At 40.0% G+C, this 57,671-nt stretch carries 51 protein-coding genes, 3 tRNA genes and 1 pseudogene (1 of these 55 running past the window's edge); 23 read left to right on the top strand and 32 right to left on the bottom strand.

Translation table 11 applies throughout. The features are described 5' to 3' along the window. Together PHT93_RS01420 and pdxB are read right to left on the bottom strand one after the other, a co-directional pair. On the bottom strand, positions 1–400 hold the 5' portion of the coding sequence (locus tag PHT93_RS01420; protein ID WP_300238576.1) for an RNA polymerase sigma-70 factor. It extends 173 nt beyond the left edge of the window; only the first 400 of its 573 coding nucleotides appear in the window; it begins with the start codon at positions 398–400; its stop codon lies beyond the left edge, outside the window. Between the two features lie 14 nt (positions 401–414). Next, a complete protein-coding gene (gene pdxB / locus PHT93_RS01415; protein ID WP_300238574.1) occupies positions 415–1,524 on the bottom strand; it encodes a 4-phosphoerythronate dehydrogenase PdxB in 1,110 nt (369 codons plus the stop codon). A 133-nt stretch (positions 1,525–1,657) separates the two neighbouring features. Between pdxB and PHT93_RS01410 the strand changes: the two genes are divergently transcribed. From PHT93_RS01410 to PHT93_RS01400, 3 genes are all read left to right on the top strand, one after another. Next, positions 1,658–4,588 (top strand): DEAD/DEAH box helicase, encoded by a 2,931-nt coding sequence (locus PHT93_RS01410; protein WP_300238571.1) that lies wholly within the window; start codon positions 1,658–1,660, stop codon positions 4,586–4,588. Between the two features lie 69 nt (positions 4,589–4,657). Continuing rightward, complete coding sequence (locus tag PHT93_RS01405; RefSeq protein ID WP_300238569.1) at positions 4,658–6,202, top strand: glycine--tRNA ligase; 1,545 nt, start codon at positions 4,658–4,660, stop codon at positions 6,200–6,202. A gap of 2 nt (positions 6,203–6,204) precedes the next feature. Further along, the gene (locus PHT93_RS01400) at positions 6,205–6,774 is read left to right on the top strand and encodes an FKBP-type peptidyl-prolyl cis-trans isomerase (RefSeq protein ID WP_300238568.1); all 570 of its coding nucleotides are present in this window, start codon (positions 6,205–6,207) and stop codon (positions 6,772–6,774) included. Between the two features lie 57 nt (positions 6,775–6,831). On the opposite strand, the gene PHT93_RS01395 is transcribed toward PHT93_RS01400, so the two are convergent. The 4 genes from PHT93_RS01395 to PHT93_RS01380 are packed head-to-tail and all read right to left on the bottom strand — an operon-like array spanning position 6,832 to position 11,669. Further along, a complete protein-coding gene (locus tag PHT93_RS01395; RefSeq protein ID WP_300238566.1) occupies positions 6,832–8,178 on the bottom strand; it encodes an MATE family efflux transporter in 1,347 nt (448 codons plus the stop codon). Beyond that, positions 8,171–9,193 (bottom strand): ABC transporter ATP-binding protein, encoded by a 1,023-nt coding sequence (locus PHT93_RS01390; protein WP_300238564.1) that lies wholly within the window; start codon positions 9,191–9,193, stop codon positions 8,171–8,173. Before PHT93_RS01390 ends, PHT93_RS01395 begins: the two co-directional genes overlap by 8 nt. Next, the gene (locus PHT93_RS01385) at positions 9,193–10,233 is read right to left on the bottom strand and encodes an iron ABC transporter permease (RefSeq protein WP_300238676.1); all 1,041 of its coding nucleotides are present in this window, start codon (positions 10,231–10,233) and stop codon (positions 9,193–9,195) included. The genes PHT93_RS01390 and PHT93_RS01385 overlap by 1 nt, the downstream gene beginning before the upstream one ends. A 23-nt stretch (positions 10,234–10,256) precedes the next feature. Beyond that, positions 10,257–11,669, bottom strand: a complete 1,413-nt coding sequence (locus PHT93_RS01380; RefSeq protein ID WP_300238562.1) for an amino acid permease — start codon at positions 11,667–11,669, stop codon at positions 10,257–10,259. 294 nt (positions 11,670–11,963) lie between these two features. On the opposite strand from PHT93_RS01380, the gene PHT93_RS01375 reads away from it, so the two are divergent. Further along, complete coding sequence (locus tag PHT93_RS01375; protein WP_300238560.1) at positions 11,964–12,866, top strand: PfkB family carbohydrate kinase; 903 nt, start codon at positions 11,964–11,966, stop codon at positions 12,864–12,866. Here PHT93_RS01375 and PHT93_RS01370 read toward each other — a convergent pair. Beyond that, positions 12,863–14,077, bottom strand: a complete 1,215-nt coding sequence (locus PHT93_RS01370; protein ID WP_300238558.1) for an MFS transporter — start codon at positions 14,075–14,077, stop codon at positions 12,863–12,865. The two genes, PHT93_RS01375 and PHT93_RS01370, sit on opposite strands and share 4 nt — an antisense overlap. Before the next feature lie 228 nt (positions 14,078–14,305). Between PHT93_RS01370 and PHT93_RS01365 the strand changes: the two genes are divergently transcribed. The 6 genes from PHT93_RS01365 to PHT93_RS01340 all read left to right on the top strand — a co-directional run bounded on the left by PHT93_RS01365 (position 14,306) and on the right by PHT93_RS01340 (position 21,279). Beyond that, positions 14,306–14,956, top strand: a complete 651-nt coding sequence (locus tag PHT93_RS01365; protein WP_300238556.1) for a DUF47 family protein — start codon at positions 14,306–14,308, stop codon at positions 14,954–14,956. Between the two features lie 13 nt (positions 14,957–14,969). Further along, on the top strand, positions 14,970–16,043 hold the full coding sequence (locus PHT93_RS01360) for an inorganic phosphate transporter (protein WP_300238554.1): 1,074 nt from the start codon (positions 14,970–14,972) through the stop codon (positions 16,041–16,043). 74 nt (positions 16,044–16,117) lie between these two features. Further along, a complete protein-coding gene (gene dusB, locus PHT93_RS01355) occupies positions 16,118–17,101 on the top strand; it encodes a tRNA dihydrouridine synthase DusB (RefSeq protein ID WP_300238552.1) in 984 nt (327 codons plus the stop codon). Positions 17,102–17,520: 419 nt separating this feature from the next. Beyond that, positions 17,521–18,957, top strand: a complete 1,437-nt coding sequence (locus tag PHT93_RS01350; protein WP_300238550.1) for a Gfo/Idh/MocA family oxidoreductase — start codon at positions 17,521–17,523, stop codon at positions 18,955–18,957. A gap of 102 nt (positions 18,958–19,059) precedes the next feature. After that, a complete protein-coding gene (locus tag PHT93_RS01345; RefSeq protein ID WP_300238547.1) occupies positions 19,060–20,145 on the top strand; it encodes a metallophosphoesterase in 1,086 nt (361 codons plus the stop codon). Positions 20,146–20,148: 3 nt separating this feature from the next. Beyond that, a complete protein-coding gene (locus PHT93_RS01340) occupies positions 20,149–21,279 on the top strand; it encodes a metallophosphoesterase (protein ID WP_300238545.1) in 1,131 nt (376 codons plus the stop codon). Here the strand turns inward: PHT93_RS01340 and PHT93_RS01335 are convergent. Together PHT93_RS01335 and PHT93_RS01330 are read right to left on the bottom strand one after the other, a co-directional pair. Then, positions 21,276–23,018 (bottom strand): S41 family peptidase, encoded by a 1,743-nt coding sequence (locus PHT93_RS01335; protein ID WP_300238542.1) that lies wholly within the window; start codon positions 23,016–23,018, stop codon positions 21,276–21,278. The genes PHT93_RS01340 and PHT93_RS01335 overlap by 4 nt on opposite strands. Positions 23,019–23,073: 55 nt before the next feature. Continuing rightward, positions 23,074–24,051, bottom strand: a complete 978-nt coding sequence (locus PHT93_RS01330; protein ID WP_300238540.1) for an adenosine kinase — start codon at positions 24,049–24,051, stop codon at positions 23,074–23,076. 120 nt (positions 24,052–24,171) lie between these two features. Between PHT93_RS01330 and PHT93_RS01325 the strand changes: the two genes are divergently transcribed. From PHT93_RS01325 to PHT93_RS01315, 3 genes are all read left to right on the top strand, one after another. Then, positions 24,172–24,245, top strand: a tRNA-Asn gene (locus PHT93_RS01325). Positions 24,246–24,285: 40 nt separating this feature from the next. Continuing rightward, positions 24,286–24,359 (top strand) — tRNA-Asn (locus tag PHT93_RS01320). 39 nt (positions 24,360–24,398) lie between these two features. Further along, a tRNA-Asn gene (locus PHT93_RS01315) sits at positions 24,399–24,472 on the top strand. A gap of 774 nt (positions 24,473–25,246) precedes the next feature. Here PHT93_RS01315 and PHT93_RS01310 read toward each other — a convergent pair. The 6 genes from PHT93_RS01310 to PHT93_RS01285 form a co-directional block, all read right to left on the bottom strand. Next, a complete protein-coding gene (locus tag PHT93_RS01310; RefSeq protein ID WP_300238537.1) occupies positions 25,247–25,801 on the bottom strand; it encodes a TlpA disulfide reductase family protein in 555 nt (184 codons plus the stop codon). 153 nt (positions 25,802–25,954) lie between these two features. Next, positions 25,955–26,857: a LysR substrate-binding domain-containing protein gene (locus PHT93_RS01305; protein WP_300238535.1), complete on the bottom strand. Its 903-nt coding sequence runs from the start codon at positions 26,855–26,857 to the stop codon at positions 25,955–25,957. Positions 26,858–27,089: 232 nt separating this feature from the next. After that, a complete protein-coding gene (locus PHT93_RS01300) occupies positions 27,090–27,572 on the bottom strand; it encodes a threonine/serine exporter family protein (protein WP_300238532.1) in 483 nt (160 codons plus the stop codon). Positions 27,573–27,586: 14 nt separating this feature from the next. After that, positions 27,587–28,390 (bottom strand): threonine/serine exporter family protein, encoded by an 804-nt coding sequence (locus tag PHT93_RS01295; protein WP_300238529.1) that lies wholly within the window; start codon positions 28,388–28,390, stop codon positions 27,587–27,589. Beyond that, the gene (locus PHT93_RS01290) at positions 28,371–28,553 is read right to left on the bottom strand and encodes a hypothetical protein (protein ID WP_300238527.1); all 183 of its coding nucleotides are present in this window, start codon (positions 28,551–28,553) and stop codon (positions 28,371–28,373) included. The genes PHT93_RS01295 and PHT93_RS01290 overlap by 20 nt, the downstream gene beginning before the upstream one ends. 140 nt (positions 28,554–28,693) lie before the next feature. Continuing rightward, positions 28,694–29,467: a class I SAM-dependent methyltransferase gene (locus PHT93_RS01285; RefSeq protein ID WP_300238524.1), complete on the bottom strand. Its 774-nt coding sequence runs from the start codon at positions 29,465–29,467 to the stop codon at positions 28,694–28,696. Between the two features lie 145 nt (positions 29,468–29,612). Between PHT93_RS01285 and PHT93_RS01280 the strand changes: the two genes are divergently transcribed. Genes PHT93_RS01280 through PHT93_RS01270 form a run of 3 tightly spaced genes read left to right on the top strand, consistent with a single transcriptional unit; the run spans position 29,613 to position 31,759 of the window. Then, entirely contained in the window at positions 29,613–30,146 is a 534-nt protein-coding gene (locus tag PHT93_RS01280; RefSeq protein ID WP_300238521.1) for a sigma-70 family RNA polymerase sigma factor, read from the top strand. Positions 30,147–30,149: 3 nt separating this feature from the next. Next, entirely contained in the window at positions 30,150–30,671 is a 522-nt protein-coding gene (locus PHT93_RS01275; protein WP_300238519.1) for a hypothetical protein, read from the top strand. Positions 30,672–30,682: 11 nt separating this feature from the next. Beyond that, on the top strand, positions 30,683–31,759 hold the full coding sequence (locus tag PHT93_RS01270; RefSeq protein ID WP_300238517.1) for a hypothetical protein: 1,077 nt from the start codon (positions 30,683–30,685) through the stop codon (positions 31,757–31,759). 80 nt (positions 31,760–31,839) lie between these two features. Here PHT93_RS01270 and PHT93_RS01265 read toward each other — a convergent pair whose 3' ends face one another. From PHT93_RS01265 to PHT93_RS01235, 7 genes are all read right to left on the bottom strand, one after another. Continuing rightward, entirely contained in the window at positions 31,840–32,217 is a 378-nt protein-coding gene (locus PHT93_RS01265) for a hypothetical protein (protein ID WP_300238515.1), read from the bottom strand. Continuing rightward, entirely contained in the window at positions 32,214–32,777 is a 564-nt protein-coding gene (locus PHT93_RS01260; RefSeq protein WP_300238513.1) for a sigma-70 family RNA polymerase sigma factor, read from the bottom strand. The genes PHT93_RS01265 and PHT93_RS01260 overlap by 4 nt, the downstream gene beginning before the upstream one ends. 14 nt (positions 32,778–32,791) lie before the next feature. After that, a complete protein-coding gene (locus tag PHT93_RS01255; protein ID WP_300238511.1) occupies positions 32,792–33,166 on the bottom strand; it encodes a DUF6249 domain-containing protein in 375 nt (124 codons plus the stop codon). 122 nt (positions 33,167–33,288) lie between these two features. Continuing rightward, positions 33,289–34,947 (bottom strand): Gfo/Idh/MocA family oxidoreductase, encoded by a 1,659-nt coding sequence (locus PHT93_RS01250; RefSeq protein WP_300238509.1) that lies wholly within the window; start codon positions 34,945–34,947, stop codon positions 33,289–33,291. 4 nt (positions 34,948–34,951) lie between these two features. Beyond that, positions 34,952–35,461, bottom strand: a complete 510-nt coding sequence (locus PHT93_RS01245) for a DoxX family membrane protein (RefSeq protein ID WP_300238507.1) — start codon at positions 35,459–35,461, stop codon at positions 34,952–34,954. A gap of 93 nt (positions 35,462–35,554) precedes the next feature. Further along, positions 35,555–36,433 (bottom strand): DUF1080 domain-containing protein, encoded by an 879-nt coding sequence (locus PHT93_RS01240; protein ID WP_300238505.1) that lies wholly within the window; start codon positions 36,431–36,433, stop codon positions 35,555–35,557. A gap of 28 nt (positions 36,434–36,461) precedes the next feature. Next, a complete protein-coding gene (locus PHT93_RS01235; RefSeq protein WP_300238503.1) occupies positions 36,462–37,931 on the bottom strand; it encodes a Gfo/Idh/MocA family oxidoreductase in 1,470 nt (489 codons plus the stop codon). 415 nt (positions 37,932–38,346) lie between these two features. Here PHT93_RS01235 and PHT93_RS01230 point away from each other — a divergent pair, with 415 nt between their 5' ends. The 7 genes and pseudogenes from PHT93_RS01230 to PHT93_RS01200 all read left to right on the top strand — a co-directional run bounded on the left by PHT93_RS01230 (position 38,347) and on the right by PHT93_RS01200 (position 43,206). After that, positions 38,347–39,909, top strand: coding sequence for a cytochrome ubiquinol oxidase subunit I (locus PHT93_RS01230; RefSeq protein WP_300238501.1), 1,563 nt, complete (start codon positions 38,347–38,349; stop codon positions 39,907–39,909). A gap of 15 nt (positions 39,910–39,924) precedes the next feature. Beyond that, positions 39,925–41,076 carry a cytochrome d ubiquinol oxidase subunit II gene (locus tag PHT93_RS01225; RefSeq protein ID WP_300238499.1) on the top strand — a complete coding sequence of 384 codons (1,152 nt, stop codon included), beginning with the start codon at positions 39,925–39,927 and terminating at the stop codon, positions 41,074–41,076. Between the two features lie 326 nt (positions 41,077–41,402). Further along, a complete protein-coding gene (locus PHT93_RS01220; protein WP_300238496.1) occupies positions 41,403–41,696 on the top strand; it encodes a DUF2089 family protein in 294 nt (97 codons plus the stop codon). Then, positions 41,693–42,301 (top strand): hypothetical protein, encoded by a 609-nt coding sequence (locus PHT93_RS01215; protein WP_300238493.1) that lies wholly within the window; start codon positions 41,693–41,695, stop codon positions 42,299–42,301. Before PHT93_RS01220 ends, PHT93_RS01215 begins: the two co-directional genes overlap by 4 nt. Before the next feature lie 7 nt (positions 42,302–42,308). Continuing rightward, entirely contained in the window at positions 42,309–42,563 is a 255-nt protein-coding gene (locus tag PHT93_RS01210; protein WP_300238490.1) for a DUF3784 domain-containing protein, read from the top strand. Between the two features lie 219 nt (positions 42,564–42,782). Continuing rightward, positions 42,783–42,981 (top strand): annotated as a pseudogene (locus tag PHT93_RS01205) (SPFH domain-containing protein); the annotation flags it as partial. A gap of 21 nt (positions 42,982–43,002) precedes the next feature. Then, positions 43,003–43,206 (top strand): Arc family DNA-binding protein, encoded by a 204-nt coding sequence (locus PHT93_RS01200; protein WP_300238486.1) that lies wholly within the window; start codon positions 43,003–43,005, stop codon positions 43,204–43,206. A gap of 63 nt (positions 43,207–43,269) precedes the next feature. On the opposite strand, the gene PHT93_RS01195 is transcribed toward PHT93_RS01200, so the two are convergent. The 10 genes from PHT93_RS01195 to PHT93_RS01150 form a co-directional block, all read right to left on the bottom strand. Then, the gene (locus PHT93_RS01195; RefSeq protein WP_300238484.1) at positions 43,270–45,153 is read right to left on the bottom strand and encodes a RagB/SusD family nutrient uptake outer membrane protein; all 1,884 of its coding nucleotides are present in this window, start codon (positions 45,151–45,153) and stop codon (positions 43,270–43,272) included. A gap of 64 nt (positions 45,154–45,217) precedes the next feature. Further along, on the bottom strand, positions 45,218–46,039 hold the full coding sequence (murQ, locus tag PHT93_RS01190; RefSeq protein ID WP_300238482.1) for an N-acetylmuramic acid 6-phosphate etherase: 822 nt from the start codon (positions 46,037–46,039) through the stop codon (positions 45,218–45,220). A gap of 10 nt (positions 46,040–46,049) precedes the next feature. Then, a complete protein-coding gene (locus PHT93_RS01185; protein ID WP_300238478.1) occupies positions 46,050–46,886 on the bottom strand; it encodes an ATPase in 837 nt (278 codons plus the stop codon). Position 46,887: 1 nt separating this feature from the next. Further along, complete coding sequence (locus PHT93_RS01180; protein ID WP_300238476.1) at positions 46,888–49,734, bottom strand: FAD-binding and (Fe-S)-binding domain-containing protein; 2,847 nt, start codon at positions 49,732–49,734, stop codon at positions 46,888–46,890. After that, positions 49,735–50,940 (bottom strand): DUF1343 domain-containing protein, encoded by a 1,206-nt coding sequence (locus tag PHT93_RS01175; protein ID WP_300238673.1) that lies wholly within the window; start codon positions 50,938–50,940, stop codon positions 49,735–49,737. A gap of 29 nt (positions 50,941–50,969) precedes the next feature. After that, positions 50,970–52,253, bottom strand: coding sequence for an MFS transporter (locus tag PHT93_RS01170; RefSeq protein WP_300238473.1), 1,284 nt, complete (start codon positions 52,251–52,253; stop codon positions 50,970–50,972). Next, positions 52,250–53,179 carry a DUF4922 domain-containing protein gene (locus tag PHT93_RS01165; RefSeq protein ID WP_300238470.1) on the bottom strand — a complete coding sequence of 310 codons (930 nt, stop codon included), beginning with the start codon at positions 53,177–53,179 and terminating at the stop codon, positions 52,250–52,252. Before PHT93_RS01165 ends, PHT93_RS01170 begins: the two co-directional genes overlap by 4 nt. Then, positions 53,176–54,645, bottom strand: a complete 1,470-nt coding sequence (locus PHT93_RS01160; protein WP_300238468.1) for a glycosyltransferase family 2 protein — start codon at positions 54,643–54,645, stop codon at positions 53,176–53,178. The genes PHT93_RS01165 and PHT93_RS01160 overlap by 4 nt, the downstream gene beginning before the upstream one ends. 2 nt (positions 54,646–54,647) lie before the next feature. Beyond that, positions 54,648–56,507: a PQQ-binding-like beta-propeller repeat protein gene (locus PHT93_RS01155; protein WP_300238466.1), complete on the bottom strand. Its 1,860-nt coding sequence runs from the start codon at positions 56,505–56,507 to the stop codon at positions 54,648–54,650. A 12-nt stretch (positions 56,508–56,519) separates the two neighbouring features. After that, the coding region (locus tag PHT93_RS01150) for a fibronectin type III domain-containing protein (RefSeq protein ID WP_300238464.1) at positions 56,520–57,671 on the bottom strand (1,152 nt) is incomplete at its 5' end.

Below are 57,671 nucleotides of genomic sequence, written 5' to 3'. Positions count from 1 at the left end.
TTGCTCTTGTTTTCTCAGGAAGTTCACCTATGGCTTTTCTTAGTAAGACCTGTACTTCATCACAAAATAACATTGCCGGATCGCAAGACGAGAGAGAAGAAATGCGCATTTTCAAATCCCATTCCTGATCTGTCAGGATTTTGTCTGATAGATCATTCCAGCTTCTTAGCCTTTGAAGATAATTTAAGCATTTGTTTTTTATAACTGTGAGGATGTAGAGAGGGATATTTTTAACGTCTGTCAAAGAAGCTCTATTTTCCCAATAATACAGAATAGCTTCCATTACCATATCTTCTGCCGTATCTTTATCTCTTACATAGGATAAGGCAAAACGAATATAACGTTCTTTGTATTCAGAATAAATCTGATCAATTTTAGATATGTTCTTTTGCTCTTTCATGTCTAATAATTATCCTATTCGCAAAGATATCCTAATCTTTCTAACAACAAACGTTCTTCGGGGGTAGCTTTTATAATCGTATAAGCAGAGAATTCTCTCGGGTGAGAATAATTCGCACGAAACCATTCGAATTTGGGGGGGGCATTCCGAAGGGATTTGTCGATCTTATCCGGATTGAAACTGTGAAAAACAGCTTGTTCTATTCGATTCTTTTGAAATCTTTCGAGATTAATGGTGGGTTCTGCCGGTGGTGGCGGAAGCACGTCTGCTATTCGTACATTCGGAATGTTAAAGAAGGAAGAAATATGTTCGAGACAGGCTCGCGTTGCATTTGCTTTTCCATCTGCCGAGAATCCGGCTATATGAGGAGTTGCAATGGCTGCAATCTGAAGTAACTCCGGGTTAATCGAAGGCTCGTTTTCCCAACAATCTAAAATGAGTTCGCTGATTAATCCTTTCTCTTTTGCTTGTAATAGGGCTGAGGTATCATGGATACTTCCTCGCGCTGCATTCACAAACCAGGGCTTTCTTTTTAATTTGGAAAAGAACTCTTCATTGGCTAAATGAAAGGTGGCATATTTCCCTTTTCTCTCTAAAGGGGTATGTACGGTTATTATATCGGCTTTATGAGCTATTTCGTCTAACGATACAAATCCTTGTTCTCCTTCTTGAGCAGCACGAGGAGGGTCGTTCCGAAGGACGTGCATTCCTAAGGCCAAACAACGTTTTTCTATTTCCTTTCCGACATGGCCAACGCCGATAATACCGATTGTTTTATCTTTTAAAGATTCATTTTTACGTAGAGAAACTGCAAATAGAGACGCAATTACATATTGTGATACCGAAACGGCATTGCATCCCGGCGCATTACGCCATGTAATCCCGGCTTCATTGCAATAGGCGGTGTCAATATGATCAAATCCAATTGTAGCGGTAGTAATTAGTTTTACGCAACTACCTTCTAATAATTCACGGGTACATTTATCAATACTGCGTACGATTAGTGCATCTGCATTCTTGATTGTCTCCGGAGAAAACTCTTCTGAAGTAAGATACGTTACTTCTGCAAATTCTTCCGGAATTCCTTTTAGGAAAGGGATTGTATTGTCAGCTATTATTTTCATTCTCTTTGTTATAGTCTCTACTTGCTGTCAAAGTTACGGTTTTTAGTTTTTCGTTCGAGTAGTTTTTTTTTGAAACCTTCTTTACTTCTTGTCAGGATAGGCTATCTTTGTTGGTTATATTAAAAATGACTTTATGGATACGGACAACTTGTTTGTTGTAACAATTAGTAATCATCCGGTTTTGGGACCCTTATTGATTCCTTATTTTGCGCATAGGGTTTCAGATAAGGTTATTATGACGGATGAGAATGCAACAGTCAAGTCAAAACAGGAAAGAGCGATAAGTAAGGGGGAGAGGAAGATTATCTCCTTAGCTCAAGGCTATACGGAGAGAACGCTGATGAAGGCATTTTCAAAGGAGCGTACTCTGGCTGATTTTTTTCATAAAATGTCTGAAAAGGTATTGAATGAAAATATTCGTCCTTATATAGAGAAAAGGCATCAGGATATTATTGCTTTGATCAGAGCGGAAGGTATTCCTCTTTATATGAAAGATATGGGGGCTGATCTGTTATATGATCATCATTTGGTGTCATTAGCAACAAGTAATGTCGAAGTTTCTTTTGCCTGCGAAGCAACAGATCATTATTTTCGTTATGGTTTGCATTGTTCTTTGGACGGAAGGACTATACAGCTTCAAAACGAACGCCCGCTAATGGTTCTTGCTGTCGAACCTGCTTTGTTATTAATAGGTAGGGAACTACTCGTTTTTGATCGTATTCGTGCAGGTCGAATTTCGCCATTTCTAACAAAAAAATATGTGGAAGCTCCTGCTTCTGAAACGATGCGGTATCTGGAAAAGATAGTGCTCCCGTTGATGGAACAGTTTCCTGTTGAGGTTTCCGGTTTTAGATTAGTAGAGCAGTATCCGGCAAAGAGAGCGCATTTGGGTTTATTTTCGAATTTTGCGCAAACATTGAGATTGGAATTAATGTTTTTTTATGGTAAGAACTCGTTTTCTCCGTATGAGAAGAAGAAACGTACGTATCCTTATTTAGAAAAGAAAGCGGAAGAACCGACTATCTTTTATTTCCAAAGAGATAAAGACTGGGAGCAACAATGTATTAATTTTTTAATTGAAAATGGCTTCCGGCATGAAAGTGGTAATTTGTTCCGTAATTATCAGTTTGAGTCTGATTTTGCTTATGTTGACTGGATTAGCCAACATAAAGAAATGTTAGAAACGTTGTTTTCTTTTGAGTCCGTATCAGATATATCCTATTATATTGGTCCAATTGAAGTCAGGCAGGAAGTAACAGACACTATGGATTGGTTCGAAGTCCGTATAATGGTGCAGATCGGAGAGTATTCGTTTCCCTTCATTCGTTTTAAAAAGAATATCCTCAACGGTGATCGTCGCTACCTTCTTCCTGATGGCAAAGTGGCTTTACTTCCCGATGAATGGTTTGAGAAATACAATGATTTGTTTGTGTGGGGAGAAGCGGAAGACGACAAGGTGATTGTTAAGAAAATACATGCCGGGATGATTGACGAGAAGGTTTTCCAGCATGCAAGCCCTTTCAAAAAAGATTATGTTGAAAAGGAGAATGTTCTTGTCCCTCCAAAGATAAAAGCCGTATTACGTTCCTATCAGCAAGATGGTTTTTCTTGGTTAGCACATCTGACTAAGAATAAGCTAGGGGGCTGTTTAGCGGATGATATGGGATTGGGTAAGACCTTACAGACAATTACGCTTCTGCAATATCTTTACGATCCGGGTCCTCATGAAGAGAAGATGGATACCTTTCCGATAAAGATCGATCAGGTAGGGCAGTTGTCTTTGTTTGGAGATGAAATAAGTCTGACAGATGATGGAACAGACTATTTGAAACCAATAGAAGTGCAACAAGCATCGCTTATTGTTATGCCTACCTCGTTACGGCCAAATTGGAGACGGGAAATTCGTAAATTCAGCACTTTGTGTTTATACGAATATACGGCCGAAAGGCGGGCTAAGAATATTTCTCAGGTATTTAATCGGTATCATTGTGTATTGATTACATATGGTATATTACGAAGGGATATTGAACTGTTGGAGAAATATCCATTTAAATGTGTTGTTTTAGATGAAAGTCAATACATTAAAAATCCTGAATCTCAAACATATCATTCCGTTATGCGTCTCCGGAGCGAGCATCGATTTGTGCTTACCGGAACTCCGATTGAAAATTCATTGAAAGATCTTTGGGCGCAGCTTAATTTTATCAATCCCGGACTTTTAGGCTCGCAGTCTTTCTTCAGAAATCAATTTATTACTCCAATCACAAAGATGGGTGATACACGTATGCGTGATAAGTTGCTCCGACTGATTTCGCCTTTTATCCTGAGGCGCACCAAACAACAAGTTGCACCAGAATTGCCTCCTCTCACGGAGGAAATAATCTTTTGCGAGATGGGAACCGATCAGAAAGAGGTCTATCAGAAAGAGAAGAACAGTCTTCGGAGTTCTTTACTTGATGAATGGAAGCGAAATAAGATTGTAGCGCTGAACGGAATTTTACGGTTACGTCAGTTGGCGAATCATCCGAAATTGCTTTATTCTGATTATGACGGAAGCTCCGGGAAGATGGAGCAAATAATAGATACGTACGAAACGTTGTTGAGCGAAGGGCATAAAGTGCTGATATTTTCTTCATTTGTTACCCATCTCGACTTATTGGGCGGCGAATTTAAACAACGGGGTTGGGAATATGCTATGCTGACCGGAGGAACATCGGACAGAGAAAAAGAAATAGCCCGTTTTTCTAACGATCCAGCTGTTTCTGCTTTCTTTATTTCTCTTAAAGCCGGTGGAGTCGGTTTAAATCTGACGGAAGCCGACTATGTTTTTATCATTGATCCCTGGTGGAATCCGGCAGCAGAGATGCAGGCGGAAAGTCGTGCGCACCGCATTGGACAAGGAAAGCAGGTGTTTGTTTATCGTTTCATTTCGAATGATACAATTGAAGAAAAGATACGGGCTTTACAAGAGCGGAAGTGTGTCTTGGCGGAAACCTTTATTTCAGAAAACGATCCTTTGCAAAGTCTTACAGATCAGGAATGGCAGGACTTGTTGAAGGAATAAGTCTGTTTTCCAAAAAAATCATTTACTTTGTATCCTTATTGAAAGAATATTTTAAACTACTGCGCGAATATGGCACAAGAAGATGTTTTTAAGAAGTTAGTCTCACACTGCAAAGAGTATGGTTTCGTGTTTCCCTCATCAGAGATTTATGATGGTCTTGGGGCTGTCTATGACTATGGGCAAAACGGAGTGGAGTTGAAGAACAATATTAAGAAATACTGGTGGGACAGTATGACGTTGCTTCATGAAAACGTAGTAGGGATAGACTCTGCTATCTTTATGCATCCGACGATATGGAAGGCTTCAGGGCATGTGGATGCATTCAATGATCCATTGATTGATAATAAAGATTCTAAGAAACGCTATCGTGCTGATGTGTTGATTGAAGACCATCTGGCAAAGATAGACGAAAAGATAAATAAAGAAGTGGCAAAGGCCGCAAAGAAATTTGGCGATGCTTTTGATGAAGCGCAATTTCGTGCAACAAATACCCGGGTATTGGAGAATCAGGCAAAAAGAGACGAAATACATGCTCGTTTTGCAAAAGATCTGAACGACTCTAATTTTGAAGATTTACGCCAGTTGATCTTAGACTGCGAAATTGCATGTCCGATATCCGGAACCCGCAACTGGACAGAGGTGCGTCAGTTCAACCTGATGTTCTCTACTGAGATGGGCTCTACGGCAGAAGGTGCATCCAAAATCTATCTTCGTCCGGAAACGGCTCAAGGTATCTTTGTAAACTACTTGAACGTACAGAAAACAGGTCGTATGAAGATCCCGTTTGGTATTGCACAAATCGGGAAGGCTTTCCGTAATGAGATCGTAGCCCGTCAGTTCGTTTTTCGTATGCGTGAATTTGAACAAATGGAGATGCAGTTTTTCGTTCGTCCGGGTGAAGAATTGGAATGGTTTGAAAGTTGGAAGGCTACACGCCTGAAGTGGCATAAAGCACTTGGCTTAGGTGATGAGAAATATCGTTATCACGATCACGATAAATTAGCCCATTATGCGAATGCAGCAACGGATATCGAATTTGAAATGCCTTTTGGATTCAAAGAAGTGGAAGGTATTCATAGCCGTACGGATTTCGACTTGAGTCAGCATGAGAAGTATTCCGGCAAGAAATTGCAATATTTTGATCCCGAACTAAATAAGAGTTATACCCCATATGTGATTGAAACATCTATCGGCGTGGATCGTATGTTTCTTAGCGTAATGGCCGGTTCTTATTGTGAAGAAACTCTTGAAAACGGAGAAACTCGTGTTGTATTGAAATTGCCGGCAGCTTTGGCTCCGATAAAATTGGCGGTATTACCTTTGGTGAAGAAGGACGGACTGCCTGAAAAAGCCGAAGAAATTATCAATATGTTGCGCTTCGACTTCCGTTGTCAGTACGATGAAAAAGACTCGATCGGTAAGCGTTACCGTCGTCAGGATGCTATTGGCACTCCTTATTGTATAACGGTTGATCATGATACCCTAAAAGACAATTGCGTGACGATCCGTTTCCGTGATACGATGGAACAAGAACGTGTCAGCATTGACCAACTTCATGCAATTATTACTGAGAAAGTAAGCATGAAGTCATTATTAAAGAAAATAATCGAATAAACATGATGAAGAAATTATTCTATCTGCTTGCAGTAATAGCATGCACGGGAGCTATGTTCTCTTCTTGCAGTAGCGACGATGATGACGATATTTATATTGTTGACGATGCCTGGCAAGCAGATAATGAGCGTGTTTTTAATGAAATAGCTCAAAATCCGGAGTATAAAGAGTTGAAATCCAAATCGAATGCCGGTTCAATCTATTACAAAGAGTTGGAACCCAAATCACCTGCAACTCTGACAGAAGAACAGATATTCTATACGAGTACGGTGAAAGTGTATTACTATGGTATGTCTATGGATATAACCAGCCGGAAAATGGAATATCTATTCGATACATCAGACTATCCCTTACGTGATCCAGCTACTTTTGCAGTAAGTGGAGTTGTTGACGGCTTTGCTACTGCATTACAATTTATGCATCCGGGAGAACGTTGGGAAATCTGGATCCCCTGGAAATTAGGGTACGGCTCAACAGGCAACAGAGATTCCTATTCCGGAAGTTCAAAAGTTCCATGGGCCTATTCAACTTTGAAATTTGAAGTAGAAGTTGTAGAGATTGTAGAAGAATAAAAACTTAGATATAATTTCTGAAGGGGGTGCTTTAAGCATCCCTTTGTTTTTTATCAATCAAATAACCTTATTCTTCTCCGTCTTAAGGTGATGCCACAAGAATATCCATGAGGTGATGGCTGCTAAGACATCGGAAAAAGGGGCAGCTAACCAAACGCCATTCAGGTTGTATAAAGAGGGAAGAAATAGGATTGCCGGGATTAAATAGAGACATTGACGACTCAGACTGAGGAACATTGCTTTCCAGGCAACACCAATACTTTGAAAAAATTGACTGATCACGATTTGGGTACCTACGATAAAGAAGGCCGACAGGGTGATGCGTAATCCGTTGGACGCGATATTGATCAGCTCTTCATCTATTGTAAAGGCTCGTACTATCAATTCGGGAAACAGGATACTGCATGTGCATCCTATTGTTGTAATAATGGTTGCCGCAATCATTACAAAGCGGAATGTTTCTTTTACTCTTTCACGATTTCCTGCTCCATAATTAAAGCCTACAATTGGTTGCATTCCTTGCGTTATTCCCATAATTAATAAGACGAGTAATAGGCCTATACTGCTGATAATACCATTTGCTCCGATGGCGAGGTCTCCTCCGTGCTCTTTCAGAGATTGGTTCATGATTACATTGACTAAGCTGCCTGCAAGTTGCATCGCAAACGGAGACATACCTATTGTGAAAATGCTCAACATGATCCGTTTGTTGGGGGCGTAATATTTCTTTTTAAAGCGTATGATGCTGTCTTTTCCATAAAAATGACTTAACACTAAAGTGGACGAAATAGCCGTGGCAATAATGGTTGCCCATGCCGCTCCTCGTATCCCCCAGTCCATAACGATAATAAACAACCAATCGAATAATACGTTAAGTGCACCGCCTAATACCATTAATATCATAGCTTTACGGGGATATCCCGAAGCGCGCATTATCGCATTAAATCCAAAGCTAAGTGCCGCTAATACATTCCCGGGAATGGATATATATAGGTAGTCTTTCGCATAAGGCATGGTCTGTTCGCTTCCTCCAAAGAGAACAAGCATATCTTCCATGAAGATTAAGCTGGGCGTAATAGTGAGGGCAGATAAGATGAACGTAAGTGTGAATGCATTTCCTAATACATTTTCGGCCATCTCGTTTTCTTTTCTTCCCATAAAGATAGAAACGCGTGTCGCTGCTCCTGCACCAATGAGCATTCCGAAAGCTTGAAGAAACATTAAGATAGGAAATGTAAGTGTTAATCCCGAAATAGCCAAGGCGCCGACAGACTGTCCGATAAAAATACGATTTACGATGTGATACATCGCATTTACCATTGTTCCGATTACAGCAGGAACAGCGTAGCTTAATAGTAAAGGTGCAATTTTTTGGTTTTCTAATTTATAAGTAATCTCATTCATTTTTCATTTTTGTTTTAATGTTGCGTATTACTTCAAACACACAATTCACAAGTTGCTTGTTTCCGTTGGGATGCTGAATGCTTAGTTCTGTCGGAGAATGACAAATTACGTTGATATGTTCCGGACTCACTTCGGAAGGGCGGAATCCGTTTCTGACTAAGGCGTTGCCTACCCAATAAGAAGTGGTGAAGTCACCTTCTACACCAATCTGTTTTTGAGGGATTTCGGTATTTAATTTCCCCGTAGTAACATCAAAAAGTATGCCTTCTTTTTCAAAAAAAGAACCGAATGTTCCTTCTAATATCAAATCTTCCGGTATCCCACAAGCTATAGGACGGTTTTTGTCTAACAACCAGAAACAATCTCCCATCTGGATTGCCATATCCATGTCGTGTGTAGATAAAAGGATCGCTTTGTTCTGTTCAACCGCCAATTTACGGAGCAAGACCATTGTTTCAATCCGGCTCGTTACATCAAGAAAAGCTGTCGGTTCGTCTAACAGTATGATGGGGCATTGTTGTGCCAGCGTTTTTGCAATCATGACTTTTTGCTTCTCTCCATCACTAAGTTCTGCTATTCGCTGATGGGCTTTATGGGCGACACCCACCGCTTCGAGGGATTCTTTAATCACCCGGTGATCTTCTTCTTTGAGTTTGCCGAAAAAACCGGTATAGGGATGTCTCCCTAAAGATACTAACTCATACGCTGTTATTCCTCCGGCATTCGTCTTTTCAGTCAGAACAACACCAACCGCCAAAGCAAAGTCGGATTGCGAGAACTCTTTCAAAGGCTTCCCTTGCAGAAATACGGCTCCTGATAAGGATTTCTGGAAACCGCATAGCGTACGTAATAACGTCGATTTTCCAGCGCCATTCAACCCAAGCAAACAGGTGACTTCCCCTGCGTAAAGAGACAGGTTTAATCCCTTATGAATAACCTTTTGTCTGCCTCCTTTCAGACTATAGCCAATACTTAGTTCCTCTGTCTTAATTACCGTCTGTCTTTCTTTATTCATCAGTTAAAATATTGAATGGACTTCCGGTTTAACAATACATAGATTATTACAGGAGCTCCTAATAAGGGGGTAACTGCATTGAGAGGAAGGATCGTATTGCTGCCGGGTACAACCATTAGTATTGTACATAGTAAAGCCACGCATGATCCCGTAATCAGGGTGACCGGCAAAAGCGACTTGTGGTTAGAAGAGCCCAACATCAAACGTGCTATATTCGGAACGGCTAATCCGATAAAAGATATAGGGCCGCAAAAGGCTGTCACCGAAGCGGCCAGTAGCCCTGTGCAAAACAAAATCAGAAAACGAGTCTGCTTTATCTTTACACCCAGATTTGCGGCATACATTTCGCCTAACAGAAGAGCATTCAGCGGCTTTATCAATAACAGAGCAAGGACTAAACCGCTTAATGTAAAGGATGCGAAGTAGGGAAGTTGTTCTCTTGAAACCCCTGAAAAATTTCCTAATCCCCACATAACAAATGCATGTACTTTATCCGCTGAAGCGTAGTAATTCAAAATAGAAATGACGGATGAAACTAAATAACCTACCATAATGCCGATAATCAGTAAGATAACATTGCTTTTTACTTTCGTGGAAAAGTAAATAATGATGGCAAGTACTATACTGGCTCCTACAAAGGCAGCCAGAACGACTGTCAGGTAAGCGTTTGTTGTCAATCCTGTCATCTGATTCAATGAGGCTCCGAAATAGAGCATAACGGCTGCTACTCCTAAGTTAGCCCCATCTGTAATACCCAATATAGATGGCCCAGCTAAAGGATTCTTAAATAATGTCTGGAGTAATAATCCGCTCACGGCTAAAGAGGCTCCGGCTAAGATGGCTGTACAGGATTGTGGAAGCCGGGATTGAAGCAGGATATGTTGCCAGGCAATTTTTTCTGTTTCCGCTCCGGTCAAAATCTCCCATATCGCTTTTATAGGAATACGGACAGAGCCATACACCAGACTGATTACAAACAGCACAATTAATAGCGCGGAAAGTGATATAAAAATATGCCTTTTACTTTTGGGAGATAACATCATCTGCAAAGGTAATGATAAAATTAAACCTTTCTTTTACGCTGAATAACCTTATAACTGATATAAAGCAAAAGAAGCCAGATCGGGATCAGTTTAACAGAAACAGACATGCCGTTTATCCACATGATGACTAAAATTCCGGAGAGGAACAGGAGGCAGATATAATTGCCGACCGGATGCCAGAGCGACGGAAATTTCGTTTTTTCTGTCCCCTCTTGTTTTTTTGCTTTCCGGAAAAATAAATGAGTCAGACTGATCATGATCCAGTTGATGATCAAGGCAGAGACAACAAGCGACATCAGATATTCCAATGCGTCTTCCGGAATTACTTTGTTGATAATAACACAGATTGCCGCAAATACAGCCGAAACGCCTATAGCCATTACAGGAACATGATGTTTGTTGAGTTTTCTTAGAAAGCGGGGAGCATTACGTTGTACTGCTAATCCGTAAAGCATACGGCTATTGCTATACACGCTGCTGTTATATACCGAAAGAGCCGCAGTAAGAACAACAATATTCAATACATTCGCGATTATATCTGTTGCAAAGAAAGTGTGTCCGAACAAGGTAAATTCAAACCCTTTTAACGTACTGAATACGGCAACAAAAGGGCTGCTTCCTTCTGTGATCGTACGCCAGGGTGAAAGAGAAAATAAGATTATCAATGCTCCGACGTAAAATATCAGGATTCTGTAAATGACCTGATTGGTGGCTTTGGGTATTGTTTTTTCCGGGCTTTCAGCCTCTGCTGCTGTAATGCCGATCAGTTCCAGTCCACCGAATGAAAACATGATTATCGCCAACGCCGCTAATAGTCCTTCATATCCCCCCTCTCCATCAGCGGCAAGAAGACCTTTGGGGAAGAAGCCGCCGTCATTCCATAAATTTGCAATGCTGACACCTTCTCCGGCACTGCCGCTTACCAATAAGTAAGTGCCAAACAGGATCATTGCAACGATCGCGACTACTTTAATGATGGAAAACCAGAACTCTGCTTCTCCGTATATTCTTACATTAGAAAGGTTGATCAGATTAATGACAACAAAAAAGAATAAACTGGAAACCCATAATGGAATATGCGGCCACCAGAATTGTACGTATGTTCCAATTGCTGTTAATTCCGCCATGCTGACCAAGATGTAAAGTATCCAGTAATTCCATCCCGAAGCAAATCCGGCAAACGATCCCCAGTATTTATAGGCGAAATGACTGAAACTTCCCGAAACGGGTTCTTCTACGACCATTTCTCCCAATTGCCTCATGATCAGAAAAGCAATTATACCTGCTATTGCATATCCGAGAATAACGGCAGGCCCGGCCATAACTGCCGCCGGCCCTATTCCTAAAAACAGCCCTGTTCCTATCGCCCCTCCCAAGGCAATTAACTGGATATGCCGGTTAGACAATCCTCTTTTTAATCCTTTTTCTTTCAAACTATATATTGTATATAATGTATAACACTGGTAAGACAACAAATATACGACGTTTTATGGGCTTGTTTAGTGAGAAAAAGGAATAATCTGTACAATGAAGAAATTTGAATCTGTGATAAAAAAAAGTTTAAGGCGCTTGGTAATGAAAGTTGAGGCGCTTCAACTTGTTTGCTGAGGCGCTTGGAAACGTTTGTTGAGGCGCCTTAAAATTTTAAAAGTTTGTAATTCGATGAAAATAGGGTTACGAACAACTTTTTTTTATAATTTCGCATACTTATAAAAAATACAATAGGAATGGATGCACATCAGCTTTGTTGTGTCGGGCATATTACTTTGGACAAAGTTGTTACTCCACGTAACACGATACATATGCCGGGAGGAACTGCTTATTATTTTTCTCATGCTATCAGGCGGTTTGGTGATATTGACTATACTTTAGTGACGGCTTTGGCCGAGTCGGAAATGGGGGTTGTTGACGAACTTCGTAACATGCATGTGGATGTTGCAGTGATGCCGAGTAAACATTCTGTCTATTTTGAAAATATCTATGGGGAGAATCAGGATAATCGTAAGCAACGTGTATTAGCAAAAGCAGATCCATTCTCTGTTGATTATCTTGAACAAGTAAATGCGAACATTTATCATTTGGGCTCTTTGCTGGCCGATGATTTCTCTACAGATGTGATTCGGTACTTGGCAGGAAAGGGAAAAGTTTCTGTCGATTCGCAAGGCTATCTGCGTGAAGTGAGAGATGAGAAAGTCTATGCTGTGGATTGGCCGGAGAAATTAGATGCACTAAAACATATCTATTTCCTCAAAGTAAATGAACATGAAATGGAAGTCCTGACGGGCTATTCTGATGTTGAAAAGGCAGCTAAACAGCTATATGATTGGGGCGTAAAAGAAGTTCTTATCACGCTTGGAAGTATGGGGTCGGTTATTTATGATGGACGTATATTCTATTTTATTCCCGCCTATAAACCAGCCGAAATCGTTGATGCTACAGGTTGTGGTGATACCTATATGACCGGATACTTATATTGTCGTGTCAAAGGGGAAACGATAGAAGACTCCGGCTGTTTTGCCGCAGCGATGTCCACCTTGAAAATTGAAGCTTCGGGACCGTTTAAAGGAACGAAAGCTGAGGTGATTCAATGTATGGAGAAAAATGAAAAACGGTTTCCTGATAGGTTTTAATGATCATTGTCTGTCTTGTAGGCTTCACTGAACGTTACCATAAGAACGATACAAAGTCCCATCAGGCCTACTACCATATAAGCATATTGTAAGTTGAATACTTGCGATATTCCACCGATAAGCAGTGGCGCTATCAAAGAACCGATGAAGCTGATGCTCGACAGGATCGTCAATGCGATACCTACAGGCGTTTTTGATTTGGCTCCTACGAAACTGTAATTCGTCGGAACAATGCAGGATATGCCTAATCCGACAAGCATGAAGCCAATGGAATTGACAACCACTTTGGCGACGATTGACCCGAAGAACCCGGCGAGAAACGCAGTCGTGAAGAAGCCTAAGAAAATAAATGTTCCGGCTAATTGTAACACTTTTCGTTTGCCCAAAAGTCCATAAGCATAGTTTGTCAGAAAACGTCCGGCTGTCATCATTATCATAAAAACAAGAAATCCGATTTGTAGGGATTTGGGAACTTTGAGAACAGACTCAAAATAAACACCACTCCAATCAAACATGGCGCTTTCGATTATTAAAGCAAAAAGTCCGACTATCCCAAGCTGGATAAGCAACGGCTCCGGTTTCTTTAAGAACCATGGCTTTTCCGGTTTCTGGTCGATTTCCGCTTTAGTATCCTCCGGACGGTCATTCGTAAGGAAACGTCCGCTGATCAGTAAAATAATCCCGATTAGCGCCGCGATTAATGTAAAATGATAAATCGGAGCAATATCCCAGATAATCATACCGAACCCTATAAGTGCTCCCAGACAAGCTGCCAAACTCCACCCTCCATGAAAAGAAGCCATAATAGTGCGCCCATACGCACGCTCGATAGCGATTCCCTGCGTGTTGAGAGAAATATCACACAGATTCCAGAAAACCCCAAAGCTGAAAAGAAATACACCAAGCAGATAAATAGATGGAACAAGTCCGATAGCAAACAAAGAAAGAGCATAGCCGGTAATGCTGAACCGTACCATTACACTACTGCTCAATCGTGTTACTAAATAACCGGCTAAAGGGATGGCTAAAAATTTCCCGACAGGAATAAGAACTAAGATTAATCCCCAGTAAAAAAGATAGTCTGCCGCAAAAATAGCTTTGATATCCGGTATCCTGCTTGCCCAGGTCGAGAAGCATAATCCTTGTGCCAGAAAAAACGAAAGAACAGCATAACGGGCTTGCTCTTTGCTAATCTGCTGATTTTTTTTCATGATTGTTTTATTAAGTGGAAACAAAGATAATGAGTTCATTTCTAAATCGCATTATTCATGTTTTAGAATAATCGGAGTAAAAAGAATTATGATATTATCCGATTATTTAAATTTATAGTTTATTTTTGAATTGTTTTTTAAAATCGTCATGAAGACGTAGTCCATGTTAGGAATTTGTAAATAGTAGCCTGAAAGGTTTGCTTTGATCTATCAACAATACAACAAATAATGAAAACGAATAGCTTATTGAGCTTTTTTGCTCCTAAGGACATCAAGTTCTTACCTATGTTGTCCGAAGCAAGTGATGTGCTTGTTCATTCTTCTGAATTGCTGAAGCAATTGTTTGATCCGAAAGGCAATGTTGACCGTGTTGAACTCTGTCGCCTGATTAAAGCAGAAGAAGTTAAGGGAGATAAAGTAACAGGTCGTGTGTTTAAAGCGCTTAATGAAACTTTTATCACTCCGTTTGACCGTGAAGATATTTATGAACTGACAGATGAAATCGACGATTCGATCGACGCGATCAATCGTGCAGCTCATAAAGTATTGTTGTATGATCCTCATCATTTGCCGGAGAGTACGGCCACTTTGGCAGAGATTGTGCGAAAAGCCAGTGTTGAGGTGCAGTCGGCGGTATCCGAGTTGTCGAACATGAAGAAGACAGATGCACAATTCCGAGAACATTGTCGTGAAATAAAACGATTGGAAGAACAAGCAGATGTTGTTTATGAAGAGGGCATTATAACACTGTTTAAACACGAAACCGATACAATAGAGCTGATCAAATTAAAGGAGATTATTCAGGAATTGGAAAAATCGGCAAATAAAATCAACAATATAGGTAAAGTTTTAAAAGCAATTCTTGTAAAGTACGCCTGATAAAAAGAACATTATGACACTATTGATCACAATTATCGTATTAGCAATTATTTTCGATTTTATCAATGGATTCCATGACGCAGCTAATTCGATAGCAACGGTTGTCTCTACTCGTGTGTTAGGACCTTTACAAGCAGTACTTTGGGCAGCAGCGTTTAATTTTGTTGCCTTCTTTATTGCAAAATACATTATTCAGGGTTTTGGTATCGCCAGTACCGTATCTAAGACAGTTATATTAGATCAGGTGGGTAATCCCTCGACTATTATCATCGCAGCGCTCGTTGCTGCAATAATCTGGAACCTGTTAACATGGAGATTAGGGATACCTTCTTCTTCGTCTCATACACTGATCGGCGGATTGGCCGGAGCAGCTATTGCCGGAGGTGGATTTGAAGCCGTACATACAGCAACTATTTTAAAGATCGCTTCATTTATTATACTGGCGCCGTTGATTGGGATGATTGCCGGAAACATAATTACGATTATCACTTACCATCTGGCAAAAAAAGCAAAACCAAGTAAAGCCGAACATTGGTTTAAACGATTGCAACTCGTGTCATCTGCTTTTTTAAGTATAGGACACGGGCTAAATGACTCACAAAAAGTAATGGGTGTTATCGCAGTTGCGTTGGCGGCTAATCAGGCTTTAGGCCTTCCCGCCTGGATGGAAGTTTCCGAAGCTTCTATTGCTGCTCATGGTGGTGATATTGCCACAGCAGCTATGAACGAACATATTTGGATTGCTTTAGCTTGTTTCTCTGCAATTTCATTGGGGACAATGGGGGGAGGATGGAAGATCATGAAAACAATGGGTAATAAAATTACCAAGATAACGCCTACGGAAGGATTTACTGCCCAGACCGCCAGTGCTATTACATTGTTTATTTCTGAAATGTTCGCAATCCCCGTTAGCACGACCCATGTAATTAGTGGTAGTATCATGGGGGTAGGAGCTGTCAAAAGACTCTCTGCTGTCCGTTGGGGAGTTACTATAAATTTACTTTGGGCATGGATCCTGACGATTCCGGTCAGTGCTCTACTTGCAGCGATTACTTATTACCTGATCTCTATGATAGGAATTAAGTAGGAAAGCCGTAGTCTTTGAATAGAAAGCAGTTCGGACAAAAAGCCTTATCTTTGCACCTCAAAGAAAAGGCAGGAATGAAAATAGGTAATATAGATTTAGGGCAACGTCCCGTGTTTCTCGCACCGATGGAAGATGTGACGGATATCGCTTTCCGTTTGATGTGTAAACGTTTTGGTGCGGATATGGTTTATACAGAGTTTATTTCTTCAGATGCTCTGATCCGACATGTAAATAAAACGAAAGAAAAACTAATCGTCTCGGATGAAGAACGCCCAGTAGCTATACAGATTTATGGGCGGGAAGTGGAGTCTATGGTAGAGGCTGCCCGTATTTGTGAAGAAGCCAATCCGGATATTTTAGATATAAATTTCGGTTGCCCGGTAAAGAAAGTCGCCGGAAAAGGTGCCGGATCAGGTATGCTTCGCAATGTTCCTCTTATGCTTGATATCACAAGAGAAGTTGTAAAAGCTGTCCATATTCCCGTGACCGTTAAAACCCGTTTGGGCTGGGATATGGATAGCCGGATTATTGTTGACCTGGCTGAGCAGTTACAGGATTGCGGTATTTCCGCCCTTACTATTCATGGACGTACGCGTAGCCAGATGTACACCGGAGAGGCTGATTGGAACTTGATCGGTAAGGTAAAAGAAAATCCGAGAATGCATATTCCGATCATTGGAAATGGAGACGTCACGTCTGCCCGGATTTGTAAGGAACGTTTTGATACCTATGGGGTCGATGGCGTTATGATTGGAAGAGGTAGCATCGGGCGACCGTGGATCTTTCGTGAAGTAAAACATTTTCTGGAAACAGGGGAAGAGTTGCCTTCGGAATCATTCGAATGGTATATGGGAATTTTGAAAGCACAGGTTTTACAAAGTGTAGAACGGCTTGATGAGCGTCGCGGAATTCTGCACATTCGTCGTCATTTGGCAGCAACGTCTTTATTTAAAGGATTGGCGGATTTTAAATCAACTCGAGTCGCAATGCTCCGTGCTGAAACAGTAGAGGATTTATTTAATATAATGAATGAAATTCCTGATAAATATCTGAAGTAGGAGAAAAATGAAACGGCTAAATTCACATCCAGCCGTTTCCACATTTAACCGTTTTAAACAAAAAGAAAAAGTTAGTTAAGGTATGAATAGTGTTTCTTAATAAGGGAAATCTATTTATCCTTAAATAAAATGAAGTACAAAGATAAAATAAAAACCAGTTTAAAATACACTTTCTCAGTTTTTTCCCTAATATTAGTGTTTTCTAATGAGACTGTTGGTTTATTTTTCGAAGAAAATCAGTAAGGGTTTCAAAAATAGAAAAAATGTAAAAAAATACATGAACTATTGGTTTCTTTCTTACTTTCCATCTGAAGTGAACATTTTCTCTTAAGTGTAACGGAATAAAGAAAAAAATACTTATTTTCGCATCATGTATTTGTGTTTGCGCAAACATTGATTAATCTAATAGATAATATACCATGAAATCAAGTGAAATCTCAAGACGTCTTTTCTTAAAACAAGCGTTGGCTGCATCTGCAGCAACGGCAATTCCTGCATTCTGGACTCCTACGCAAGCACGGACAATGCCTGCAAATCCGTTTGTAAGTGCTAATGACCGTGTAAATCTGGCAATAATCGGAGTCGGCTTTCGTGGTGGCGAGATAGCAAAAGAGCTATATAAAACCGGCTTATGTAATATCGTAGCTCTTTGCGATGTGGACATGGGTGCTCCCCATACGCAGGAGGTGATGAATATGTTCCCCGATGCTCCGCGTTTTCAGGACTTTCGTAAAATGTTCGACAAGATGGCAGATAAAATAGATGCTGTTACTGTCGGAGTTCCTGACCATGCTCACTTCCCAATTACTATGGAAGCAATGGCACATGGTAAACATGTTTATGTTGAGAAGCCGATGGCTCGTACTTTTAACGAAGTAGAGCTTATGATGAAGGGTGAAAAAAAATATGGTGTGGTAACTCAGATGGGGAACCAAGGGCATTCAGAAGCGAACTATTTCCAGTTCAAAGCATGGGTTGAAGCCGGAATTATCAAAGATGTTACTGCAATTACAGCACATATGAATAATTCCCGTCGTTGGCACTCTTGGGATCCGAAAATCACCAGCTTCCCAAAGGCAGAACCGATTCCCTCAACGATGGACTGGGACACTTGGTTAGGTGTTGTGAAATTCCATGATTACAATAAAGATTTCGTAAACGGGCAATGGCGTTGTTGGTATGATTTTGGTATGGGTGCTTTGGGTGACTGGGGTGCACATATTATTGATACGGCACATGAATTTTTAGATTTGGGATTGCCGTATGAAATCAATCCTACTTATCTGAAGGATCACAACAAGTTCTTCTTCCCCATGTCGTCAACAATTGTGTTTAAATTCCCTGAAAGAGGGAATATGCCTGCTTTGGATATTACATGGCAAGATGGATTGGACAATATTCCTGCTGTACCTGATGGATATGGAGTGTCAGAAATTGATCCGAATATTCCAACAGTAGCCGGCGGTAAAATCCAACCGGCCAAATTGAATCCTGGTAAGGAAATCTATTCTAAGACATTGACCTTTAAGGGGGGATCGCATGGTAGTACACTGTCTATTATTCCTGAAGAAAAAGCAAAAGAGATGGCTCCGAAGCTCCCTGAAGTGCCTAAGAGCCCTTCAAATCACTATGCTAATTTCTTATTGGCCTGTATGGGCAAGGAAAAAACACGTTCGCCTTTCTCCATTGCCGGACCGCTTAGTCAGGTATTCTGTCTTGGTGTATTGAGTCAGCGATTAGGAGAAAAACTTCTTTTTGATAGAAAGACCAAGCAAATAACAAATAATGCCTTGGCCAATCAAATGTTGGTAGGAGAGCCTCCACGCAAAGGTTGGGAAGAGTATTACAAGGTGTAAACTAATTATTTATCCAAGTCGGGGATGTTTCTAAAAAAACAGAAACATCCCTTTTTTATTATGAATGGTGTATCTTTGGCGGATTAATTAAGAAATATACATATGCCTATTCTGCTTTTTTTGATTTTGGGATTATATTTGATCGGTAATTTCTATATTTATTTCAGAGGTGGTCAGATGTTGGCTACATATCCAACCGGTGTAAAAGTGTTGTTCAGTTTGCTTTACTGGGCATGTGCCTTATCCCTTATATTCACCTTTGTGGTCAGAAAATCAGGATTGTCCTTAAAAATCCTGACGTTTACTCATGAAGTCGGCAGCGCATGGCTGGTATTTACACTATATATGGCCTTGTTCCTTCTTTCTTTTGATCTGGTTAGACTGTTCTACAAACCCTTTGCATATGGCTTTCATCTCTCTTTTGCCTTTACTTTGTGTCTGCTGAGTTACGGTTATTATAATTATAAACATCCCAAAACGCAGGAGTTTACTTTATCGGTAAACAAGCCGGCGGAAACGTCAACCCTGAAAGTCGTGGCCGTTAGTGATCTGCATCTTGGCTTGGGGACAGGAAAGGAAGCGTTGAATAAATATGTGGATCGCATAAATGAACAGAATCCGGACTTGATCCTCATAAGCGGTGATCTGATTGACAACACGGTTCTTCCCTTGAAAGAAGAACGTATGGATGAGGAATTAAATCGTTTAAAAGCGTCCTTAGGAGTGTATATGGTGCCCGGAAATCACGAATATATTGCGAATATTGAAGAATGTAAGGATTTTCTTAGATCTACGCAGATTCATCTTTTATGCGATTCGGTAGTTACGCTCCCGAATGGGGTTCAATTGATTGGACGTGATGATCGCCAAAATCATCATAGAAAGCCATTAAGTACTCTTTTAGAACAAGCTGATGTGTCCAAGCCTATGATCTTATTAGATCACCAACCTTATGATTTAGAAAAAACAGTGAAAGGAAAGGTTGATCTTCAGTTTAGCGGACATACACATCGCGGACAAGTTTGGCCGATCAATTTGCTGACCGACTATTTGTTTGACATTAGTTATGGCTACGAAAGGAGAGAGGATACACACCTCTATGTCTCTTCGGGGCTTTCTTTGTGGGGGCCTCCGTTTCGTATAGGCACAAATAGTGAATTAGTTGTGTTTAACCTGAAGTTTAAATAAGAAATGAAAGTTTTTTTTCAATCAATAGTTGCCCAACTGTTACTCAATCCCTACATCTTAGTTCGGGGGTATCAGGCACTACCTCCAAAGAAAAGTTGTCGAATTCCGTATGTGCTTTTCTTTATAATAGAGCTGCTTTTGTTTTTTACAGGCTATTTCTTTCATGATCAATTACCAGATGATCTTTTTATTACTATAATGTATATCTGTAATACCTGGTATGTCGCCTCACTCTATATTACGCTTTCTTTGCTTTTCCTGGAGCTCTTGCGTTTATCTCAACGATTCTGGAAATGGTTTCCTGATTGGTTGATTGCAAACTATCAGAAAATAAAAATAGTTTTATTCTTTTTTATTCCCTTAGGTGTCAGCTTATTGTTGGTTGACGGGTATCGACGGGTGGCTTATCCGGTAGTAAAGCATGTACACCTGACTATCCCAAAAGATGTTCCCGGCAGAGATAGTCTGCGTGTCGTCATGATGAGTGATCTCCATATCGGTGAAGTAATCGGAAAGAAAATTGTACAACGATATGTTGCGTTGAGTAATCAGGAGAAACCGGATATGGTAGTCCTTGTCGGTGATATTATGGATTACGAATCCCGCTTTGCAGAAAAGGCACATATTGAAGAGGACTTGCAGCAATTACAAGCTCCGTTGGGTACTTATGTTGTTTACGGAAATCATGAATACCGGGCAAATCGTAATGCAAAATATAAATGGCTGAAGAAAACAGGAGCTACTCTTCTGATCGACTCAGTAGCGATGCCTGATTCGACCTTCTACCTGATAGGGAGAGATGACTATATCAATAAAAACCGAAAACCATTAAGAGCCTTAGTGAAAGATCTCGATCCGTCGAAACCAAGTATAGTGTTAGACCATCAGCCCTGGGCTTTTGCAGAGACAGCGATGAATAAAATAGATCTTGCTTTACATGGGCATACACATAACGGCCAATTATGGCCATACCCTCTGTTGCTGAAAGCTGTGTATGAAAAAGCATACGGATATTACCGGAAAGGCGACACACAATATTATGTTTCTTCCGGAATAGGAATTGCCGGGCCACCTTACCGTGTGGGAACTGTTTCCGAATTAATCGTTCTCCATATTCAATTCAAAAAACCTTAACAAAAGACACCGACGGGAACCGACAACAAGGCCATTAATCCTAAAGAATGACCTTTTGCCAATGCCGTTTCTTTCTGCTCTTCTGTGGCGTTGAGCGTTTTTTTGTATAATTCCGGAGTAGATAATACCTCAATCGCTTTTTTAAGCACATCGTCGTCTTTTAAACTTTCGATCAACTCTCCTTTTTGGAAATAATAACGTTTCACGATTTCAGAGCCAAGTATCTTTGTGATCTGATCTTTGAATCGGTCAAAATCGCGTTCTAAATCCGGTGTTATCTGTGCTTTTAGCGCCGTTATCAAGGTGGTATCTCCGTCTAAGTATCCTTCAAATTCTGCGACTTCTTTTAGCGTTTTGAGTGCTTTTTCGCTTTGACGATCGTAGGTGAAGTTTTTTTCTTTAGCATAAGCTTTGAACGCCTCAAAATCTTCGTCTGTAACAACGAAATCTTCTACTGGAGCAATCTTAGGATGTTTCTGTACCCAATCGGTGACAAAATCAAAGAGGACGTAATCAGTTACCAGATAATACATGAGCGTAGGCACTTTAGTCTCTTCAACCTCAAACTCCGGACGTACGCCTCCTCCATCTCGAACCGGGCGTCCGTTTGAAGTGTAGAATACAGAAGTTAAACTGTCCGGAATAGCAGCCACACTACCATCTGCCTTTCTGTGTGAATAGTCAATCTGCTGTATGCATCGTCCGCTGGGGATATAATATTTACTCATGGTTATTTTTACACTTCCGTTGTACGGTAATTCACGCGTAGATTGTACCAATCCTTTCCCGAAAGAACGTTGCCCTACTAAAACAGCTCTGTCCATATCTTGCAAAGCTCCTGAAACAATTTCAGCAGCCGAAGCTGAGGCTCCGTTAATCAGTACGGCAATAGGCATAACCGTATCCAACGGTTCATTTGAAGTACGGTAGGTGCGATCCCATTGTTTGATTTTACCTCTTGTTGAAACCACTTCTTTTCCTTTGGGGACGAACATGTTTACAATCTGTACAGCACTTTCTAATAAACCACCACCATTGCTCCTTAAATCAAGAACAAGCGATTTTATCCCTTTGTTTTTTCTTAAATCTTCAAACGCATTTTTAACCTCCTGCGCACTTTTGTCCGTAAATCCCTTGAGCTGGATATAGCCAACACCGTTTTCACGAACGCCATAATAGGTGACCTGATCCACTAATATCTGTTTACGTATCAGATCAAATTTACGAGGCTTCTTTTCGCCCGGACGTTGTATTGTAAGTTGCATTTTTGTATTCGGAACCCCTTTGAGCAGAGAACTTACCTGGTCACTCGAAAAAGAAGACACATCTGTTGTGTCTATACGTAAGATACGGTCTCCCGCCTTTAAACCTGCCAATTCAGCCGGCATTCCTTCAAATGGTTCCGCAATGATGACTCCCTCTTCGCGTTGACGGATATAGGACCCAATTCCACCGTATTCACCGGTAGTCATATACTTCAGGTCGTCCATATCCTGTTCCGGAATGTATTCGGTATAAGGATCTAAGTCATTTAACATAGCGTCAATACCCTTGCGCATGAGTTTTTCAACATCTACAGAATCAACATAAAACATCTCCACTTCTTTAACCAAAGCATTGAAAATGTCTAAATTCTTGCTTACTTCAAAGCGACTGTCTTTCTGTGCGTTTACTGTAAAAGGGAGAATTGTTGAAAACAAGAAACAAACGAATACACTATATAATTTTTCTCGCATCATCAGTTTTTTTTATTATATGAAATTTGGAACGTAAATGTATAGAATTATCCGATTATTAACCGACTATATGTTTTACTTTTAACTTTATTTGTTCCCATTTGTCATCCTGAATTTGTGGTCCGATAACATCAATTACGTAACCAGCCAACATCGATCCGATACGGGCAGACTGTTCTAAAGTTGCTCCAATAGATTGCCCGTACAGAAAGCCTGCGGCAAAATTATCACCTGCACCTGTTGTGTCTTTCGGTTTTCCTCCTTCAGCCGCAACGCGTATAATCGTTCCCTTACTTCCAATAAAAGCTCCTTCGCGACCTATGGTAACGATTGATATATCAACGAATGTTGACAATTTTCGAACGGCCTCTTCTGCCTTTAACCCGGTAAACGCTTCAGCTTCACTCTCATTGCTGAACAGAATGTCCACATATTCGGGAATTATTTCGTCTAATAATCCCCTGAATGAATTGACAATATTAAAATTAGACAAATCGAGCGCGACCTTCAATCCTTGCTTTTTGGCTTTCTGCATAGTGCTTCGTACCAATTCTTCATTTACGAGAAGATACCCTTCAATATAAATACAATCATAGCTTGAAAGCATTTCCTCACTTATCTCAGACGGTAATATCGTAGGTGCCGGTCCGAGGAAAGTACACATGGTACGTTCGCCATCAGGTGATATTAATACGGTACAGCAACCGGATACACCTTCTGTCCGAATAAAATTAGGAGTTACTCCCACCTCTTTCAGGGCATTTTCGTAAAAGACGGCATTGTCATCTTGTCCGATTTTTCCAATATAACCAGTGTTTGCTCCCAGCGCAGCCATTGCTCTCATCGTGTTGCAAACAGAACCTCCCGGAGTTAATGTTCTTTTTAAGTCCTGATTAGATGATTGAATCGCAATCATCTGTTCTTCACTGATCATATCCATAGCGCCTTTCTTGACACCAATTTTAGAAAGAATCTCTTCTTCTTTTAACTGCAGTAACACATCTACTAATGCATTACCCAATCCTATCGTGTTCATATCGAAACTTTTTGCACAAAGATATTGCATATTTGGAAAACATCCCGTACTTTTGCAAAGCATTTTCAGAAGGGTATTATAGTTATGAATAAATAAAGTATCTTTTTGAAAAACAAGCATTCTTCCTTAGCTCAGTTGGTTAGAGCATCTGACTGTTAATCAGAGGGTCCTTGGTTCAAGTCCAAGAGGAAGAGCAAAAAGACGCCGGGAAAGACCGGAAAATGTATTGTAAATTCTTCCTTAGCTCAGTTGGTTAGAGCATCTGACTGTTAATCAGAGGGTCCTTGGTTCAAGTCCAAGAGGAAGAGCAAAAAGACGCCGGGAAAGACCGGAAATGTATTGTAAATTCTTCCTTAGCTCAGTTGGTTAGAGCATCTGACTGTTAATCAGAGGGTCCTTGGTTCAAGTCCAAGAGGAAGAGCAAAAAGAGAGAGGAATACACCGATTAGTATTCCTCTCTTTTTTTTGACTCTTTTTGGATCAGGCAAAATATCCGGTTGTTATGGTAATAATCCATCGTGATACGTCTATACTGCAACCTGGGGCATTTTAGAGACTACGCTGAGAAGAGGCTTCCAACAAAATCAATCCCGTTCATATTGTTGATTTACAATACATTAAAATCAATCGAATAGTTTTGATTTTTTGTGTTTTATTTTGACAAATAGATACTTTTTTAGCCCTTTTACTTACGCGTAAAAAAATATCCATCCTTGTTTTTTAAATTATAGTATCATTTTAGACTAATAAATATTGTATTTAGACTAAAATAGCCCGTTTTTTACCGAAAATATAAAGGTTATTTTTTGAAAAATATCCTTTATATTAAAAAAAAGAATAGAGTCTTTTTCCAAAAAGAATAGGGGGATTTTATCCATTGCCTTTTTTTGTTCAATTTTGATAATTCAAAAAAACGGACATGCCGTATCGCGCGTTTTAAGTGCGGTTTTTCGGTGTTTGTTTTTCGGGTATATATATTGTCGTTTTATTTAATAAAGCGCGTTAAAACAGCGCTATTGAGGTCGACGACAATTTGTCTGAAAATGACAAATTTTGCTATTATTTTGTTTTTTTTATTTCACTTTTTTATATTTGCTATCCACGATTTGTTTTAACCTATCGAGGTAATCCCATTAAAAACGACATAATCCAAGTGTAATAACAACCGGGGTTTCGGACTGATCCCTCTTTTTTATTAAGCCTTACAGCATAGCTCTTCAATAAGTTTGTCTATAATATCTTTCATCTCATCATATGTTGCTAATGGATTGTCGATAAAAACTTCTTCGACAGTCGTTTTTGAGTTGGATATATAGACGCGAGGAACGATAGAGGGAGCAAAGAGATCATAGATATCCCTTGTCTCTTGCGGAGAATAGGGAAAGGTGTAATTATTCTCTTCCATGAATGTTCTTACGACGTCTTCACTTTGTGCTCGTCCGATGGCCAAAAAGATAAACTTTTCATTGTCTTTGTTTTCTTTATAAATCCGTTCGATCGATGGGAACAATGCCCGACAGTCAGGACAAGTAGTAGAGAAAAAGAGAATAACTGATATTTTCCCTTCTAAAGACTTTCTGTCTATTATATCACCAGAGCTTAATTTAACAGAAAAATCAGGTAAGACATCTCCTATTTGTACATTTCCTGTTTCAGTTTTTTCTTTACAATCTTTACAATCATCACGATCGCAGCTCGTAATAAGGAAACTTATACACAATAATATAACCAAAGTTGTTATCCTTTTCATTTCATCATTTATATATAGTTAAACAAATTTATTTCAAAACGGTCTTAAATAATAGTCCTTTAGAGGATTGGAAGACTATTATATTTTGTAAATGTATGAATTTTATGAAAAACAACAAAATATCGGATTGTCTAACTTGCTTTATAATTAATATTATAGCCATTCATGTATCCGTTCCCGAATAGCATTTGATTCACTCAACAGACGAATAAATTCCTGAGCAGAATGTTTTCGGTACGTGTTTTTCAACATATGAACGCATCCCGCCATCTCATTTTCCGGAACGTCAAGCGGTATTGCCTTAACTCCTTGTTCATTATGAATAGATGCCTCGGAAAGTATCGTAACCCAGTTGCTTTGTTTTATTAATTTCAAAAGGATGTTTACTTCATTGAGTTCGACGCGAACTTTCAGCTGGCTGAAATATTTAGACAGTACAAGTTCAAACGCGTTCCTCGCTTGTAATCCTTTTGACGGCAAGGCTATATCATACCGTTCTAATTCAGCGAGACTAACTTTTTCTTTTTTTGCTAATGGGTGATCTTTTTGTACGATTGCCGCCAGATAATTGTCGAATAAAATATGGGATTCGATATCCTTATAACGCTCTGTTGGTTTAAAAGCCAGAACAAAATCGACTTCTCGACGTCCCAACATATCCATTAATTCAGCCATAGGCTTGTAGCAAATGTTTAATTTCACGTTTGGATATCGTTTTATAAACGTAACTATTGTTTCTGTTAATATAGGACTGAAAGAGAAAGTGACCCCAATATTGAGAGTGCCGCTTAATAACTGTTTCAAATCATGAATACGTTCAATGCAGGCGTCTGCCGTATATATTGTCTGTAATGCACAAGGGAAAAGCTCTTCTCCTGCCTCCGTCAAAGCCACACTATGACTGTCGCGTTGGAACAGTTGCGCATTCATTTCCTGTTCTAATTGTTTTATTTGTTGAGATAAAGTGCTTTGAGTGATAAATAAAGCTTTAGCAGCTTCTGAGAAATTAAGTGTTTCAGCTACTTTGACGAAATATTTTAATTGTCGGAGTTCCATAAAATCTCTGTTTATATCAAATACAAATAACGGATAAAAATCTTAGAGCCTGTTTAAATTTTTATAGGATATTTCTTGAAGGCTTGTTTCGGTCTTATTTCGTTTTCTTTTTTGCTTATCTGCATCTCCGCATTCAATCACATAGCCCGCTATGCTCATTCATGCGGATATACAACTAAACAAAAAATAAATCGAAATAAGCCACGAATAAAAATTTAAACAGGCTCTTAATTTATCGCGTTGCTTGAAAAGATGTGTTTTTAAATAAAAAAATGGGAATCGTTGCACCTATAACCATGCCTAAAACAATAAAAGTACATGTAAGCCCATTGTAAGTGAGTAAATATAAATAATGATTGAATAAATTTTCTTCTTTATGAAAAAGGCAAAGAAGCAATGCTCCTATTGTTTTATAAGCATACATACCGGGTATCATGGGCAGTAAAGCCGGATATAAGCATGTTTCAGCAGGGCATTTAGCGCGAGGAGCCAGATAGACGGCTAATAACCCGATAACAAAAGCTGCTATTATGCTTGCCAATATGATGTGTACTTGAAAAACCGTATTGGTAGTCAACAGAAAACGAACAGAATGCCCCGCTGCAGCAATAAATGCACAAAAAGCATAGGCTTGCTGGGGCGGATTGCTTATGCTCGCAAAACCAATTGCTGCTATTGCGGCAAAGAAACCATCTTGAAGTATATTTAAAAGCATATAGTTTCAATTTTTTAAAACAGACCTAAATTCATTAATAATAGTCCTCCGCACATGCCTATCGAAAGGCATGCCGTAAGTATGGCTGCATCCATGAAACGGCTGAAAGAACATATGTAATGACCGTCAAGCATATCACTTACCGAATTAATGTAGGGAATTCCCGGAATCAGGTATAGAACGCTGGCACCTAAAGCAATCTCAGGCGTTTCCCCTAATCCAAAAAGATGTCCGCTTGCTGCAATAACCGACGAAAAGAAGGCGGCACATAAAAAAACGAACCTTACATCTGCTCCATCTTCAAGCATAATCTGTTTTACCCGATAACCAACAAGTGTTGCAATAAATACAATCAACATTGCTATTGGATCTCCTCCAAACAGACGGCAAAATGCCGCATTTGCTAAAGACGCTAAAAACAAGACTAACCGTTGGTTACTTGGTGGTGTGTCGGTTATCTTTTTGAACAGACGCAATGCATCCTGAAAATTAACCTTGCCATCTGCAACTTCCCAACTAAGCTTACTCAGCAATGTATTGATGTTGAAGCTAATTCCTCCTTTATGTATTCGTTTGATATTCGTAAAAGACTCTGTATGCGCTTTGTCCCAGACGCTTAAATGTATGTGCGAGGGCATAATCGTCATCTCAACGTCCATACTAAACGCTTTTGACATTCTGCGAACATTTTTTTCAATACGGATACAAGTGGCTCCACAGCCCAAGAGCCGGGCGGCATAGTCTGAAAGAAAAATACAGACTTCTTTTGCCGTTAGCTCATTTACCCCTTCCCCGGTATTATGGATTTTCGATATCATCCTGATCGTTTGTTTTCCGGTCTCCGGGGCAATAAAATAAGTCTCTCTCTTTTCCCATTTCAATAATATGACCATTGGGATTGGATGCTTTGTGTACTTTTTCGATGGCTCTAAAGGTAAAGCCTAAGAATAATACACATACGATTGTGATCCAGAAAATCATTGGTTGACACATAATTTTTATTTGTTTTTGTTACACCGCAAATGTAGATTGCCTGAATTAGGCATAAAAGCGATGGCTTACGAAAAAATCGATAACTCCTATCGGAAAAAATTATAGCCAACCCCTGCTTAATGCCTGATTTATTTCTTACCTGAGAGCAGGGCTGTATCCGAGAAAAACATAGGGCAATTCAGTAGGCGAGGAATCGTTAATTGTTCAGCGGTTTTGGTTAATGATACAGATTCTATATTCAGATCTTTGACATATTGCACTAAGTATTCTCTGTTTCCATAAAGTTTCTTGTTGAGTAGTAAGTCCTGAAAAACAAATAGTCCTCCTTTCTTCAGAACCCGTAAGGCTTCTTTTATGACTTCTTTTTTGTCTTTTACATCGGCAACTTCATGAAATACCATATTGCTGATAACGATATCAAATGATTCATCTTCAAAAGGTAACGAAGAAGCACTTGCTCTTTCAAAGCAAATCTGGTCAGACACATTATTGTCCTTTGCCAATTTTTCGCATTTTTCTTTGGCGTATCCCCACATGCTACCCCAATAATCAATGCCGTTAATCTTTAAAAGAGGACATTTTATTGCTAATTCTACAGAAAGAATACCGCTGCCACAGCCAATATCCAAAAGTCTGCCTGAGGCATTTGTCTCTATTTTGTCTGTAACAAGTGCTGAAACCTTGCTCTGGAAATTGCCACCTTTAGGAGAGAGTTTATGGTGGGCATAAAACATAAATAAGAACAAAATAAGAGAAAGGCTTGAAAGTATTGAGCAGAGAATAGCAAGGATGAAAATTTTATAACAAAATATTCCGATAAGCGTACAGGCTAACCATACTAAAAATATTGCTCTGAGCATTTTCTTCGATACCCAATTCTTTTCTGCTTCTATTGCCTTCATGATCTATTTGTTCTTCTGATAATTAATGGAATAAAGGTAGCTGCTTGATGCTTTGAAGTCAATACCTAATAGTTGGTAAAAAATAATCGATAAAAACTTTTTTTACATGCAACATAGAGAAGTCTTTTTTCGTATTATTGAATAGATGGATACGAACACCACATACTTGATTGATAGATGTAGCCGAAAGGATCCGAAAGCGCAGATGAAATTGTATGAGCTATATGCTAAACGATTATATATCGCATGCTTTCGAGTCCTCGGCAACGTCGCAGAAGCAGAAGAAGCGATGCAAGATGCTTTTCTGAAAATATTTACTCGTATCAATCAGTATGATCGTGAAAAGAATTTTGAGGTTTGGATGCATCGGATTGCAGTAAACACAGCGATTGATTATGTGAGAAGGCAAATGCCGTTGATGGAGGAATTGAACGATAACCTGAGCGAAGACGCAGCGGAAGATTGTACTGGGGAAGAGGATGAGATTTCTTACTCTGTGGCTAAAATTAAAGAAGGAATCCAACATTTAGCTCCCGGTTACCGGCTGATTCTTACACTCTATCTTTTTGAAGGATATGATATGGAGGAGATTTCGTTGATATTGCATCTGAAACCATCTACTGTACGAACGCAATATATGCGTGCAAAGAATAGATTAATGAATCTTATTAAGGAATGAACGATGGACAGGCTGAAGAATTTTATAGACAATAACAGGCCGGAGTTCGATGATATAGAGCTTCCGGTAGGACATGCCGAGCGTTTTAATAAAAAGCTGGAAGGGCGGAAGAAACTGATCATGCGTAGGAGAGTTATTGGACTCATAGCGGCGGCGGCATGTCTGGGACTTTTATTTTTTGTTCAGACGCGTTATGCAGAGAAGAATATGGATAACACTTGTACAATGAGCGCCGAAATTAGTGAAGTGAGACATTACTATACAATGCAAATCTCTGAAACCATTGCACAGATGGAAGAAATTTATAAACACCACCAATCACCGGGGGCTTTGGAATTATTAAAGCAGACGCAAGAAGTGATTGCTTTAAATAATGATTTTGAGAATCGGATATTGCCTTCTCTTCCTTGTTCTGAGGAGGCGCTTTTTGCAATGAACAGACATTATGATGCGAGTGTCTCAGGAATGCGGATTTTGCTGCGCCAAATGCAGAAAGAGAAAAACAGGAATGATATAAACAATTAAATATAAAGTAAATGAAAACAAGTAATCGTTTTATTCTCGCTTTGCTTGCGGTATTGCTTTTGGGAGGGCACTCAACTGTGATAAAGGCTGAGACGTTTGAGAGCGTAAAAAAGAAAGTGATAAATAATACCTATTCCGTTAGTAAAAACGGATTGCTTTATGTGGACAACCGGTTTGGAAACATCACGATAACTCATTGGGATAAAGCTGAAGTGTCTATTCGTGTTGAAATAGAATCTGTCGCATCGAAAGAGCAACGTGCACAGCAAAATATAGAAAGAACTAAAATCGATCTAAAACAAGAAGGCGATAAAGTTTCCGCAGTTACTTCATATGGAAAAACAAGTCAACAAGGAGGAAACAATGAACGTCTGACGGTTGATTATTATATTTCTATTCCGTCAACAATGAATTTAGACCTGAATCAGAAATATGGAAACATAAATCTGCCTTCAAAGAATGACGGTGTTACGAAGGTCGCTGTGAAGTTTGGTAATCTTGATGCGGGTAGTTTTACAAAAACGCTCAATTTAGATGTGAAATACGGCAATGTAAATGTGAATGATGTGACTGATGCATCTTTTGTGTTCGGGTTTTGTGGAGATGTTGAGATTGGAAATGGAAAGAAGCTGACGATAGACAGCAAATACTCTACTCTGAATATGAAAAATGCGGATATCCTGAAGTTGGAAAACAAATTTGGGAACATGGATATCAAAGAGCTGAAGAAAACCAATATCAACATGAAATATAGTGATGTGACGATAGAGCATCTTTTAGATGAACTGATTGTTGGAGAGTTAGACTTCGGGACATTAACGATTGAAAACTTAAATGCCAACTTTGGGCGTATTCAGGCTGAAGCCCGTTACGGTACTTTGGATATACAGATCTCACCTAAGGCTGCATTTGTCATAGATGCGGAAAGTGTAGGAGATAATCTGAAACTAAAGAACCTGAAAGAGACGAAGCATGACGTGATAGATAAAACGGATCATTATGTGGAAATAAACGGAGGAGGTTCACGCAAGATCAGCTTTGATGGTAACCGATATAGCAATTTGAAGATCAGATCAAAGAGCAATTAAGATAATTTCAGAATATACGTTTTTAAAAGTTCTTATTCTGTGTTTAACAGCGGTGTGGATATTTTTCCCACATCGCTGCTTTACTCTTCAGGTATTTTGTAACCATGTTGTTGGAGCCATTCGTCAAGAAGACCGAATAGAATAAAGAACGAAACACCTCCGGTTACTGTAAGGAAAATAGGGAATATTTGTTTCAGGAAAACCATTAATTCGGCTGTTTCTCCGGGCTTACTAAAGAAAATGTATAAGCCCCCTGCAGCAAACAATACATATACTATTAATAACAGAAAGAATTGCATAGCGGATACCGGCTTTTTAAAAGTAAACGCTTTTCTTATTGTTGCTTTTTTCAGAATCATTGACATAATTCTGCTGTTCAGGTCGGAAGATGGCTTTTCAACCGTCTCTTGCATCAATCTTCTGGTCAGATTGTCTTTGTCTTGCTCATTCCATTTCATAATAAACTCCTTGCTTCTGTTTTCATCAATTGTTGTAACTTTTCGTAAAAATGTTTTCTTCCCCGATGCAGTTTTACTTTAATATTCGATATCGTCAACTCGGTGATTTGATGAATATCATCCATTGAACACTCTTCTAAATAAAAAAGAGTCAATAACATCGCTTCGTCAGGCGCGAGTAGCGACATGACTTGTGATATAATCTCCCGCCGATCGTTTCTTTCTAATAAAGAGGCGGCAGAGTCCATTTCTTTCTCCGTCAGATCTTCCGGCCTTGCTTCATCATAATCCGTGAATATCTTCTGTTGTCTTAAAGCGGATAAGGCTGTACAGTAAACGATCCGATACAGCCAGGTGGAAAACTTACTTTCAAATTTAAACGTATCCAACGCATTATATACCTTTATAAACGCGTCTTGCGTTACTTCCTCTGCTTCTTCTTTATTCCCCATTACGCGAAAAGCAAGTGTATAAGCCATCTTCTCATACTTCGCAATGAGGCAGGAGAAGCTTTGCACGTCTCCCGCCAGAATCTGTTCTATCCACTTTCTTTCCTCCATTCTAAGCCGTTGGATCAGTCTTTATTTTCTTTTTCCTGCATTCTGCGGGAAAAAAAGAAATATATCACAAAACCAATTCCACCAAAAAGAATTGAAAAGACGGGGATAGCTAAAGACACATAGCCGCTTTTTTCGCTGATATAAGGATCGACAAAAAGCCCGATAATGAAACCTAAAGCTAACCCGATCATCACAATTCCGTTACGCAATGCAGGATAACGGTTTGCCTTTTTCTCAGGTTCCTCCAAAATAAAGCCTTTCTCTATCATGGCGAGTCTTTCGGCGTGTCTCCCTCTTTGAGCCTGTACCCCAAGAATAATAATCATTATGATGGGAAGTCCTACAGCGCATACGATGGCTACAATTGGAATTAATAAATCGACTAACATAATCTCTTGTTTTTAATGTTATTACTTACTTGTTTGCCTATAGGACACAACATACAAATATAAGGTTACAAAAAGAGCGGACAATTTTTTATCCGCTCTTTATTCTATCGTATATAAAGGTATTATGCTTGTTCGCCTCTGACGATTTCCTCTTTATCTTTATCCCAGTACATGGTTCTTCCTTCTAAATATGCACGCGTACCCATATGGGCAGTCATTGCTTCTTCAAAAGCCTGATCAATATTGCAACTTGGCGTTTTCTTCTGGCGAATACATTCCAACCATTCGCGAATATGCAGGTGGGTTGTATCATACCGCTTACCATTTACATAGGTGTAAAGTAAACCGCGTTTTGCAAAATATAATTCAGTCGGAGAAGTTACCGTATCTGAACTGCTTTGACCGGGAACATAAGTATAGAAAGGATCATCGGTTGGAATTATCCCGTTTTGAATCTTTTCCGCATAACGGGTAGAATCACGGTCAACCGTTACCTGCAGGATATTCGATACCTCCATAGATGCATCGTGCCCCATGAATACTTTACCACGCCCTCTTGAGCTGGCTAAAGTTGCACTATAGAGCATGGTCATATCGTTGTCCGGAAATTCGAATGTAGTCTGTAATACATCCGGAACAGTACGTCCGTCTTTAAAGAAATAAACTCCACCCGAAGAGGTTGCAGAATGCGGAATGCCTACCTTCATAATCTGATTAACAGCATCATATTCATGCGTCAGTAAATCTCCTGAAAGTCCCGTGCTGTAGTCCCACCAACAACGCCAGCGGAAGAAACGTTCAAGGCTGAACTTGCTTCTTTCTTCCGGCCCTACATAACGTTCCAGATTATATTTCATCATATAATCCATATACTCTTTCACACGTTCCTCCGGCCCCTCGAACTGTTTCCAGTCGATCGTATCAGGAGAAGATCCCTCTATTATATCATAAACCCATGCTCCGTTCGGAGAGTTCCGGTTTGTACATACTTCAATCAGGTTGACAGGACCAAGAAGTCCGTTGCCGATAATTTCTGCTGCCTTTTGATAACAGTCGGTTTGTCTTCCCTGATGTCCGAGCTGGAAAACAGCTCCGGTCTCATGAATCGCCTCACGTACCATATACGTCTCAGGAACTGTCCAGGACATCGGCTTTTCACAATATACATGCTTGCCTGCGCGAGCCGCTTCCATAGCCATTGTACTATGCCAATGGTCCGGTGTGGCAATAATAACAGCATCTATATCCTGAGCAGCCAAAAGCTCCTGATAATGTCTGTAACGTTTAGGAGCCTTTCCGAATTTACCGTTGCTACCTTCTCTGTTGATATTAGAACCCGCTAAAACAGCCGCTTCGCCATATACGTCAAAAATATCGCATACACCGGTTATCTCAATATTCAGACTGTCCTGAGCAAGATATTGCTCGTAGCGTGTATCTTTTTTATTTTGCTTGTGCGCATCCATCATTTTATCGATCCAGGATGGCTCTGCGAAGCCGGCGGCACGAAGTAATTGCTTTCCGCGTATCCCGAAACCAATAATTCCGACGCGTATCTTTTCTCCGTCTTTTGTTGGTTCGAGAAAAGAAGCCTCGTCTTTACTTATCTGGAATACATCCGATATGTCGCGATTAGTCCGGTCAAGCTTCTGTTTCTTATATACGCCGTATGCCAATGCTCCTAATACAGGGACTGTGGCTAATGCCTTCAGTGTCTCACGGCGACCTTTATCTTCCGGTTCACTCGTATTGTTTGTTTTATTGATATCTTCTGTAGCCATAACCTTAGATCAGTTTTAATTTTAAGAAACCGGTCGGTAATATTTTTACTAACAGCCGGTCTAATCCTATGATTTTAGATGTAGAAAAAGCACAGAGTACACCAAGTGCCGCAAATTCTACCAGGTTCTTATCTATCCACAGATACGACCCCTCAAAAGGCATCATATACGAGACATCAAGTAATGCCGGATGAGACAGGGAATAAGTCAGTAAAAGTATCATTCCTCCGATTGAGGCTAATTTGGAGAACAGGCCTAAAATCAAACAAAAACCTATACAAAAGAGGCTCCACTCATTTAGGAAGTTTACAATAGTCATTACCGAATCATTCTGGGTAAGATTGATAAAGAAAGAGGATATCGGCCCTTTCGAATCAAGTAAATAAGGTAAGGAAGTCCATTTGGGGTTTAAGATTTTGACCAACCCTTCATACATAAAATGCCAACCAATAAATATGCGTAGTATAACCAACCAGGTAATTTGCGCATTGGAATAGTTACGAATTTCTTTCATCTGTTTTTTAATAAAAATACCCGAAGCTCGTGTGTTTTTTCGGCTCCGGGTATTTTAGAACTTAGTATTCTGTTAAGAATCTGTGAAATCTGATTAGTCTAAGACTTTAACCTTGATGTTACGGAACCATACATCGTCTCCATGATCTTGGAAGCCAATGTAACCTTCACGATTTTCACCACCCAGATTATTCAATAGTTCAAAAGCAAGAGGCCAATTCTTTTCGCTGAATTTACTTGCCTGAAGAAGGTCTGTCCATTGTGGAGTCCAAAGGTGATACTCAACTACGTTTTCACCGTTTTGTCCGTGAACAACAGTTCCTTTATAAACCATAATCTTACCTGTATTCCATTCCCCGAAAGGTTTAGAGTTCTGAGGTGAAGCAGGGATCATGTCGTAAAGAGAAGCTGATTTACGGTTACCATCTTTACCCATTTTTGCGTCAGGATGGTTTTCGTTATCTAAGATCTGGTACTCAGGAGAAGAGATATAGATTGGTTCCAATCTCTTATTTCCGTCTTTGTCTGTTGACTCTACTTCTTGTGCTAAGAAGAATACACCAGAATTAGATCCTTTAGCTACTTTCCATTCAAAAGTAAGTTCAAAGTTTTTGAACTTGTGAGCGAAGATAATATCTCCACCATCTTTATCCTGAGCTTCACCACCACCTGTTCCGTTGAATCTAAGAGCACCGTCTTCAATAGCCCATTTACCAGGAACATGTTCTTTTCCGTAACCGCGCCATCCGTTAAATGTTTTACCATCAAAGATAGAAATGTATCCGTCTTTGTCAACAGCAAAAGATTCTTCAGCCTTTACGCTTGTATCAAGAGGTTTTGTGAAGATTGCTAACTGAGTAGAAGTTGGAGCGGCTTCTTCTGCCGGAGCTTCTTCTGCTTTCTTTCCGCCTCCACATGATGCGAATACACACATCAGTGTAGCAGCACTTGCTAATAAAACAGTTTTTTTCATTTTACTTATGTAAATTGTTAAACTTTAATTATCTGGGCATATCTGCCAATTTCCAGCCTGCACGATAGTTGTGCTTGATCAATTCATCCGCAAATTGTTTTGCATTGATAGGATCAGTGAAATCTTTATTGAATGATGGGTGACCGTCTTTGATTGTGAAACCATCTTTAATAACGATCTTGATCATTTCGTCATCTTTAATGTTTGTAAACTTCATGTTTTCACCATCCCAATGTAGTTCTTTATTAAGAGTCTGCAAGCGAACTGCCAATACTCCCATTACTACCATTTCGTTGAATGGACCTGCTTCGCTGAAGTCAGAAGCTGTCATTACACGGTTTGCCGCATTTTCTTTAGAAGCACGAATCCAGTCTTGTTCATGAGATACAGGAACACGACGACATACTTTTGGAACTTCAGGTTTACGACCGGACAATAACCATGGATTAACACCATAGCAACCGCAGATCAATGTGTCTTTTGTTCCGTGGAAGATAACAGCACCACCCTGATCGTTCATTTCGCGACCTGCAGGGTAGCCTTTTGGTAGATCTGGTTTCAAACCACCATCATACCAATGTACTTCAACTTCCGGCATACCTACTTTTGGCATATTGTCACGAGCAGGGAATGTTAATTTTACGTGTTGAGCCTGAGGAGCACAATCTCTTAATAATAATGTAGAAGAACCCTGAACTTTGGTTGGGTATCCTAATTTTAATGATTTAAATACAGGATGAAGGATATGACAAGCCATATCACCAAGAGCACCTGTTCCGTATGCCCACCATCCACGCCAGTTCCATGGGTGATAAATATGGTTGAAAGGTTTTAATTCAGCAGGACCTGTAAATAAATCCCAGTTCAATGTAGAAGGAACTTTATCCGCTTTTTCAGGAGTCATCAAACCTTGTGGCCAGATAGGACGGTCAGTGAATGCTTCAACTTTTGTGATTTCACCGATTTCACCATTCCAAATCCATTCGCAAGTAAGATTTACACCTTCACCTGATGAACCTTGGTTACCCATTTGAGTAGCTACTTGATATTTCGCTGCTAATTTTGTCAATAAACGAGATTCGTAAACAGAGTGAGTCAACGGTTTTTGGCAATAGACATGTTTACCCATTGTAATTGCATCGGCAGAAATAATCGCGTGTGTATGGTCAGCAGTAGCTACCATAACTCCATCGATAGATTTGCCCATTTCATCGTACAATTTACGATAATCCCAGTATTTCTTGGCTTGCGGATATTTTTCAAATACTTTTTTCGAATATTTCCAATCCACATCACAAAGAGCTACAATGTTTTCGCTTTCCATGTTACGAAGGTTAGCAGCACCCATACCACCGATACCAATACCGGCAATGTTCATTTTGTCTGTTGGAGCCGTGTGACCATGGCTTTTACCAAGAACTGCATTAGGAACGATGGTTAACGCAGCAGCTGCTGCTGTTCCTTTTTGAAGAAATGATCTTCTTGAAATGTTTGACATAATAATTATTTTTATAGATTAGCACTTAATAATGTTTAAACTCAAAATCATTTACGTTACTTTTTGACAAAGCAACGCAAATATAACCAATGCAAAAGAAAGGTCAAGGTTTGTTAGTTTGATTCTTGACCAAAATAGTCTTTTTTAACAAAGGAAATAGATTAACTCTATTTTTGTATAAATAATATTTATATACTTGGTGGTAAAGACAGTACCAAATATAATATATTTGTTTATCGATTACTAATAAAATATAATAATTACTACATTTGTTCATGTGACGGTACAGTGTAACATTCATATGATCAGGGTAGAAAACCGTTTTTTTATTGTTGCTCGAATGTTTAATCTCTATTTAAAAAGCGATTACGGACTAAAATACATATCTAAAATTCACTAAACACATTTGTAAATTATGGTTGAAAACATTGACACCTCTTTAATTGATTGGTCGAGGGCGCAATTTGCTCTGACGGCCATGTATCACTGGTTATTTGTTCCTCTCACGCTTGGACTGGGCGTCATTCAGGCTATTATGGAAACTATTTATTACAAAACGGGCGATACGTTTTGGAAGAACACAGCCAAATTCTGGATGAAAATTTTTGGTATCAATTTTGCTATCGGTGTTGCAACAGGTCTGATCATGGAGTTCCAGTTCGGAACAAACTGGTCTAATTATAGCTGGTTTGTCGGAGACATCTTCGGCGCTCCTTTAGCGATCGAAGGTATTCTTGCCTTTTTCATGGAGGCTACCTTTATTGCCGTCATGTTCTTTGGTTGGGATAAGGTAAGCAAGCGCTTTCACTTGGCTTCTACCTGGTTGACTATTACCGGAGCTACATTATCCGCTCTCTGGATATTAGTTGCTAATGCATGGATGCAATACCCTGCAGGAATGCATTTTAACCCGGATACGGTACGTAATGAAATGAATGATTTCTGGGCTGTGGCTTTATCTCCGGTTGCGATTAATAAGTTTTTCCATACGGTATTATCAAGCTGGATTGTTGGCTCTGCTTTTGTGTTGGGCGTGAGTGCTTGGTTTTTACTGAAAAAACGGGAAACGAGATTTGCTTTAGGCAGTATTAAGGTTGCTGCTGTTTTTGGGTTGGTTGCGACTCTGCTGACCGCATGGACAGGGGATGGATCAGCTTATCAGGTTGCTCAGAAGCAGCCAATGAAACTTGCTGCTATGGAAGGCCTTTATGAAGGAGGAAACGGGGTTGGATTAGTTGCTGTAGGAGTGCTGAACTCAAACAAAAAAGCATACAACGACGATGTTAATCCGTTCTTATTCAATATTCAATTACCTAAGATGTTGTCTTTCTTTGCTGAAAGAGACTTAAACGCTTATGTTCCCGGTATTGTTAATCTTATTGACGGAGGCTATACCAAATCCGACGGTACCATAGCCTTATCAGCCGAAGAGAAAATAGCACGCGGGCAAATGGCCATTAAAGCGCTGGCGAATTATAAAAAAGCGATGAAAGATAAAGACGAAGTTGCGGCAAAGGAACATCGTGCTACCTTAGAAGCTAATTTCGAATATTTTGGTTATGGGTATATTCGTGAGAAAACAGATCTTATACCACCAATTGGCTTAACCTTCTATTCTTTCCGCGTGATGGTTATTCTGGGAGGATTCTTTATTCTGCTTTTCCTTGTTGCCTTTTTCATGGAGAAAAAACAAAAATTTGAAAAGGCTACTTGGTTGCAATGGGTTTCTATATGTTCAATCCCATTGGCATATATCGCAAGTCAGGCAGGCTGGATTGTTGCTGAAGTAGGCCGTCAGCCTTGGGCTATACAGGATATCATGCCTGTTTCTGCTTCGGTATCCAAATTAAGTGTAGGCTCTGTGCAGACTACATTCTTCCTGTTCCTTGCCATATTCACGGTTCTGCTGATCGCAGAAATCGGAATCATGATAAAAGCTATCAAAAAAGGACCTGAACTTGAAAATCATTCTAACTAAAAAACGAAAGAAATCATGGATAGTACATATATATTATTACAACAATATTGGTGGTTTGTCATCTCTTTGCTGGGAGCATTACTTGTGTTCTTGCTCTTTGTTCAGGGTGGACAGTCTTTGCTCTTTACGGTTGGGAAAACAGAATTACAGCAAAAAATGCTACTCAACTCTACAGGGCGTAAATGGGAGTTTACTTTCACAACCTTAGTCACATTCGGAGGAGCATTCTTTGCCTCTTTCCCTCTGTTTTATTCAACGAGCTTTGGTGGCGCTTACTGGGTTTGGATGGCTATATTGATTTGCTTCGTAATTCAGGCTGTTTCATACGAGTATCAATCCAAGAACGGTAATCTCTTAGGAAAAAAAACGTATCAGATATTTTTGATCATTAACGGGGTTTTGGGGCCGATCCTTTTAGGTACAGCTGTCGGAACTTTCTTTAATGGGGCAGAATTTACGGTTAATAAAGCGAATCTTACTGAAATCGGAATGCCGGTGATTTCTTCATGGGATAATCCGCTTCATGGGTTAGAGGCCGTATTTGTTATCTGGAATGTCTTTCTTGGTTTGGCTGTATTCTTTCTTGCCCGTGTACAAGCATTGCTTTATTTTATCAATAATATAAATGATGAAGAAGTTGACAAGCGTGCAAGAAAACAGTTAATCCCGGAAACTGCGCTTTTCCTTGTTTTCTTCTTAGCCTTTTTAATTCACACATTAGTGCAAGATGGTTTTGCTGTTAATCCGGAAACAAAAGAAGTGTTTATGCAACCGTTTAAATACTTCACTAACCTGATCGAAATGCCGGTTCTGTTGGTTGTTTTACTGCTTGGCGTTGTTTCCGTATTATTCGGTATAATTAAGACAATCCTGCCCGGACAATGGAAAAAAGGTATCTGGTTTTCAGGTGTAGGAACAGTATTGGTCGTTCTTGTGCTTTTCCTGATTGCCGGATGGAACAATACAGCGTATTATCCTTCGGTAACGAACTTACAGAGTTCATTGACAATAGAAAACAGCTGTTCAAGTTTCTTCACTCTGAAAGTGATGAGTTATGTTTCTATTCTTGTACCTTTTGTGTTATGGTATATTTACCATGCGTGGAAAGCATTGGATTTGCGTAAGATTGATAAAGAAGAAATGGAAGAAGGACATCATACCTATTAATTCGGTTTTTCTTAAAGGGAAAAAGCTGGTGCGATTTTGGTCTCGCACCAGCTTTTTTTTGCTCAATTTTTACTCCTTGAAAATCAAATAAAAAATAGGCGTAAAAATATAAAGGTTATTTTTCCAATTATAAAGGATATTTTTGCAAAAATATCCTTTATATTTTTTTACGCGTTACTACCAGTTTTTTTACGCGTTATTACATAGGTTTATGGATATCATTCAATAAATAATTGAATAAAATAGCTTTTTTTGTTGAGTAATATTTACTTTATTATTAATAATATTGATTTTTATGTATGTTTGTTGCATTAAAATGAAATATTATGGAAGAAGTTAGAAGAAAATTACCACTTCATTGCCCTGCTTGCGAATCACCGTTGCGCGTAGCCCGCTTGTTTTGCAAATCGTGTGGAACAGAGGTGTCCGGATCTTTTGAATTGCCCCTTATTACTCGTCTGTCAGACAAAGAACAGGCGTTTATAATTGACTTTGTTAAGTCAAGCGGAAGTTTGAAAGATATGGCAAAAGATAGAGGAATCAGTTATCCTACAGTTCGTAACTTGTTAGATGATTTAATTGACAGGATTAAACTCTTAGAGAAAGGAGATGCGTTATGAAAAAGAATTGGCTTGGCTTTCTATTGAATCCTTTTGAGCGGATTGCTGGAGGTACAGCGCTGGCATGGGGGACTTTGGGATTGTTGTTAAGTACATTGTTAGCGTGGCAGACGGATTATCATTATCACGGACTTCTTCATTTTGGACCGGCTCCAAATCCGGCTTTGTGGTGTTTTGCAGCCGAGCATGTGATAGTCTGGTTAATTCCCGCATTATTGTTTTATTTAGGAGGCCTGGCGTTGTCTCGCTCCCGGATTCGCCCCATTGATATTCTCGGAACTACGCTTTTTGCCCAGATACCGTTACTGTTTACTAACCTAATGGCATTTTTGCCTTTTTACAAGCAAATGTCAGCGTTAGACCCAGCTACTTCTTTAGAAGAACAGCTTGCACAGGTGACGGCAATGGTCGCCCAACCCGGCTTTTGGTTTAGCGTATGGCTTGCTTTTGTCTCTATTGCCTTTGTTGTCTGGATGGGATACTGGATGTTTAAAGCATTACAGGTTTCTTGTAATCTGAAAGAAGTAAAACTTGGCGTTCTCTTTTGTGTCGGATTGTTTGGTGGTGATATTATTTGTCGTTTTATTATTGGACTTTTATATTAAGTAAGTGATGTGGCAATTAATTTTTTATATCGGTTTAGGATTGTTTTTTATTCTGATGGGATTCCTAATGGTACGTTATCCCATGTTAATTAGTGGTTATAATACGTTGCCTAAATATAAACGGGATAAAATAGATATTCGTCCTTATACTCTTTTTGCAAGAAGAATAATGATCGTAATGGGTGCTATTATTATTGTCGGTTCTCTTCTTCTTTATATTGGGGGGCTGGTAGATTGGGGAGTTATATTTCTGTTGAAATAACAGAAAATCCACCTACGGCTACTCTAAAGAGCAATGGCTTAGGTTTCTGGAGATATCAAAAAGGTTATTTTCAAACGAATGAATACGGGCGCACGATGTTCTTTTTTCATTCGGGGCACGGCCCTTACTTAGTCATCAGACCAAAGCATAAACCACCGATCGTTATCAATCGAAGTTCCAATGAGGAGATAGAGAATCTATTTACTCAACTGGATAAATAAAGAATTGAATAATTGATTGGATATGGTCGGAATAGAGGTTGTTGAGGCAAGAATTAATTACCTTGCGTGCTCCCCTGAAATTGCTGCAGTTATGTTGCGCCGTCAACAAGCGTCTGCAGGTCAGTAATTTATTAGTTGTACTCTGTGCAGATGAGTCGGCACAGCCAGTTGTTAACACAGGCACTCTGAATCATTAATCAAAACGAATTGGAGGAACTGTGGCTAAAAAGGAGTCTTCAATAAAGAATTTTGTATTGCGTGTCGATGCAGAAACAATGGCCGCCATAGAAAAATGGGCGGCCGACGAATTTCGCAGTACCAATGGTCAGCTTCAATGGATCATTGCTGAAGCGCTGAAAAAAAGCGGAAGACTAAAAAAGAAATCTGTCCGTCAAAGCCCGAAAGAACCTGAGGAGTCCTGACTTTGATGGACTTTTCTCCTTAGTCCGGAAATTAGCCTTTATACTACAATAAATGGTTCTGCGCTATTGAGCTGATTTGTATCCCGGATTTTGTGTCATATTCTGAATCAAATCCAATTCTCGTTGAGGTATGGGTAGTAATTGCATATAGCTTGGGATTCCAAGATCTTGTACAGCTAATCCTAATCTTTTGAGCAATAAAAAATAACCATAATCCATATTATAAAGCTCTTTCCATGTTGTTGTTATTCCACGCGAAATATCATTTTCGTTTGAATACAAACTCAATCCTTTGGCTGATCTAACGAGATTTATCATTTCAATAGCCTTAGTCTTATTCCCTTTTGTTAATAAGGCTTCTGCATAATTCAATATGATGCCAGAAAAACGAACAACCGGATGGTAGCTACCTTTCTTAAATTCAGTAGAGAAGGGAGGTAAACTTGTTTCTGTTTTCAAACCAAAAAGAGTCTCGCTATTTGCCGAATTATAGATGTCAACGGACTTGTTTTCTACTTTAAAGATTCCACTATTAATAATACGCTCCAAAGCAGCAGAGGCATCATTCCCTCTTTCTAACGCGATTATGCCTAAAACGGCATCTGCTAAAGCCGCTGGAACAAACGGGTTGTCGTATCTGAACTCTTCATTCGGAAGATTGTTTCTTACATCTTTAAGATCATTTTCTAAAAATGAATAGATGTTTTTCGCATTTGTACGTGAAATACTTGAAATATTCTCTAAAGAAAGAGTTTTTGTAATTAAAGGCAGGTCTCCCCAATGTTGAACCATGTCAAGATAAAGCAGAGCCCGCAAAACTTTGGCCGTTGCCATATATTGGTTTACATCGTAGGTGCGTTCTTCTTCTGCTATTCTTTCTATTATAAAATTATAGGTGTTAATTGCATTGTAAGCAGCAGCATAAGCTGACTGGACAAATTGGTTGGTCGGTGTTATCTGATATTGTTTTCCCAATTCATGATTCAATCGAATGGCATCTAAAACGATTACAGATTCCATATACGATAGGATTTTACTGTAATTAGACGTGAGTATTGATTTAACTAATGCTTCATCATCGAAAATAGATAATTCCGGTAATATTTCCGTTTCCGGTATTTTGTTTAAATCACTATCATCTAAAACTTCATCTCCGTTATGATCGACATACCTCCATACGTCACCGATCGTTATATCATAACCTTTCTTTTTATAGAAATTGACAAGATTAGATTTTACGTCATTTGAATTTAAATAATTACTGCTGGATTTAATCTCTTCAATCAGCTCTGTATCATCAATCACTCCCTTTTCTGCAAAATTATTACTAAGCATAGCGAGATATTGAGAAAAGACTCCTTCGCTTTTTCCTTCCAGAAGTATGGCCGATATAGCTAATAGAGCTGTAGATTCTTCCGTACCATCAAAGAAGCTGATATCTTCGGGGTTCCCAAATTTATCATTGATATGAAAAACCTTTAATAGTTCAGACATAGCCTGTTTTTTCGCATTTGCAAAAAGAGTTCCTTCTGTAACAAGTTTCTTGATGCGTTTGAATTCTAAATGGGTCAGAATATTGACATTTATCTGACTCTTATTTGAAATGTCAGCAATTGCATTTAGTTTTATTTGCGAGTCAGAGATGTCGTTTTTGTATTCATTAAAGAAGTAGCCATCAATTTCAATCTCAACATACGGACTGGATAGTTCCATTTTACTATCAAAAGAAAAACTTCCGATATCGTCAGTCGTTACAGTAGTAAAGATATGCTTCCCCGTTTGTTTTAATTCATTGTCAAGTTCGTAAAGCGTCACTTTAGATCCCGTTACAAAAGGCCCTTTTTCTATGCGCCCCTGGATGCTATCTTTTCTTATAAAATTAGAATCGTCCTTTTCACAAGAAATAAAAAAGAAGAGTATAGCAAATGCGAAAAATATCTTTTCCATTGATTAATAGTTTAAAATCCTGCTTTGTGCAGAAGTAAAGATATTTATTTTATTTTACAAACAACTAAATTTTAGAGTTTTTCCAGGCATCTATTGCATTCTTTACAGAGCCATGCAGTAAAAGCATGGATTTGGCGCGTTCATAGGGTAAGCCTAATTCTTCTACGATCATACGTGTTCCGCGATCAACTAATTTCTGATTGCTGAGCTGCATATTGACCATTTTATTTCCTTTTACACGTCCCAGTTGAATCATTACGCTGGTGGAGATCATATTCAGGATCATTTTTTGTCCTGTTCCTGATTTCATACGAGAACTTCCTGTGACGAACTCCGGTCCGACGATCATTTCCAAAGCCACATCAGACTCGGCCGCCATGGGAGAGTCGGGGTTGCTTGTTATGCAACCTGTCAGAATACCGTTCTTCCTCGCTTCCCGCAAAGCGCCAATCACGTAAGGGGTAGTTCCCGAAGCTGCAATCCCGATTACTGTATCCTTGTCGCTCACCTGATGTTCAACAAGCTCCTGCCAACCTTTCTCCATATCATCTTCCGCATTTTCGACAGGATTCCGCAAAGCAGGCTCTCCGCCGGCAATTAGTCCGATGATCAATGTTGGAGGCATTCCAAATGTCGGCGGTATTTCAGACGCGTCAAGCACCCCCAAACGACCACTCGTTCCGGCACCAAGATAAAATATCCGTCCGCCTCGTTGCATTCTCGGAACAATAGCTGTTACTAATTTTTCTATCTGAGGAATGATCTTTTGTATAGCCAGAGCTACCTTTTGATCTTCCGTATTTATATCTTCCAATAATTCGCGAACAGATTTCTTTTCCAGGTCGTTGTATAAAGAAGATTGTTCTGATATTTTTTCAAAAGCCATATGATCAGTTTTAATTTTCAGAATAATAATTAATTAGTCCTTCCATCGGTTGTTGAATGATCTTGCCCAATCGAATGCCACATTCTCCTGCTACTTTTTTAAGTATATCCTGATAATGAAATGCTACAGAGCCAACTAAATGAACAGGGTAGGCTTGGTACTCATATTGCATTACATTCCGTTTAAAGAAAGCACGAAAGCTACCTTCAACGATTGCCTGTATTTCGGGACTGTCGATATGTTCGGCAAGGAAAGGGGAGAAGCCTGCCAAAAAGCGATTTGGAAATGGCTGGCGATATACCCGATCGATAATCTCAGGCATGGTCATATTATATTTATGGAAGAACGCTTCTCTGAGAGGCTCCGGCAGTTGGTTCTTCAGGACATCTCCTATGAGCAGTTTGCCAAGAACCGCTCCACTACCTTCATCCCCAAGGATAAAGCCTAAAGGAGAAACATTGGTGACAATCTCTGCTCCATCATAGAAGCAAGAGTTGGAACCTGTTCCTAAAATACATACAATACCGGCTTCTTTGCCACATACGCTATGTACGGCTGCCAATAAATCCGACTTCACTTCGATGTTATCAATTGAGAGAACCCTGCTAACCGCTTTTTTTACGATCGGCTGTTTTTCAGGAATGCATCCTGCACCATAAAAAATAACGGATTGAATAGGTAAATCTTTAATATTGGGGAGAAGAGTTGTCTTTAATTCCTCAAAAATGTCTTCTTCTGTCTGGAAAAAAGGATTTATTCCTTTCGTAAGAACAGAGTTCACTCTTCTTCCGTGTACAACAACACTCCAATCTGTCTTCGTTGATCCGCTATCTGCTATCAATATCATTTTAAATCTCTTTTAGTTTTGTTTCTTGTTTTGTTTTTTGTTCTGTGCATTGATCCACTAAATAGATAATAGATACATAAGGTATGCCTGCATTTGTGCTTAATCCAATCTCACAGGTACGGCTATTCGAATAACCTGTTTTTACTCCTGCCTCCTCAATCTGCGGGCGAAGTTTGCGTAAGGCATAACTATTTACTTCCGGATGTGTGAATCCTTTATCTCCGGCAAATCCGCAACAGCCTACTTCCTGAGGAACGACTACGTGAGTAGAGCAACGTTTCGCTAAAGCAATCAGTTGATCTCCTAACCCCATTTTCTTCATCGAGCAAGTGACATGTATCGACACGGGAGTGTCCGTTTGTTTAAATTGCAGCTTGTCCAATAAGAATGTATTTATAAATTCAACCGGCTCATATAGCTTCATGCTTTTTATCGTGTGTCGCATGCGATATAAACAAGGACTTTGGTCGCACAATACCGGATAACGTCCTTGTTCGCTTGCGTGCCATAATGCCTGTTCCAGTTCAGCCGACTTTTTGTTTGCGATCTCTTCCATTCCTTTGCTTTCCCAAATGGTTCCGCAACAAAGATTGTCCATATTCTCCGGAAAGATTACTTCATAACCAGCCTTGTTCAGTAAGGAAATCATTTTATTAACCTGTGGAGTATCATCTTCTGCCTGTCGCGCTGTTCCCATAGCCTGATTAATACAACTGGGAAAATAAACAACTTTTAAAGAGGCAGGAAAGGGGCGTAGTTTCTTTTTATTTAGACGATAAGCCTTAGGCATGGCAGGTGTCCATAAAGGAATACCGGCTTTTTCATGTAGCCCACGGGTAATTCCACTCAAAATGGATGTTCCCAGGACCCCATGTGCCAAATTTGCTAATCCTAAAACAGGTCTTAATCCTTGTTTGATCAAAGATAAATTGTCGGCAGTAAAGGCTCCGATCTGTTTTGCAAAAGCGGATAGTTCTTCAGCCCTTAAAGCGTGAGTCAAGTCTCCTGTGTTTATATGCATCGGGCAGGAAGTTGCACATAAACCATCTCCGGCGCAAGTTTGATTTCCCGGATAACGGAAGTCGCGAATCAAAGTCTGTAAACGCTCATTATCTTCTCCGGTTGATTTCAAGCGAGAGATCTCCCGTTGAATAATAATCCGTTGACGAGATGAAAGCGTAAAACCGGAAGTCAGGCAATTAATCTCACAAAAACCGCATTCGATACATTTGTCCACCACCGGATTCGTTAGCGGAAGTGGCTTCAGGTTGCGAAGATGACATTGCGGGTCATCATTGAATATAACACCCGGATTAAGCAAATTTTTCGGGTCAAATAAATATTTCACTTCCTGCATCATCTTCCACGCATCGTCTCCCCATTCGTAAAGTACAAATGGAGCCATGTTTCTTCCCGTGCCGTGCTCTGCTTTTAGAGAACCGTCGTATTTATCGACAACTAATTTGATGACATCATTCATCAATGCATCGTAACGGTCTATTTCTGTTTGCTCCGTAAACGATTGATTCAGTATGAAATGGAAATTGCCTTCCAGGGCATGTCCATAGATACAACCGTCCGTATAACCATGCTGTGCGATTAAATCCTGTAACTCGGCCGTTGCTTCCGGAAGATGTTGGATAGGAAAGGCTACGTCTTCAATCAAACACGTTGTGCCCGGCTGACGAGTTCCTCCAACAGACGGAAAGATGCCTGAACGAGTTTGCCAATAAGGAGCATATTCTTCTTCTTTTGCGGTGAAGTGAGGAGGCGTAAATAACTTAAAGGCTGACAAACAGTTGGTGATTGCTTCTATGTTTATATTCAACTCTTCTTCGGTATCTCCTTTGGTTTCTGTCAAAACTGCCGTGAGCCCTTTTCCTGTAGGATCTTTGACTGAATCTAAAGATTTACTGTCTAATAATTCAGCGCCCTTCACAATCCATTCTCCAGCTCCGTTATGCAATTCTTTCATGGCAACAACGGCGCGACAAGCTTCTTTGATGTCATCAAAATATAACATGGCGCTGGCTTTGTGCGGATAGTCATGCTCTGTTTTCATCGTTACTTCAGACAGAAAAGCCAATGTTCCTTCCGAACCAACCATCAAATGGGCAATAATCTCAAACGGATCATCAAATAAAACAAAAGGCAATAAATTAAGACCTGTTACATTTTTAATGGAATACTTCTTTCGGATGCGATCTGCTAATGCTGAATTAGAACGAATAGCATCTTTTAGTTCCTCTATCTTAGAGATAAAATCAGGTTTCTTCTGTTTAAATTCAGAACGACTGTCCTCATTTCCTGTGTCGAGGATGGTTCCGTCAGCGAAAACTATGCGGGCGGAAAGCAGAACTTTATCACTGTTCGCATGCGTTCCACAATTCATTCCGGAGGCGTTATTGATAATAATACCACCGATCATGGCGCTTTTTACAGAGGCCGGATCCGGAGAAAATTTACGACCGAAAGGTTTCAGAATCTCATTTACACGTTGGCCGATAATCCCCGGCTGCATGCGAATCACCTTGCCGTCGTTTTCTATCGAATAGTTTTCCCAATATTTACCTGCCACTATCAGAATCGAGTCACTCAAAGTCTGTCCGGAAAGACTTGTTCCTGCGGCACGGAAAGTAGCCGGTAGTCCTAACCCGTTTGCGACAGAAAGTAAATGGGCAATCTCCTGTTCATTAACGGAACGGATTACCACCTGAGGTATCAGGCGATAGAAACTTGCATCCGTTCCCCAGGCTAAACGACGAAGTTCATCTGTATAAATCCGCTCTTCAGGAACAAACGTCCGGATCTCTTTCAGAAAGGCCGTGTATTTTTCCGCTTTATTCATTTATCTATATAAATAATATCTTTTAGAAAGTGCTTTAAATTTGTCTGCGTCTTTATTCCAATAGACGAGTACGTCCGCTGCTTTGTTGCTTTTTGCGAATAGTTCCCGTATTTTGTTGGAGCCGCTGACTTTATCAAACATATTAAATCGATCCTTATTCGACTGATCGAACACTGCTCTGTCCGGATAGAGATTTGCTATTTCCTGCATCACATAGAATTGTATCTCGCTTAATGCTGCCTTCTTATAATCAGTCAGGTGAACCTGCACACCTTGTAAATGCTCACCTTTCCCTACTGAGTAGAACGGTTTCAGGTGCATCGGACGGAAAGTTACTCCGGATAATTGCAGCGCATTTAGTTTTTTTGCAAACTTATCCGCTTCAATCCATGGAGCGGCAAACATCTGGAATGGAATGGTGTAACCAACTCCAATCGAGACATAGCCCAATTCACCGAGAATACCACTGACGGGATAGAAGTATGCCGAATGAGCATGTGGAATGTGAGGAGAAGACGGAATCCATTGCAAGCCTGTCTCCGGATAAGTCATTTTTCGTTTCCAGCCTTTCATCTTTATGACCTGTAAGCGACATTGTTTCTTTAGCATTTTCTCTCCGTTGAGCATTAAGGCTAATTCTCCGCAAGTCAGGCCATATAAATAAGGAATAGGAAATTGGCTTACGAAAGAAAAATAGCCTTCTTCAGCTAAATTACCTTCAACTTTTAATCCCCCCAATGGGTTCGGGCGATCTAAAACGACAAACTCTATATTGTTTTCTGCTGCCGCTTCCATTGCTAATCCCATTGTACTGATATAGGTAAAAGAACGACAGCCGATATCTTGTATGTCGTAAACTAACACATCAATTCCTTCCAACATTTCCGGTGTTGGCTTACGTGTCTTTCCATACAAAGAAGAAACCGGTAATCCTGTTGAGGTGTCGGCTGAGTTATCAACCTTATCCCCTGCGTGAATATCCCCGCGAACGCCATGTTCCGGACCATATAAAGCAACTAAGTTGACATTCGGTGCTTCATATAATATGTCGATGGTTGACTTTAATGTATTATCTACCCCTGTCGGATTGGTTATCAGTCCGACACGTTTTCCTTCTAAGCATTTAAAATGCTGGTCTTTCAGAATTTCTATACCTGTCTTTACCTGCTTCGCAAATACTTGTCCCGAAGCAAGTAAACAAAACATCAATCCAATTAATTTTATTTTTAATGTCATCATTTCTTGTTTTTACCAAATTCTGGGTCAATTTTCTTTCGTACCAAAATAGCTGCAAATATACCAGGTAATGTACAAAGACATACCCACCAGAAAAATGTGGTATATCCCATCATCTCTTGCAACCAGCCGGCAATCATTCCCGGAAGCATCATTCCTAAAGCCATAAAACCGGTTCCGATAGCATAGTGAGCCGTTTTAAATTCTCCGTCGGCAACCTTTATCAGGAATAAGGTGTAGGCTGTGAAACCGAAACCATACCCTAACTGCTCCAATACAATACAGGAGGTGATAAATATGATGTTTTCAGGCTGCACTGCGGCTAAATAGACATAGAACAGGTCTGTAATATTAAGTAAGATCGCCATAGGAATAATCCATTTTCGGAAACCATGACGCGAAATAACAACCCCTCCGGCTATTCCTCCTACTAATAACGCGCCTACACCAAGTGTTCCGTAAGCAAGTCCTACCGTTGCAGTATCTAATCCTAATCCTCCGGAAGTTACCGGATCAAGCATAAAGGGAGAACTAAGTTTCAATAGCTGAGCTTCACCCAAACGATAAGTGAGGAGGAAGAAAAGAACTAACCCGATATCATTCTTTGCAAAGAAAGAAACAAAGGTTTTCCAGAAATCCCGTAATAATCCTGCGGGGGATAAATTAGGACGTGAAACATCTTCCGCCGGCTTTGGCAAGACTACTTTGTGATATAAAGACATTGCCAGAAACAATCCCGCAAGCAGAAAGAACGTAATAGACCAGGAGAGGGGAATGTTTTCAGTCCCTTGTTCCATTAATCCTGCCAAAGCGACTAAAATACCTTGTCCGAATATGGTTGCCAGTCTATAAAATGTATTTCGTATGCCAACAAAGAACGACTGTTCTCCAGGCTTTAGCCCTAACATATAGAACCCGTCCGCAGCAATATCGTGCGTAGCAGAAGAGAATGCAAGTAACCAGAAAAAAGCTAAAGTCAATTGCAAAAAATAAGTCGTTGGGATAAAGAACGCAATACTTGCGAAACTGACAGCAATAAGTGATTGCATCGTTACGATCCACCAACGTTTGGTTTTAGCCAGATCGACAAACGGACTCCATAACGGCTTAATAACCCAAGGTAGATATAGCCAACTGGTATATAAAGCAATCTCCGCATTTCCTAATCCCAAACGTTTGTACATAATAACGGCTATTGTCATTACGGCTACATAAGGTAATCCTTCTGCAAAGTAGAGTGAAGGCACCCAGAACCACGGTGATCTCTTTCGTTTCTCGTTCATAATAGTTCTTTTATTCGGTTACTGATATTCTTAATATGCGCTTCATCCAAGCACACTTCATGTAATATTCCGGCTATTATCTGACCCGTAATCTTGTCAAAATCTTTTTCCAAAGGAGTGATAAATACACCTCCTAAATCTACAGAAGCGGGACTGATAGTCAATTGTTCCTCCCCTTCAGTAAAAAAACAATCCGGCCGATGCTTCTTTCTCGGCAATACGACAACGATCCATTTCCCTTTATCAAACCAGGCAAGCAGATTCATCATGGGCTCATCTTCTGTCGGAATTTCGTCTAAACGTTTGTAAATGGTATCAAATAGAATGCTGAGGTCTTGTTTGTCAGTTCCTTCCATTATCCAACCAGTTCGCAAGTTATCGCTTATTTTCCATATAAGCCCCCGCTTTGTTTCAGAAAGTAGTGAACAGTTCTGTTGCCAGTTATTTTCAATCGGTAAGAATCCTTTATTTCCCGCCTGAAAATGCATATGATCCGGTGCGGACGCTCCACAGCGCGGTCCGTTATAGAAAATTACATATTCGTCTAATGCTTCTGCTAATTCTAACATATCTGTCATGCGCCCCTCTATTCGTTGTGGTGTATGCAAAACGGAAGGAATAGTAAGATGCCGTGGAAATATCGGGAACGGATTGATTAGAATCGTATATTTCGCCAGGAAAGAAATCCCTTCCTGTTCTGCAGGACGGTTGGTTGCACAAAGAAAACAGGCTCTTTCCTGAATAGACTTAGCATCGACTTTTGCTGCGGAAGACAAGATACGGGCAGGATTGAATTGGACACGAACTGTGCAATCAGAAACAGTAAACGCCTTTTCCCGTACATCTTTCAATGCCGCATAATTCTTTGCGGCCATCTCCCAATCACGAAATTGCGAATCGAACAGATATTTTATCGTTTCTCTCATTTATTCTCCTTATTCAGTGCAATTCTGGCCTGTAATTCCCAAGTACGGATTCTGTCTTTATAGGTATTATGTCCGTTTAGTTTTACAATATCCAATGACGCATCCGAATTATCTTCCCAACGGCGACAAAGATAAACTACATCATACACACGACCTATCTGATAATGACGTGAGATGGCAAGACCGAGTGCATAATCTTCTCCGTAACTTGTGTTAGGAACTTTGATATCTCTCAATACAGGGGTGTAGAAAGCTCTCGGCGCACCCAGTCCATTTATGCGTAAGGCATTGTTGCGCCCATTATCGGGAGTCCATTCCTTGTGGTCGATAATACCCGGGGGAATGGTGTTCAGCTCAAAGTCGGTCATTTCGTAAGTCCCTACTACCATCGCACAATTTTGCTCGTAAAAAGCATTCACCATTGTTTGCAAGGTCGTCTCATTCTTATATAAATCATCACTGTCCAATTGTACAGCAAATTTTCCACATGCCGGATGATGTACACCCATATTCCAGCAACCGCCGATACCGAGATCTTTCCGTTCTGGTATGATATGAATTAAACGTTTATCAGCCGCGTATTCACGAATCGCTTCAGACGTTCCATCCGTTGACTGATTGTCTATAACGATCAGATTAAATGGAAAAGTTGTTTTCTGTTTAAGCACAGAATTGATCGCGTCTTTTATCGTCCGAATGCGATTTCTTACAGGAATGATGACCGATGCTTCGATTTCAAAATTTCCCGAGTCAAAAGCAATAGATTTAAACTGAGGAGCAAGATAACCTCCGACAACTTTTAAATGATCCGTACAAGCCTGTTCCATCTCTATTTGTACAGCACGATTTTTCGGATCAACATAGTCAAACAACTTCTCTCCGCTTTTTCGTAAATCCTCTTCTATTTCGGTATAGAGGTATTCATTGATATGAACTAAGGCTTCAGATTGGGCAACTTTCAATCGCAGATCATATAGTCCCGCATACAGATAACCCACAGTCATCTGTTGCGCGGCCTTTTTTAGCGCACTCGTTTTGTAAAGCAAGACAGAACCGAAATCAAAATCATCCCTCAGACTGCCTTCCTGATAATCTGCAACCGGTGCATTTTTACGATCATTCCCACATAATTTATAGTGGTCAGCATAAACCATTCCTGCGCCAGAGTCTTCAGCTATACGCGTCATGCGTTCCAATGCAAAATAGCCAAACTTCAACACCGTCTGTTTCGTATATATTAATGTATAAGCCGCTTCTGATTTTACCGCTATCTTTTTAATTGCTTCAGTAGAACGAAGAGCGGATACTTTAATAACAGGAAAACCGGCATATGTACTTTCTGCCAGTTCATCTGTTGACAAAATATAAATAGCACCAACAGACTCAGACGATTTAAGTCCGTTTAGAGTTTGTTTTAGTTGCGCTTCTCCGGCAAATGGAATAAAGCAGTCAATTGTGTTTTTCATCATTATTTAGTTTTATTCTTTACGTTTATTAATCCGATATATCCTTCAGTTGTCGTATATAATACTTTGTTTTTTGTCAAAGGTACTACCGTGTTGACAAGAGAATTTCCTACTTTGTGTTTCCATAGAACGGTTCCGTCCAACGCATTCAGCGCAAAAATAAGTCCTTCTTTCGTACTGCCGAATATAACTCCGTCTTTCTCGACAGGCATAGAGGGTGCATGTTCATAACCAAATGCTACATTAGATGCCCATAGCTGACGAGGTTCTGTTCCCTTTGTGGAGAAACAAACAATGCTATCATTCATCGTCTTACTATATACTCTTTCTTTGTCTTCCGACAAGGCAATTGTTTCCCGCACCATCGACTGGAACGTACGCCAGACAGTTTCTCCGGAGTGAATATCTATTGCTGTCATTGCTCGTTGAGGATCAGTGATGAATACTTTTCCGTGTGCTGCAACAGGCCATACGGCAGCCGGAGAAAAATGCATGCGGGTTAATCCGCCTGTCCATTTCCAGACTTCCTTGCCGTCTTTTTTAGACAACGCATACAACGTATTATCCCATGCTCCGAAAATAACTAAATCATCAGTGAGCAATGGTTTTGTTTCGATATATCCCCGGATTCCTTCATATATCCATTTTATACTACCGGTCTGTATATCAATTGCCCGGAATGAATGATCGCTGGCTCCGATATAGGCAATACCGTTTTCAATGGTGACAGCTCCTAAAACCGGTTCTTTTGCTTCTATCTTCCAACGCATTTCGCCCGAATGACTATCAACACCGTATATACATTTGTCAGCAGAACCGAAGACAACAAGTCCACCGGCAACAGCAGGAGTTCCCACAATCCGACGTCCGGACTTAAATGTCCATAATCGCTTTCCACTTTTCAGAGCATATGCCGTCAGTTGTCCCATGTCATCTCCTACAAATACCCGTTTACCGTCAACTGCCGGAGAGCTATAAATGCCAACACCACTTTCTAATAGCCAAGTGTTGTTAACTTCCGGATATTGTTTGTTTATACTATAATCCGGATATTTATCAGAACTCCCTCTTTTGTCAAAAAGAACCGTTTTTAAAGACAAAGAAGTCCATTGCACAGGAGCTTCATCTATCCGATGTTCATATACATGAATTGAATCAGAATCCAGTTCATAAAGGCTATACCCACCCTTAGGCTCTTTTCCTCGTAGAGTAGAACGGTTTAATATACCCGGAATTCCATCATAAAGAAACGTCATATTCTGATGATAATGTCCGCCTAATATTACACGGATATTGTAAGGACGCAAAGCATCCGTCACCTCATACCAATTATCCACATCACCGTCTTTCAGCGGATAATGCGTAATAATTATCACCGGACGTTCTTTGGATTCTTTAGATAATTCATTTTTTAACCACGATATATCCTGCGGAGCAACATGTCCGTCCGCCATTCTCATCAAAGGCCCCGAATTAAACCCAAGAAAAAGATAATCTCCATACTCAAACCGGAAACGTTCATTTCCGAAAATATCGGCAAAGGCTGTTACTCCCGATTCACTCCATTTCGTCTCATGATTTCCGGGTACGGCGTAGTAAGGAACTTTCAATCGATCTAATCTCTCTTTTGCAATCTGAAGAGATGCGCGGTCTCCTTCCTCTGTAACATCCCCCCCGATAATCGCGAACGCAATGCCATTTGTCAGGTTTACCTGATCAACAGCCCATTCCAAGTCCTCAACTGAAGAAGGATTACTCGAAATATGAATATCTGTCAGAAAAGCAAAACGGAATGGTTTGTTTCCGTCGGCATAACCAAAGACAGAAATAAAGACAAATAATATGATATAAAAACTTCTCATTAAATAATAGCTTTAATTCTCTTCAAAAAACAACATGACAGAATGCATCAATCTATCCCGGGCGTCTTGAGTCTTCACTGACTCAAAAGGAATACCGAGAATGCACGTTTTATAATCTCCTTTATAAGCAACGCCGGCACTTAAATTATTTTCCGAATAACGAAAGATGGTGAATGCATCAGAAGAAGCCGGCTCTATACCGTCCGGAGATTCTACTACATAAGACTCTTCATTCAGTTCGTTATACCAGCTAAATGTACCCTTAAAAGCCGTAAAAGGTGAAGCTACACTTTTGAATGCGCCTGTTATGGCTGCCAGATTCGTACGCCATTTGTATTTCAGGATAGTCGAAGCAAAGGCAATGCCTTCTTCATCCGCTTCCCCGTTATCCCAGAGGTCGGTTGCCACGTACGCTCCCGACATGAACAAATGACCGCCGTTTTGACAATATTCGGTTATTGCTTTCCTTGTTTCCGGAGTGAATACCGCATATTCACGGGAATGAATATTTCCTCTTCCCATCTTTGTTTTACTCTCTTTCCCTAATACCCAATCGACTATTTTATACTCTGTTAATTTCACAAAGCCTTTATCAATCGATTCGTCACTACAGGATGCGAAAGAATAACCTGCTTTCATCAACGAGGCGCCGTGTAGCGCCGGATAATCAAAAGTGTTGCCGGCAATAACCATTGTTTCGTAATTTGCACGACTGGCTCCGAATCCCGCAGCATCATCGTCCATCCAGGGAACGACTTTACGAAACTCGGTCATACTACCTATATAACTAATGTCTTTCAAATAAGGAACGCCATGATCTACCTGGTCTAAAAAACCAGAAAGACTATCCGTCGCAAAATCGGTCGGAGCACTTATCCGGTCGAATGCATTGACTACGAGTACGCATCCCTTCTCGTTTAATACCCTTCCTGCCGAAAGAATCTCAGAAGGGAAACTTTCCCCTCCCTGGTTTATGGCTGTTACCTTATAACTGTAGATGACTCCCGGAGACTGCTTAGTACGGAATTTGTTTCCTTTTATTAATCGTCCGTTATCGAAATCGCTATCCCCTCTGCGAGTATAAATAATATAATTGTCCGCTTTAGCTGTAGGCTCAAGCGGATCTTCAACGGGCTGCCAGCTTAGTTCTACTTCATCATCAGA

Source organism: Massilibacteroides sp. (assembly GCF_028705895.1).
Taxonomy (GTDB): domain Bacteria; phylum Bacteroidota; class Bacteroidia; order Bacteroidales; family Tannerellaceae; genus Massilibacteroides.
The sequence above is the reverse complement of the archived record's forward strand: the minus strand, read 5'-3'. Positions and strand labels throughout refer to the sequence as shown.

What these genes read in the sequence shown, in the direction of transcription:
- PHT93_RS01330 (WP_300238540.1), bottom strand. Translation starts at nt 24,051, where the DNA reads ATGAACACGATAGGATTGGGTAATGCATTAGTAGATGTGTTACTGCAG.
- PHT93_RS01260 (WP_300238513.1), bottom strand. Translation starts at nt 32,777, where the DNA reads ATGGAGGAAAGAAAGTGGATAGAACAGATTCTGGCGGGAGACGTGCAA.
- PHT93_RS01295 (WP_300238529.1), bottom strand. Translation starts at nt 28,390, where the DNA reads ATGATATCGAAAATCCATAATACCGGGGAAGGGGTAAATGAGCTAACG.
- PHT93_RS01250 (WP_300238509.1), bottom strand. Translation starts at nt 34,947, where the DNA reads ATGGCTACAGAAGATATCAATAAAACAAACAATACGAGTGAACCGGAA.
- PHT93_RS01275 (WP_300238519.1), top strand. Translation starts at nt 30,150, where the DNA reads ATGGACAGGCTGAAGAATTTTATAGACAATAACAGGCCGGAGTTCGAT.
- PHT93_RS01195 (WP_300238484.1), bottom strand. Translation starts at nt 45,153, where the DNA reads ATGGAAAAGATATTTTTCGCATTTGCTATACTCTTCTTTTTTATTTCT.
- PHT93_RS01270 (WP_300238517.1), top strand. Translation starts at nt 30,683, where the DNA reads ATGAAAACAAGTAATCGTTTTATTCTCGCTTTGCTTGCGGTATTGCTT.
- PHT93_RS01255 (WP_300238511.1), bottom strand. Translation starts at nt 33,166, where the DNA reads ATGTTAGTCGATTTATTAATTCCAATTGTAGCCATCGTATGCGCTGTA.
- PHT93_RS01230 (WP_300238501.1), top strand. Translation starts at nt 38,347, where the DNA reads ATGGTTGAAAACATTGACACCTCTTTAATTGATTGGTCGAGGGCGCAA.
- PHT93_RS01370 (WP_300238558.1), bottom strand. Translation starts at nt 14,077, where the DNA reads ATGAAAAAAAATCAGCAGATTAGCAAAGAGCAAGCCCGTTATGCTGTT.
- PHT93_RS01165 (WP_300238470.1), bottom strand. Translation starts at nt 53,179, where the DNA reads ATGAGAGAAACGATAAAATATCTGTTCGATTCGCAATTTCGTGATTGG.
- PHT93_RS01340 (WP_300238545.1), top strand. Translation starts at nt 20,149, where the DNA reads ATGAAAGTTTTTTTTCAATCAATAGTTGCCCAACTGTTACTCAATCCC.
- PHT93_RS01210 (WP_300238490.1), top strand. Translation starts at nt 42,309, where the DNA reads ATGTGGCAATTAATTTTTTATATCGGTTTAGGATTGTTTTTTATTCTG.
- PHT93_RS01180 (WP_300238476.1), bottom strand. Translation starts at nt 49,734, where the DNA reads ATGAATAAAGCGGAAAAATACACGGCCTTTCTGAAAGAGATCCGGACG.
- PHT93_RS01390 (WP_300238564.1), bottom strand. Translation starts at nt 9,193, where the DNA reads ATGAATAAAGAAAGACAGACGGTAATTAAGACAGAGGAACTAAGTATT.
- PHT93_RS01160 (WP_300238468.1), bottom strand. Translation starts at nt 54,645, where the DNA reads ATGAAAAACACAATTGACTGCTTTATTCCATTTGCCGGAGAAGCGCAA.
- PHT93_RS01310 (WP_300238537.1), bottom strand. Translation starts at nt 25,801, where the DNA reads ATGAAAAGGATAACAACTTTGGTTATATTATTGTGTATAAGTTTCCTT.
- PHT93_RS01245 (WP_300238507.1), bottom strand. Translation starts at nt 35,461, where the DNA reads ATGAAAGAAATTCGTAACTATTCCAATGCGCAAATTACCTGGTTGGTT.
- PHT93_RS01235 (WP_300238503.1), bottom strand. Translation starts at nt 37,931, where the DNA reads ATGTCAAACATTTCAAGAAGATCATTTCTTCAAAAAGGAACAGCAGCA.
- PHT93_RS01400 (WP_300238568.1), top strand. Translation starts at nt 6,205, where the DNA reads ATGATGAAGAAATTATTCTATCTGCTTGCAGTAATAGCATGCACGGGA.
- PHT93_RS01155 (WP_300238466.1), bottom strand. Translation starts at nt 56,507, where the DNA reads ATGAGAAGTTTTTATATCATATTATTTGTCTTTATTTCTGTCTTTGGT.
- PHT93_RS01265 (WP_300238515.1), bottom strand. Translation starts at nt 32,217, where the DNA reads ATGAAATGGAATGAGCAAGACAAAGACAATCTGACCAGAAGATTGATG.
- PHT93_RS01345 (WP_300238547.1), top strand. Translation starts at nt 19,060, where the DNA reads ATGCCTATTCTGCTTTTTTTGATTTTGGGATTATATTTGATCGGTAAT.
- pdxB (WP_300238574.1), bottom strand. Translation starts at nt 1,524, where the DNA reads ATGAAAATAATAGCTGACAATACAATCCCTTTCCTAAAAGGAATTCCG.
- PHT93_RS01395 (WP_300238566.1), bottom strand. Translation starts at nt 8,178, where the DNA reads ATGAATGAGATTACTTATAAATTAGAAAACCAAAAAATTGCACCTTTA.
- PHT93_RS01365 (WP_300238556.1), top strand. Translation starts at nt 14,306, where the DNA reads ATGAAAACGAATAGCTTATTGAGCTTTTTTGCTCCTAAGGACATCAAG.
- PHT93_RS01360 (WP_300238554.1), top strand. Translation starts at nt 14,970, where the DNA reads ATGACACTATTGATCACAATTATCGTATTAGCAATTATTTTCGATTTT.
- PHT93_RS01215 (WP_300238493.1), top strand. Translation starts at nt 41,693, where the DNA reads ATGAAAAAGAATTGGCTTGGCTTTCTATTGAATCCTTTTGAGCGGATT.
- dusB (WP_300238552.1), top strand. Translation starts at nt 16,118, where the DNA reads ATGAAAATAGGTAATATAGATTTAGGGCAACGTCCCGTGTTTCTCGCA.
- PHT93_RS01240 (WP_300238505.1), bottom strand. Translation starts at nt 36,433, where the DNA reads ATGAAAAAAACTGTTTTATTAGCAAGTGCTGCTACACTGATGTGTGTA.
- PHT93_RS01285 (WP_300238524.1), bottom strand. Translation starts at nt 29,467, where the DNA reads ATGAAGGCAATAGAAGCAGAAAAGAATTGGGTATCGAAGAAAATGCTC.
- PHT93_RS01335 (WP_300238542.1), bottom strand. Translation starts at nt 23,018, where the DNA reads ATGATGCGAGAAAAATTATATAGTGTATTCGTTTGTTTCTTGTTTTCA.
- PHT93_RS01290 (WP_300238527.1), bottom strand. Translation starts at nt 28,553, where the DNA reads ATGATTTTCTGGATCACAATCGTATGTGTATTATTCTTAGGCTTTACC.
- PHT93_RS01300 (WP_300238532.1), bottom strand. Translation starts at nt 27,572, where the DNA reads ATGCTTTTAAATATACTTCAAGATGGTTTCTTTGCCGCAATAGCAGCA.
- PHT93_RS01350 (WP_300238550.1), top strand. Translation starts at nt 17,521, where the DNA reads ATGAAATCAAGTGAAATCTCAAGACGTCTTTTCTTAAAACAAGCGTTG.
- PHT93_RS01175 (WP_300238673.1), bottom strand. Translation starts at nt 50,940, where the DNA reads ATGTTTTGTTTACTTGCTTCGGGACAAGTATTTGCGAAGCAGGTAAAG.
- PHT93_RS01170 (WP_300238473.1), bottom strand. Translation starts at nt 52,253, where the DNA reads ATGAACGAGAAACGAAAGAGATCACCGTGGTTCTGGGTGCCTTCACTC.
- PHT93_RS01225 (WP_300238499.1), top strand. Translation starts at nt 39,925, where the DNA reads ATGGATAGTACATATATATTATTACAACAATATTGGTGGTTTGTCATC.
- PHT93_RS01220 (WP_300238496.1), top strand. Translation starts at nt 41,403, where the DNA reads ATGGAAGAAGTTAGAAGAAAATTACCACTTCATTGCCCTGCTTGCGAA.
- PHT93_RS01305 (WP_300238535.1), bottom strand. Translation starts at nt 26,857, where the DNA reads ATGGAACTCCGACAATTAAAATATTTCGTCAAAGTAGCTGAAACACTT.
- murQ (WP_300238482.1), bottom strand. Translation starts at nt 46,039, where the DNA reads ATGGCTTTTGAAAAAATATCAGAACAATCTTCTTTATACAACGACCTG.
- PHT93_RS01405 (WP_300238569.1), top strand. Translation starts at nt 4,658, where the DNA reads ATGGCACAAGAAGATGTTTTTAAGAAGTTAGTCTCACACTGCAAAGAG.
- PHT93_RS01185 (WP_300238478.1), bottom strand. Translation starts at nt 46,886, where the DNA reads ATGATATTGATAGCAGATAGCGGATCAACGAAGACAGATTGGAGTGTT.
- PHT93_RS01375 (WP_300238560.1), top strand. Translation starts at nt 11,964, where the DNA reads ATGGATGCACATCAGCTTTGTTGTGTCGGGCATATTACTTTGGACAAA.
- PHT93_RS01280 (WP_300238521.1), top strand. Translation starts at nt 29,613, where the DNA reads ATGGATACGAACACCACATACTTGATTGATAGATGTAGCCGAAAGGAT.
- PHT93_RS01385 (WP_300238676.1), bottom strand. Translation starts at nt 10,233, where the DNA reads ATGTTATCTCCCAAAAGTAAAAGGCATATTTTTATATCACTTTCCGCG.
- PHT93_RS01410 (WP_300238571.1), top strand. Translation starts at nt 1,658, where the DNA reads ATGGATACGGACAACTTGTTTGTTGTAACAATTAGTAATCATCCGGTT.